53 protein-coding genes are annotated in these 52,823 nt (G+C 58.2%); 20 read left to right on the top strand and 33 right to left on the bottom strand.

Translation table 11 applies throughout. The features are described 5' to 3' along the window. Positions 1-467 (bottom strand): carbonic anhydrase (locus tag GSQ94_RS12125; RefSeq protein WP_158944141.1); only part of this gene is annotated, 467 nt, incomplete at its 3' end. Between the two features lie 57 nt (positions 468-524). Here GSQ94_RS12125 and GSQ94_RS12120 point away from each other — a divergent pair. Continuing rightward, the gene (locus GSQ94_RS12120) at positions 525-1,235 is read left to right on the top strand and encodes an HAD family hydrolase (protein ID WP_158944140.1); all 711 of its coding nucleotides are present in this window, start codon (positions 525-527) and stop codon (positions 1,233-1,235) included. A gap of 22 nt (positions 1,236-1,257) precedes the next feature. Here GSQ94_RS12120 and GSQ94_RS12115 read toward each other — a convergent pair whose 3' ends face one another. Continuing rightward, positions 1,258-2,928, bottom strand: a complete 1,671-nt coding sequence (locus GSQ94_RS12115; RefSeq protein ID WP_158944139.1) for a M20/M25/M40 family metallo-hydrolase — start codon at positions 2,926-2,928, stop codon at positions 1,258-1,260. Between the two features lie 100 nt (positions 2,929-3,028). Between GSQ94_RS12115 and GSQ94_RS12110 the strand changes: the two genes are divergently transcribed. Beyond that, entirely contained in the window at positions 3,029-4,246 is a 1,218-nt protein-coding gene (locus GSQ94_RS12110; RefSeq protein ID WP_158944138.1) for an FAD-dependent oxidoreductase, read from the top strand. Between the two features lie 3 nt (positions 4,247-4,249). Here the strand turns inward: GSQ94_RS12110 and GSQ94_RS12105 are convergent, their stop codons facing one another. Further along, positions 4,250-4,837, bottom strand: coding sequence for a histidine phosphatase family protein (locus tag GSQ94_RS12105; RefSeq protein ID WP_158944137.1), 588 nt, complete (start codon positions 4,835-4,837; stop codon positions 4,250-4,252). A gap of 167 nt (positions 4,838-5,004) precedes the next feature. Between GSQ94_RS12105 and uvrB the strand changes: the two genes are divergently transcribed. The 3 genes from uvrB to GSQ94_RS12090 all read left to right on the top strand — a co-directional run bounded on the left by uvrB (position 5,005) and on the right by GSQ94_RS12090 (position 8,991). Further along, positions 5,005-6,993 carry an excinuclease ABC subunit UvrB gene (uvrB, locus tag GSQ94_RS12100; protein ID WP_158944136.1) on the top strand — a complete coding sequence of 663 codons (1,989 nt, stop codon included), beginning with the start codon at positions 5,005-5,007 and terminating at the stop codon, positions 6,991-6,993. Between the two features lie 170 nt (positions 6,994-7,163). Next, entirely contained in the window at positions 7,164-8,078 is a 915-nt protein-coding gene (locus tag GSQ94_RS12095) for a DUF3300 domain-containing protein (RefSeq protein ID WP_158944135.1), read from the top strand. A 127-nt stretch (positions 8,079-8,205) separates the two neighbouring features. Then, entirely contained in the window at positions 8,206-8,991 is a 786-nt protein-coding gene (locus GSQ94_RS12090) for a dienelactone hydrolase family protein (RefSeq protein WP_158944134.1), read from the top strand. Positions 8,992-9,047: 56 nt separating this feature from the next. Here the strand turns inward: GSQ94_RS12090 and GSQ94_RS12085 are convergent, their stop codons facing one another. Continuing rightward, complete coding sequence (locus GSQ94_RS12085) at positions 9,048-9,698, bottom strand: hypothetical protein (RefSeq protein ID WP_158944133.1); 651 nt, start codon at positions 9,696-9,698, stop codon at positions 9,048-9,050. A 198-nt stretch (positions 9,699-9,896) separates the two neighbouring features. Here GSQ94_RS12085 and GSQ94_RS12080 point away from each other — a divergent pair, with 198 nt between their 5' ends. Continuing rightward, positions 9,897-11,858, top strand: a complete 1,962-nt coding sequence (locus GSQ94_RS12080; protein WP_158944132.1) for a winged helix-turn-helix domain-containing protein — start codon at positions 9,897-9,899, stop codon at positions 11,856-11,858. A gap of 17 nt (positions 11,859-11,875) precedes the next feature. On the opposite strand, the gene GSQ94_RS12075 is transcribed toward GSQ94_RS12080, so the two are convergent. The 14 genes from GSQ94_RS12075 to GSQ94_RS12010 form a co-directional block, all read right to left on the bottom strand. After that, positions 11,876-12,286 carry a hypothetical protein gene (locus tag GSQ94_RS12075; RefSeq protein ID WP_158944131.1) on the bottom strand — a complete coding sequence of 137 codons (411 nt, stop codon included), beginning with the start codon at positions 12,284-12,286 and terminating at the stop codon, positions 11,876-11,878. Between the two features lie 39 nt (positions 12,287-12,325). Next, positions 12,326-13,198, bottom strand: a complete 873-nt coding sequence (locus GSQ94_RS12070; protein WP_158944130.1) for a hypothetical protein — start codon at positions 13,196-13,198, stop codon at positions 12,326-12,328. A gap of 64 nt (positions 13,199-13,262) precedes the next feature. Continuing rightward, positions 13,263-15,671: a polyribonucleotide nucleotidyltransferase gene (pnp, locus tag GSQ94_RS12065; protein ID WP_158944129.1), complete on the bottom strand. Its 2,409-nt coding sequence runs from the start codon at positions 15,669-15,671 to the stop codon at positions 13,263-13,265. A 300-nt stretch (positions 15,672-15,971) separates the two neighbouring features. Then, positions 15,972-16,238, bottom strand: coding sequence for a 30S ribosomal protein S15 (rpsO, locus tag GSQ94_RS12060; RefSeq protein WP_158944128.1), 267 nt, complete (start codon positions 16,236-16,238; stop codon positions 15,972-15,974). A gap of 136 nt (positions 16,239-16,374) precedes the next feature. Further along, positions 16,375-17,076, bottom strand: coding sequence for a dienelactone hydrolase family protein (locus GSQ94_RS12055; RefSeq protein WP_254063827.1), 702 nt, complete (start codon positions 17,074-17,076; stop codon positions 16,375-16,377). Between the two features lie 381 nt (positions 17,077-17,457). Beyond that, positions 17,458-18,360 carry a flagellin gene (locus GSQ94_RS12050; protein WP_158944127.1) on the bottom strand — a complete coding sequence of 301 codons (903 nt, stop codon included), beginning with the start codon at positions 18,358-18,360 and terminating at the stop codon, positions 17,458-17,460. Between the two features lie 49 nt (positions 18,361-18,409). After that, the gene (gene flgK, locus GSQ94_RS12045) at positions 18,410-19,825 is read right to left on the bottom strand and encodes a flagellar hook-associated protein FlgK (protein ID WP_158944126.1); all 1,416 of its coding nucleotides are present in this window, start codon (positions 19,823-19,825) and stop codon (positions 18,410-18,412) included. 110 nt (positions 19,826-19,935) lie between these two features. Further along, a complete protein-coding gene (locus tag GSQ94_RS12040) occupies positions 19,936-20,253 on the bottom strand; it encodes a flagellar biosynthesis anti-sigma factor FlgM (protein WP_158944125.1) in 318 nt (105 codons plus the stop codon). 39 nt (positions 20,254-20,292) lie between these two features. Further along, positions 20,293-20,616 (bottom strand): hypothetical protein, encoded by a 324-nt coding sequence (locus GSQ94_RS12035; RefSeq protein WP_158944124.1) that lies wholly within the window; start codon positions 20,614-20,616, stop codon positions 20,293-20,295. Next, positions 20,613-21,791: a flagellar basal body P-ring protein FlgI gene (locus tag GSQ94_RS12030; RefSeq protein WP_254063826.1), complete on the bottom strand. Its 1,179-nt coding sequence runs from the start codon at positions 21,789-21,791 to the stop codon at positions 20,613-20,615. Before GSQ94_RS12030 ends, GSQ94_RS12035 begins: the two co-directional genes overlap by 4 nt. An 11-nt stretch (positions 21,792-21,802) precedes the next feature. Further along, positions 21,803-22,588 carry a flagellar basal body L-ring protein FlgH gene (locus GSQ94_RS12025; RefSeq protein WP_254063825.1) on the bottom strand — a complete coding sequence of 262 codons (786 nt, stop codon included), beginning with the start codon at positions 22,586-22,588 and terminating at the stop codon, positions 21,803-21,805. Next, complete coding sequence (locus GSQ94_RS12020) at positions 22,585-23,124, bottom strand: flagella basal body P-ring formation protein FlgA (protein WP_158944122.1); 540 nt, start codon at positions 23,122-23,124, stop codon at positions 22,585-22,587. Before GSQ94_RS12020 ends, GSQ94_RS12025 begins: the two co-directional genes overlap by 4 nt. Positions 23,125-23,130: 6 nt before the next feature. Further along, positions 23,131-23,919 carry a flagellar basal-body rod protein FlgG gene (gene flgG / locus GSQ94_RS12015; RefSeq protein ID WP_158944121.1) on the bottom strand — a complete coding sequence of 263 codons (789 nt, stop codon included), beginning with the start codon at positions 23,917-23,919 and terminating at the stop codon, positions 23,131-23,133. 44 nt (positions 23,920-23,963) lie between these two features. Beyond that, positions 23,964-24,719, bottom strand: coding sequence for a flagellar hook-basal body protein (locus GSQ94_RS12010; protein ID WP_158944120.1), 756 nt, complete (start codon positions 24,717-24,719; stop codon positions 23,964-23,966). A gap of 130 nt (positions 24,720-24,849) precedes the next feature. Here GSQ94_RS12010 and GSQ94_RS12005 point away from each other — a divergent pair, with 130 nt between their 5' ends. From GSQ94_RS12005 to GSQ94_RS11995, 3 genes are all read left to right on the top strand, one after another. After that, complete coding sequence (locus GSQ94_RS12005; RefSeq protein WP_254063824.1) at positions 24,850-25,236, top strand: PleD family two-component system response regulator; 387 nt, start codon at positions 24,850-24,852, stop codon at positions 25,234-25,236. A 160-nt stretch (positions 25,237-25,396) separates the two neighbouring features. Then, positions 25,397-25,783 carry a chemotaxis protein CheX gene (locus tag GSQ94_RS12000; RefSeq protein ID WP_158944118.1) on the top strand — a complete coding sequence of 129 codons (387 nt, stop codon included), beginning with the start codon at positions 25,397-25,399 and terminating at the stop codon, positions 25,781-25,783. Between the two features lie 121 nt (positions 25,784-25,904). Next, on the top strand, positions 25,905-26,417 hold the full coding sequence (locus GSQ94_RS11995) for a GyrI-like domain-containing protein (RefSeq protein ID WP_158944117.1): 513 nt from the start codon (positions 25,905-25,907) through the stop codon (positions 26,415-26,417). Positions 26,418-26,557: 140 nt separating this feature from the next. Here GSQ94_RS11995 and GSQ94_RS11990 read toward each other — a convergent pair whose 3' ends face one another. The 4 genes from GSQ94_RS11990 to GSQ94_RS11975 all read right to left on the bottom strand — a co-directional run bounded on the left by GSQ94_RS11990 (position 26,558) and on the right by GSQ94_RS11975 (position 30,258). Next, positions 26,558-27,517, bottom strand: a complete 960-nt coding sequence (locus GSQ94_RS11990; protein ID WP_158944116.1) for a hypothetical protein — start codon at positions 27,515-27,517, stop codon at positions 26,558-26,560. Positions 27,518-27,663: 146 nt separating this feature from the next. Next, entirely contained in the window at positions 27,664-28,584 is a 921-nt protein-coding gene (ftcD, locus tag GSQ94_RS11985) for a glutamate formimidoyltransferase (RefSeq protein WP_158944115.1), read from the bottom strand. Positions 28,585-28,683: 99 nt separating this feature from the next. After that, a complete protein-coding gene (locus GSQ94_RS11980; RefSeq protein ID WP_158944114.1) occupies positions 28,684-29,430 on the bottom strand; it encodes an acyloxyacyl hydrolase in 747 nt (248 codons plus the stop codon). Positions 29,431-29,508: 78 nt separating this feature from the next. Next, entirely contained in the window at positions 29,509-30,258 is a 750-nt protein-coding gene (locus GSQ94_RS11975; RefSeq protein WP_158944113.1) for a YebC/PmpR family DNA-binding transcriptional regulator, read from the bottom strand. A 202-nt stretch (positions 30,259-30,460) separates the two neighbouring features. Here GSQ94_RS11975 and GSQ94_RS11970 point away from each other — a divergent pair, with 202 nt between their 5' ends. Then, positions 30,461-31,456, top strand: coding sequence for a hypothetical protein (locus tag GSQ94_RS11970; RefSeq protein ID WP_158944112.1), 996 nt, complete (start codon positions 30,461-30,463; stop codon positions 31,454-31,456). Positions 31,457-31,485: 29 nt separating this feature from the next. On the opposite strand, the gene lysA is transcribed toward GSQ94_RS11970, so the two are convergent. The 4 genes from lysA to GSQ94_RS11950 form a co-directional block, all read right to left on the bottom strand. Next, positions 31,486-32,799 carry a diaminopimelate decarboxylase gene (gene lysA, locus GSQ94_RS11965; protein WP_254063823.1) on the bottom strand — a complete coding sequence of 438 codons (1,314 nt, stop codon included), beginning with the start codon at positions 32,797-32,799 and terminating at the stop codon, positions 31,486-31,488. A gap of 3 nt (positions 32,800-32,802) precedes the next feature. Beyond that, positions 32,803-33,114, bottom strand: a complete 312-nt coding sequence (locus tag GSQ94_RS11960) for a PspC domain-containing protein (protein ID WP_158944111.1) — start codon at positions 33,112-33,114, stop codon at positions 32,803-32,805. 70 nt (positions 33,115-33,184) lie between these two features. Beyond that, positions 33,185-34,198 carry an alpha/beta hydrolase gene (locus GSQ94_RS11955; RefSeq protein WP_254063822.1) on the bottom strand — a complete coding sequence of 338 codons (1,014 nt, stop codon included), beginning with the start codon at positions 34,196-34,198 and terminating at the stop codon, positions 33,185-33,187. A 164-nt stretch (positions 34,199-34,362) separates the two neighbouring features. Beyond that, complete coding sequence (locus GSQ94_RS11950; protein WP_254063821.1) at positions 34,363-35,586, bottom strand: lipopolysaccharide assembly protein LapB; 1,224 nt, start codon at positions 35,584-35,586, stop codon at positions 34,363-34,365. Between the two features lie 190 nt (positions 35,587-35,776). On the opposite strand from GSQ94_RS11950, the gene GSQ94_RS11945 reads away from it, so the two are divergent. After that, a complete protein-coding gene (locus GSQ94_RS11945; protein WP_158944109.1) occupies positions 35,777-36,217 on the top strand; it encodes a hypothetical protein in 441 nt (146 codons plus the stop codon). A gap of 53 nt (positions 36,218-36,270) precedes the next feature. Here GSQ94_RS11945 and GSQ94_RS11940 read toward each other — a convergent pair whose 3' ends face one another. The 3 genes from GSQ94_RS11940 to GSQ94_RS11930 all read right to left on the bottom strand — a co-directional run bounded on the left by GSQ94_RS11940 (position 36,271) and on the right by GSQ94_RS11930 (position 38,162). Further along, positions 36,271-36,789, bottom strand: a complete 519-nt coding sequence (locus GSQ94_RS11940; protein ID WP_158944108.1) for a hypothetical protein — start codon at positions 36,787-36,789, stop codon at positions 36,271-36,273. 37 nt (positions 36,790-36,826) lie between these two features. Beyond that, positions 36,827-37,369, bottom strand: a complete 543-nt coding sequence (locus GSQ94_RS11935; protein ID WP_158944107.1) for a DUF1569 domain-containing protein — start codon at positions 37,367-37,369, stop codon at positions 36,827-36,829. Between the two features lie 85 nt (positions 37,370-37,454). Then, positions 37,455-38,162 carry a lipopolysaccharide assembly protein LapB gene (locus GSQ94_RS11930; RefSeq protein WP_158944106.1) on the bottom strand — a complete coding sequence of 236 codons (708 nt, stop codon included), beginning with the start codon at positions 38,160-38,162 and terminating at the stop codon, positions 37,455-37,457. A 114-nt stretch (positions 38,163-38,276) separates the two neighbouring features. On the opposite strand from GSQ94_RS11930, the gene GSQ94_RS11925 reads away from it, so the two are divergent. The 5 genes from GSQ94_RS11925 (at position 38,277) to GSQ94_RS11905 (ending at position 43,057) form a co-directional block, all read left to right on the top strand. Further along, positions 38,277-38,735 carry an SET domain-containing protein gene (locus tag GSQ94_RS11925; protein WP_158944292.1) on the top strand — a complete coding sequence of 153 codons (459 nt, stop codon included), beginning with the start codon at positions 38,277-38,279 and terminating at the stop codon, positions 38,733-38,735. A gap of 191 nt (positions 38,736-38,926) precedes the next feature. Beyond that, entirely contained in the window at positions 38,927-40,969 is a 2,043-nt protein-coding gene (dnaX, locus tag GSQ94_RS11920) for a DNA polymerase III subunit gamma/tau (protein ID WP_158944291.1), read from the top strand. A gap of 39 nt (positions 40,970-41,008) precedes the next feature. Continuing rightward, the gene (locus GSQ94_RS11915) at positions 41,009-41,341 is read left to right on the top strand and encodes a YbaB/EbfC family nucleoid-associated protein (RefSeq protein WP_158944105.1); all 333 of its coding nucleotides are present in this window, start codon (positions 41,009-41,011) and stop codon (positions 41,339-41,341) included. 45 nt (positions 41,342-41,386) lie between these two features. Further along, the gene (recR, locus tag GSQ94_RS11910; RefSeq protein WP_158944290.1) at positions 41,387-41,965 is read left to right on the top strand and encodes a recombination mediator RecR; all 579 of its coding nucleotides are present in this window, start codon (positions 41,387-41,389) and stop codon (positions 41,963-41,965) included. Between the two features lie 72 nt (positions 41,966-42,037). Further along, positions 42,038-43,057 carry a metallophosphoesterase gene (locus tag GSQ94_RS11905; RefSeq protein WP_158944104.1) on the top strand — a complete coding sequence of 340 codons (1,020 nt, stop codon included), beginning with the start codon at positions 42,038-42,040 and terminating at the stop codon, positions 43,055-43,057. Here GSQ94_RS11905 and gpmI read toward each other — a convergent pair. Next, positions 43,054-44,679 (bottom strand): 2,3-bisphosphoglycerate-independent phosphoglycerate mutase, encoded by a 1,626-nt coding sequence (gene gpmI / locus GSQ94_RS11900; protein WP_158944103.1) that lies wholly within the window; start codon positions 44,677-44,679, stop codon positions 43,054-43,056. The genes GSQ94_RS11905 and gpmI overlap by 4 nt on opposite strands. Positions 44,680-44,870: 191 nt before the next feature. Here gpmI and GSQ94_RS11895 point away from each other — a divergent pair, with 191 nt between their 5' ends. Next, positions 44,871-45,689, top strand: a complete 819-nt coding sequence (locus GSQ94_RS11895) for a PP2C family protein-serine/threonine phosphatase (protein WP_158944102.1) — start codon at positions 44,871-44,873, stop codon at positions 45,687-45,689. A gap of 21 nt (positions 45,690-45,710) precedes the next feature. On the opposite strand, the gene GSQ94_RS11890 is transcribed toward GSQ94_RS11895, so the two are convergent. From GSQ94_RS11890 to eno, 3 genes are all read right to left on the bottom strand, one after another. After that, positions 45,711-46,475, bottom strand: a complete 765-nt coding sequence (locus GSQ94_RS11890) for an NAD-dependent deacylase (protein ID WP_254063820.1) — start codon at positions 46,473-46,475, stop codon at positions 45,711-45,713. Between the two features lie 27 nt (positions 46,476-46,502). Continuing rightward, a complete protein-coding gene (locus GSQ94_RS11885) occupies positions 46,503-48,026 on the bottom strand; it encodes a cellulase family glycosylhydrolase (protein WP_158944101.1) in 1,524 nt (507 codons plus the stop codon). 194 nt (positions 48,027-48,220) lie between these two features. Next, positions 48,221-49,513 (bottom strand): phosphopyruvate hydratase, encoded by a 1,293-nt coding sequence (gene eno / locus GSQ94_RS11880; RefSeq protein ID WP_158944288.1) that lies wholly within the window; start codon positions 49,511-49,513, stop codon positions 48,221-48,223. 373 nt (positions 49,514-49,886) lie between these two features. Here eno and GSQ94_RS21715 point away from each other — a divergent pair, with 373 nt between their 5' ends. From GSQ94_RS21715 to GSQ94_RS11865, 3 genes are all read left to right on the top strand, one after another. After that, on the top strand, positions 49,887-50,816 hold the full coding sequence (locus tag GSQ94_RS21715; RefSeq protein WP_158944100.1) for a hypothetical protein: 930 nt from the start codon (positions 49,887-49,889) through the stop codon (positions 50,814-50,816). Between the two features lie 160 nt (positions 50,817-50,976). Continuing rightward, positions 50,977-51,414, top strand: a complete 438-nt coding sequence (gene queF, locus GSQ94_RS11870; RefSeq protein WP_158944099.1) for a preQ(1) synthase — start codon at positions 50,977-50,979, stop codon at positions 51,412-51,414. Positions 51,415-51,621: 207 nt separating this feature from the next. After that, positions 51,622-52,823, top strand: a 1,202-nt coding sequence (locus tag GSQ94_RS11865) for an MFS transporter (protein WP_158944098.1), incomplete at its 3' end; no start/stop codon positions are given.

The raw sequence follows: 52,823 nt of genomic DNA, 5'->3' as shown, positions 1-52,823 counted from the left end.
TGTCCCGGCACCTCTTTACCCTGCACCGCCGCACTGATAGCCCCGCAGTTGGTGTGTCCCAGGATCAAAACAGCCTTCAATCCAAGCACAGCGACGCCGTACTCCAAACTCGCCATAACTTCCGGCGTCACCACATTGCCTGCCACGCGTGTGACAAAGACATGGCCGATACTCTGATCGAAGAGAATCTCCACGGGCACGCGGGAGTCCGCGCAGGACAAAACAGCAGCAAACGGCTCCTGCTTCAACACCGTCTTCTCCTGCAGAATCTTTAGATCCTCAGGAAACGAAGTGATCTTCCCCGCAATATACCGTTCGTTGCCAGCCATCAGCTCCTGCATGGCAGTCTCACCAGTCATGTGAGTCTGAGCACTTAGCAGTCCGCTATGCCCTCCAACTATGCCAGCCGCTGCGACTCCCGCAACAAACTGCCTTCGCGTCCACTCCCCAGCAAACGATCGCCCCATGACTCCTCCTCTGGTTGCCAAAAGCTTATACCAACTCCGATCGATTACCCTTAAAGAATGTCTCCCGCCCCAACTCCCTGCCTCATCGTCTTCGATCTCGACGGCACCCTTATCGATTCACGTGTCGATCTTTGCAACTCTGTCAACGCCACCCTCGAACACCTCGGCAAGCCTGCACTACCAGAAGCCGTCATCTCCGGTTACATCGGCGACGGCGCCTCCATGCTTGTCCGCCGGGCCATCGGCGACCCCGAAGGAGACTCTACCGACGAGCAATATGTAACTAAAGCGCTCACCTTCTTTCTCGACTACTATCGCATCCACAAGCTGGACTACACCTACGTCTACCCCGGCGTTCTCGAAGCGCTGGAGTCTATCCGCGCCGCGCATCCTGACATCCTCATGGCTGTCCTCACGAACAAACCCGTTCATCCCTCCAGGGATATCTGCGACCACTTCAACCTCTCGCGTTTCTTCTTTCAAAACTACGGAGGCAACAGCTTCCACGCGAAGAAACCCGACCCGCACGGCCTTAAAGCTCTTATCGACGAAGCCTCTGTCCTCATCGGCTACACCATCGCTCCAGCCGAAACCGTCATGATTGGCGACACCGACATCGATATCCTCACAGCCCGCAACTGCGGCGCGCGCAGCATCGGCTGCACCTTCGGCCTGAAACCACACTCCCTCGAAGACGCTCCGCCCGATTATCTCGCCCATGAGCCTGCCGACTGGCCTCGCATTCTGAACATCGACAACGTTCTCTAACGGGTTGCCAATAATCCAATATCTACTGCGCCGCCTCAAATCGCTTGAAAAAGCTCGTATCGAGGTAATGCTGCCTCACCGGATCATCAGCTACCGCTCGCGCGAGATCGGCAAAAAAAGCATTGAACTGAGCCGCAGCAACAAGATCTACGGGCTGTGTCAGGTCGTCGTCCGTCGAGTGATATCTCTGCGCGAGCCATCCCCTCCACGCCTTGTACTCGGGAGAACCCATCGTCCATCCGAACTTCATCGCCAGTGCCGGCACTCCCGCCTGCACAAAACTGTACTGGTCCGTCCGTATAAACGAGTTTCTATCCGGCTCCGGGTCAGGCGCAATTACGATTCCGTGCTCAGCGCCCACCTTCTTCGCATCTTCTCTTAAGGTCGACTCGTCCAGACCCTGCACATGCAACTTCTTCAGCGGAAAGATCGGCATAAACATATCCAGGTTCAGGTCCGCATCAATCGTGCCCTCCGGCACAGTCGGATTTCCCGCATAGTATCGTGATCCCAGCAGCCCTTTTTCCTCTCCCGTAAAGATCACAAACAGTATCGACCGCTTGGGCCTGGTCTTCGCCTGGCTAAACTTCTTCGCCGTCTCCAACACTGTCGCTACCCCTGAAGCGTCATCCATAGCTCCGCTATAGATCGTCTTTCCATTGATAGGCGCTCCGACACCCAAATGATCCAGATGCGCCGACACCAGCACATACTGCTTTGAAAGCGTCGGATCCGACCCCTTCAACTCACCCACAATATTCGGAGACACCACGTGCGAGATCTCTTCCACCACCTTCGCCTTGACACTCTTTTTCAGCAAAAAACGCGGCAGAGGCTTCTGAGCATCTGCCAGCGCCAGCATCTCTGCAAAGGCGTGGCCCGAACCAGCAAACAGCTTCTCCGCTTGAGCAGGGTTGAACGTTGCCGTGAACATCGCATCTTGTTCGTCCGCCAACGCCGGATGCTTCGTTGCAATTGCATCCGCGTCGGAGCTGATGGCAAGCCGCATCCCTGGCTGCGAGGCGCTGCTCGCTACACGCTGCCACCCAAAGTCCATGGACTTCGGTGTCGGAATCGAGATCGCCCCTATCGCCCCAGCGTCACGCAATGCCTTCGCAAACGGTGAGGTTCGCGCAAACGACTTCAACGCCCCCGATAGATCGGCCGGTCCGCCATTGAGGTACACCACGACCTTACCTTTCAACTCCGCTATGGGGACCTCAGTGGAGTCGAAGTCGTCATACCTCGATTCAGGCAGATGCAATCCGTAACCGATAAACACCAGCGGAGCATCTACCTCTCCTAACTGTGCCGCACGCGAGCCCAAAATCGCATCTTCGCCCAGTACCAAAGGTGTCGTGCCGCCATCCTTCACCAGGCTCATCGACGACTTCTCCGCAAGCACCCTCTGCACATCAAAATGCACCGGCTGGTAGTAACCGCCATCAACTCCAGCCGGAGCTAATCCAAATGCCTTGAACTGATCCACCACATAAGCTGCAGCTCGCAGATAGTCTTCGCTCCCCGTCATACGCCCATTCATTGAAGGATCGGCGAGCTTCTGCACATGGGCCCACCAAACCTTACCCATCGCTTCGTCACTCTGGTTTGCCGCGCCAGACTGCGCCCAGATCAACGATCCACTGATGACGCAAACCAACACCGCAGAACTGACAAGACGACAAATGCGCATCGCGTTCTCCAAAAAAGGGATGCGTCGAATCTAGCACCTTCAATCTGATTTGCGATCTAGTTTTGACGACGCACGGGTCTCTTGCTACCCTCATCCCACAATGGCTACAACGCCGAACTCGCTGGCCACCACCTGTTGCATCATCGGCGGCGGCCCCGCAGGCATCATGCTCGGCTTCCTTCTGGCTCGAGCGGGCGTCCACGTCACCGTGCTCGAAAAGCACAAAGACTTCTTCCGCGACTTCCGCGGGGACACCATCCACCCCTCCACCCTGGATTTGCTCTACGAACTTGGCCTGCTCGAAAAATTCCTCACCATCCCGCACTCCCAGGTCGCAGCACTCTCCGCCATCATCGGTGGTCAGCGCTTCCCTATAGCCGACTTCTCTCACGTCCCTACCCACTGTAAATTCATCGCGCTTATGCCGCAGTGGGACTTCTTAAACTTCCTCGCCACCGAAGCAAGTCACCTTCCTACCTTCACCCTGCGTATGGGTTGGGAAGCTACCGGCCTCATCCAGCAAAACGGCATCACCACCGGCGTTCGCGCCAACTCACCCGAAGGCCCCGTCGAAATCCCCGCCACCCTCACCGTTGGTTGCGACGGACGCCACGCCATCTCCCGCGATGCGGGCCATCTGCCCCTCAAGGACGACGGCGTCCCCATCGATGTCCTCTGGCTGAAGATCGGCCGCCAGTCCTCCGATCCCGAAAACGCCCTCGGCTACATCAACTACGGCCGCCTCATCATCCTCATCAACCGCGACGACTACTTCCAGATCGGTTACATCATCGCGAAAGGCGACTTCCCGGCTATCCAGCAGCAAGGTCTACCGGCCTTCCAACAAAGTCTAGAACGCATTGTGCCCTTCCTTGCAGGCCGAACCGCCGAGATCGACTCCTGGGACAAAGTGAAGCTTCTCACCATACAGGTCAACCGTCTCCTGCAGTGGTCTTCGCCCGGTCTGCTCTGTATAGGCGATGCGGCCCACGCCATGTCACCCGTCGGCGGCATCGGGATCAACATCGCCATTCAGGATGCCGTTGCCACCGCTAACATCCTCACGGAAGCTCTGCTTTCGAATACCCTCAGCCCGCACAATCTGGCTCAGGTGCAGCACTACCGCGAAGACGCAGTCCATAACACCCAGCGCGTGCAGGTCTTCGCTCACCGCATCCTCAACCGCGTGCTGCACAGTAACGGGCCTATTCGACCGCCTCTCTTACTACGACTCCTCACCAGCATTCCAGGCTTCCAACATCTGCCCGCTCGCTTCGTAGGAGTAGGCCTTCAACCCCAGCACATCAAGAACTTCTAGCGTCTACTCAAACCCGCGATTCCAACTGGAGATGACTCGCGTCTCCCGCTCCCAACCCATCACACTCACACTCCCCGTTCCCAGCGCCAACAAACTCCCGCCGGTAGCTGGCAACCCAATCCACCGCGCTGCAAGAATCCGCAAAATATGAGCATGCGCAAACAGCGCCACCTTACCCTTGTCCGGTGTAGCCGCGAGAGCACGAGCTATCACTCCATCTGCACGTTCTCCCACGTGCTCCGCCGTCTCTCCGTTCACAATCTCGTTCTTCCATACCGACCACCCTGGAATCTCAGCCTGAATCTCTTTAGTCGTCTTCCCCTCGTATACGCCGTAATCCCACTCCATCAGACCCTGATCCACCACAGCCTGATCGCCAAAGCCTGCAATTGCACAGGTCTCTTTAGCCCGCCTCATCGGGCTTTCAAACACCACATCGAACTTTGTTCCCTTCAAATAGTCCCGCAGCTCCTCGGCCCGTACCCTCCCGTGATCCGTCAGAGGAATATCCGTGCGACTCGTATGCGCTCCACTCAAACTCCACTCCGTCTCTCCATGCCGTACCAGCCATAGCTCCGTTCCTGCGCTCATCTCAACCTCCATTCGTGTTCAATAGATCGTTTTTCAATAAGAGCAGAGGAAAACCCACACCTGCCTGGCCGTTTCAGCTGTTTGCTCTTTTTGCCCCACTAAATTCTTCTCTTCGCTTTGCCTTCACACTTTCGCAACCAACCCTCTCCATAAACTATCCTATAAGGATGGACTTTCAGCTCTCGACCACCTACAAGCCCCAGGGCGATCAGCCCCGCGCCATCGCCGAGCTTATCTCCGGAATCAATGCCGGCGAAAAAGACCAGGTCCTCCTCGGCGTCACCGGCTCCGGCAAGACCTTCACCATGGCCAAGGTCATCGAAGAGCTACAGCGCCCAGCCCTCATCCTCGCACACAATAAGACCCTCGCCGCCCAGCTCTACCACGAGTTCAAAACCTTCTTTCCCAACAACGCCGTCGAGTACTTCGTCTCCTACTACGACTACTACCAACCCGAAGCTTACATTCCCGCCGGCGATCTCTTCATTGAAAAGGAGTCAACCATCAATGAAGAGTTGGATAAACTTCGCCTCGCCGCTACACGCAGCCTCTTCGAGCGCCGCGACGCCATCATCGTCTCCTCGGTCTCCTGCATCTACGGTCTCGGTTCGCCCGAAGCCTACTACGGCATGTTGATGCTCCTCGAAAAAGGCCAGAAAATTAAGCGCGAAGACATCACCCGCCGCCTCGTCGAAATCCTCTACGAACGCAACGACGTAGACTTCCGTCGCGGCACCTTCCGTGTCCGTGGCGACATCATCGAGGTCTACCCCACCTACGACGAGAATGCCTACCGTATAGAGCTCTTCGGCGACGAGATCGATTCACTCTCCCAGATCGATCCCCTCTTCGGCACCGTCCGGCAGAAGTACTCCCGCCTCCCTATATACCCCAAGTCCCATTATGTGGTTCAGCCCGAGCGCAAGACCACGGCTGTCAACTCCATCCTCGAAGAGATGGAGTGGTGGGAAAAAGAGCTCGAAAACCAGGGCCGCTTGGTCGAATCCCAGCGCATCCACCAGCGCACCCGCTTCGACCTCGAGATGATCAAGTCCGTAGGCTTCTGCCACGGTATCGAGAACTACTCTCGCCACTTCTCCGCGCGTCTCCCCGGCGAACCGCCGCCTACGCTCCTCGACTACTTCCCGCAAGACTATCTCCTCTTCATCGACGAGTCCCACGTCACCGTCCCCCAACTCCACGGCATGTGGCACGGCGACCGCAGCCGTAAGCAGAACCTCGTCGACTACGGCTTCCGCCTCCCCAGCGCCATGGACAACCGCCCCCTCCGCTTTGAAGAGTTCGAGTCCCGCACCGGCCAGATCATCTACGTCTCTGCCACACCCGGCGCCTACGAACTAACAAAATCCGCAGGCGTAGTCGTCGAGCAGATCATCCGCCCCACCGGCCTCATCGACCCGCAGGTCGAGATCCGCCCCATCAAAGGCCAGATCGACGACCTCCTCGCCGAGATCCGCGACCGCACCGCAAAAAACCAGCGCGTCCTCGTCACCACCCTCACCAAGCGCATGTCCGAAGACCTCGCCAGCTACTACACCGAAGTCGGCGTCCGCTGCCGCTACATGCACTCCGAGATCGAGACCCTCGAACGCATCAAGCTCCTCCGCGACCTCCGCAAAGGCGAATACGACGTCCTCATCGGCATCAACCTCCTCCGCGAAGGCCTCGATCTTCCGGAGGTCTCGTTGGTAGCAATTTTGGATGCCGACAAAGAAGGCTTCCTCCGCTCGCAAGGCTCTCTCATTCAAACCATCGGCCGTGCCGCCCGCCACGTTGAAGGCCGCGCCATTCTCTACGCCGACAAGATGACCGACTCCATGCAGCGCGCCATCAACGAAACCGACCGCCGCCGCGAAAAGCAAGTCGCCTACAACGAAGAAAACGGCATCACTCCCGCAAGCATCATCCGCCCAATAGAAATGGGCCTCGCCGGCATCCTAAAAGCCGACTACGCCGACCTCACCGACGAAGCCGAGGGTATGCCCGACTTCTCCACCCAACAGGAGCTTGACACCTACATTGGCAAACTCGAATCCGACATGCGCGAAGCCGCCAAGAAGTTCGAATTCGAAAAAGCCGCGAAGCTCCGCGACACTGTCAAAGAGCTTCGCACGAAGGAGTTTCTCTTTAGCTAAACTCCTTGATCCGGAGGGTTAGAACTTATGTCAGTGTTCTGTCTCCTGCACAACTTTTATTCTCAAGTGGCGTCCAATCCTATTGCGGGGGAACGGACCTCTATGAGAATGACAGTAATGGCAACTCCAAACTCCCCGAACAGAACTACTTCCATTCAGAGAAAGAACCCATGAAGACTAGCAATAAAATGATTTTCACCCTCGCACTCGCCAGCATCACTACGCTCTCCTTCGCGCAGGCGCCTATCGTCCATCAGCCGCCTCCGCCAGCGCCTGATCAGCAGCAAGATCAGCCGTACCAGGCACCACCTCCTCCGCCGCCTGCTGACGCACAACAGCAGCAACAGGCGCCGCCCCCTCCCGTCGCTCCGCAGCAACTCGACCAGATCGTCCAGAGAATCGCACTTTATCCGGATCCACTTCTCGCCCAGGTGCTCACAGCCTCAACCTTTCCGGAGCAGATTCCCGACGCCGCTACATGGGCGCAGCAGCACTCCGGCATGACCGGCGACGCCCTTGCCCAGGCCATCCAGGCAGACAGCCTCCCTTGGGATCCCAGCGTTCTCGCGCTTCTACCCTTTCCCTCCGTACTCGACATGATGGCTCGAGATCCGCAGTGGACAGGCGCGCTGGGCAATGCCGTTCTCGCCCAGCGGCCGGATGTCATGGACGCCGTTCAGCGCCAGCGTCACTCCGCTCATGACTACGGCTACCTCACTCCCACCGCCTACGACAACGTAGTGGACAACGGTGGATACCTCGAGATCGAGCCCGTCAATCCTGCGTACTACTATGTACCGGTCTATAACCCAGCTATAGTCTTCTATCGTCCGCGTCCAGGCTTCATCGTCACCACCGGCATCCGCTTCGGTCCCGCCATTACGATCGGCCCGGCATTCGGCGTCTACGGCTGGTACGGCGCCGGCTTCGGATGGGGAGGACACACCATCCTCATCGACCATCGTCCGTGGGGCCGTACCTACTTCAACCGCGGCGCTTATGTTCATCCTTACGCTCATCCCTATGCCCGGCCGGTAGGTCCGCGTGTCGAGGCTCACGTACACGGCGACGAGCGCAGACACTAATACCCATTACTTATCGCCGACGACACCCGGCACACTCCCAATACCGGGTGTCGTCTTTTGATCCTCAGTAAAACAACCTTCCTCTTCAACGGGTACACTCGATCTCAACTGAACCTATCGAGGCAAAATGATCATCGTCAACGACGAGTACGTCACGCTCGACACCTCCAACGGACCCATGCGCACGCACATCGTTCGCCCGGCCGCACCCGGCCGTTACCCCGGCATCGTCTTCTATTCCGAGATCTTCCAGATCACCGCGCCCATCCGCCGCACCGCTGCCATGCTCGCTGGCCACGGCTACATCGTCGCCATGCCTGAGATCTACCACGAGTTCGAACCCGCCGGCACCGTCTTCGCCTACGACCAAGTCGGCTCCGACCGCGGCAACGTTCTCAAGACCACCAAAGAACTCTCAAGTTACGACGCCGACGCCCGCGCCGCGCTCGACCATCTCAAATCCCGCCCCGACTGCACCGGCCATCTCGGAGCCATGGGCATCTGCATCGGCGGTCACCTCGCCTTTCGCGCCGCGATGAATCCAGACGTACTCGCCACCGCCTGCTTCTACGCTACCGACATCCACAAAGGTTCGCTCAGCAAGACCGGGGACGACTCGCTCGAACACGCCCGGGACATTCAGGGTGAACTCCTCATGATCTGGGGTCGTCAGGATCCGCACATCCCCCTCGAAGGCCGCATGACCGTCCTCGCCCGTCTCAACCAGCTTGAAAAGAAGTTCAGCTGGCATGAGGTCAATGGAGCTCACGCCTTCATGCGCGACGAAGGCCTGCGCTACGACCCTGAACTCGCTCACACCCTCTATGGGCTCGTCTTCAACTTCTTCCACCGCAAACTGGGCGAAGGCGACCAATCCGCGCAGGCCTCCCCGTCCACAGAAACTCGTCATTAAGTCAGGCACCGCGAGATGGCCCGGAGACACAACCTCCTCCAGGCCATCTCGGGCACTTAGTTGACGAAGCCCGGGCTATCCGGAGTCAGCCTCACTCCGGTGACCTTCCCCGTAAGCGTAATAATCGATTTGCCGGTTTGATAGAAGTTCTCCACGATAAAAGTCCCCTCGAACTTGTCCCCGCTTGGATCGAGCGTAACCTCTTCCCGGATGTTCGTAGGCCCAATAAGCGTGTTCAGTGGCTCCTTGGTCGTCGGATCCAGAATGATGTTCCCCTTCGCATCAACCGTAGGCCCGCTCCAGTTCAACGCGTAGTGATTAAGTTTGAAGGTTGCTCTCCCGGTCTGCTTCCACACGCCGAGACAGAAGTTCCCCGTCGAAGGATCCCGGCCAGAGTTCAAAATCTCGGTCCCGTCGCGATGCCAGGCGGAATACCCCTGATCCAGTACAGTGCCATCCGGTAGTCCTACCGCCTGATTGCCTACCGAAAGGACCTTTACCCGCCACAAGCCGACGATGGAAGCCCCTTCAGGGCGGCCCCAGTCCGCAGTCTGTCCGGCGCCCAAAAGGAACGCCATCGGTTTCACAATGCCCTTCGATTGAAGCCCCGGATAAGAGCCGCATCCCGCCTTGGCAACTGGCGCGAAGCTCGTTCCCAAGGCAATGACTCCAAGAGCCACGGTAAGTGCGCTGAACTTCCATTTCATGACAATTCTCCTTTGACGCCGACTCTGTCGACGGGGAGACCGTAGCACCAACCGCCAGAAAACAATCATGAGTTGCTCTGAGGACTTCCTCATTCCAGATGAGGAGACTAAAGTAGTTTGAAAGCAATGGATTGAACCACCGTAAGCAAAGGGCCCGCTTTTTCGCAGCGTCGGCTGCAAAACTAAAATCGAGGTCCTATGTTAGAGGCCAATCAGCATGAGCTTATGTCTGCAATCCGCTTTGGGGACTATGAACTCGACCCCAGACGCGGAGTGCTGTCGTACCAAGGAACCCCGCTCAAGCTGCAGCCTCAACCTTTCCGCGTTCTGGAGCTACTCGTAGCACGTGCTCCCAACATCGTCACCCGCGAGCAATTGAGCGCCTATGTCTGGGGCGACGGTGTCTACGTCGACATCGACCAGAGCCTCAACTTTTGCATTCGCCAGATCCGTTCCGCACTGAACGACACTGCTTCTAACCCCAGGTTTGTCGATACCCTGCCCAAACAAGGTTATCGTTTCATTGCTCCCATCCACCCCGAAGTCCCGGACCTGGCCCCGGCGTCTCTAAATTCCACCTCTCGTGAGCCGCAACAGTCCCCATGGAATGACGCCCCTCGTTCAACCTCCGCTGCCGCTCCTGCGGTCGAGACGCTGTCAGATAGCCATACACAACCCTTTGGTTTACATCATTCATCCAGCCTCATTTCACGCTCCCGGATCTGGCTTGTAGCCTTGATAGCCTTCGCAATCTTCGGCATCTTCGCTGCCGCACGCTATCGTCAAAATCGTTCCCTTGCTGCGATACCCAAGATCAGCTCCCTCGCCGTACTCCCGCTGGACAACCTCTCTGGCGATCCGACTCAGGACTATCTCGCCGACGGCATGACCGACGAACTCACCACCATGCTGGCGAAAAACTCCACCCTCAGAATCGTCTCCCGAACCTCCGCCATGCAATACAAGGGTGTCCGCCGCCCGGTCCGCCAAATCGCCTCAGAGCTTGGCGTGGACGGTATCCTTGAAGGATCTATTGCGCGCTTCGGCGACAAGATCCACATGACCGTTCAGTTGATCCAGGCGCCCAGCGACACCCACCTCTGGGCCGACAGCTACGATCGCGACTCAAATAACGTCGTCACCCTACCCAAAGAAGCCGCCCAGGCGATAGCAAAGCGGCTCAATAGAGTTGAGGAGCAACCAGCTCCGGCCCGATATGTAAATCCCGAAGCCCACGACGCCTATCTCCGCGGGCGTTACGACTGGTTCCAGGGCGATAACGAGCATGCGGGCAAATACTTCAGGAAGGCGACTGAGTTGCAACCCGACTACGCCCCCGGCTGGGCTGGCCTCTCCACCTACTACGGCCAAGGCGCGTTTGACGATCTCGCCCCGAGAGTCGTCCTTCCACTGCAAATGGAAGCAGCAAAGAAAGCAGTGGAACTCGATCCCTCGCTTCCCTGGGCTCACCTCTCGTTGGGGGCTTCGATGGTCTTTTCCTGGAACTGGATGCAAGCGGAACAGGAGATAGCCCGCGCGATTGAGCTTGGTCCCGACTTCGCCGAAGCCTATCACTTTCGCGCAAAGATGTGGAACGCACTCGGCCGCGGCGACGAAGCCATCGAATCGGAAAAAAAGGCGATGGAACTCGATCCATTCCAGCGGCCCTTCGCCATGGGACTGGCTCTCGTCTCCGCGCGGAAGTATGACGCCGCTATTGAAGACATCCATTCAAGACTCGAAGCTAATCCTCAAGATGTTAGCCTCCACTGGATGCTATGCGACGCCTACCGTCGCAAAGGCGATCTGAAGAACGCAGCAAGCGAGTGGGAAAAATCTGCGCTTCTGGGAGGTGATAAAAAGGAAGCCGATGAGATTCGAATCACCTACCAAAAGAGCGGCTACGCAGCTCTGCTCCTCCGACAGGTAGCCAACTTCAAGAAAAAGTCAGCAACGCAATATGTCTCGCCAATGGAGTTCGCTCTCCAATATGCGCAACTCGGCCGCCGGGAAGAAACCTTGGCATCGCTGGAGGATGCTTACCAGCAAAAAGCCGTATATCTGATCTGGGTACAAAATGACCCGGCCTACGATTTTGTCCACACCGATCCGCGCTACCAGTCCATCATCAAACGAATGGGATTACCACCAGCTTACTAGCAATGAGGAGACTCAAACTACCTCCAACTGACCGCGAGATGCCACCGCATCTTTCGATCCATGGTCTTCTCCAGCACATGCGCATACTCCAACAGCTCCGAGAGCACCTGCTCTCCCTCTGTTCCCAACTGCTGCGGATCAGCCTCCAGCGTTTGTACTAACGCCTGAACAGTCTTCAGGCCCTCAGCCGGCGAATACCACTGCGGCGGAGGCAGCCTTCGCAAAAGCTCCTGGTTTCCCGCACCCTCTTCGATCAGCAGCGACATGGAGTTCTCATCCGCGGAGAAAAACTCGATCAGTGGCCGCACCCCGAGCCGGAGTGCAAGCCGCTCTAGCGCGTCCTCATGCCGTGCCAGCGATCGCCCATTGACGAAGATATCGAATCCAGGATCCTCGCCTTCAACCACAATGTACATGGAAGCAGCCATTGACCGAAGTGTACCCTGCAAAATCTTCCCGGAAAAGTATCAACGGAGGGACAGCATCGTCTCTTCTTCATCAGCCTTGAAAAAAAGGAGCATTCCTGTACCAGCCGCCAGCAAGACTAGTCCGCTGATCGCCCTCACGCTTAGAGGAGGCCGCATCAGGGCGTAACTCTCCGCCAGCGTCAGCAATGGAATAAGCAGGTACCGTGCCGCAAAGCGTACCGGCATCATCCCGCGTAACAGCCACACCAGGAGCACAACCTCCACCGCATCCACCAGCGACGAAAGCGACAATACCGAAGCCAATCCGCTCCACCGCCAAACGAAGTCCTCCCCAATCCCACTGCAGAACAGTAGAAACAGCGCGTTGCCCCCACAAATAACTGTGATCGCCTCAGCAAGCGGCACTCCGCGGAGCAGACGATAGAGCCATACACTCGACAGACCAACGAGAACAACCGCAAGACACGCCGCCGCCTGCATGATGCGCGCTCGAAGCGAACTCGAGAACCCCAGTGGCAGCACCAAAAAGAGACCACCCAGCCCCACTAAAGCTGGAATCAGAAACCGCCGCGATCCACTCGCCTCATCCCCGGCAGCGACAGCCATCACCACTACTATAGGAACCATGGCATAGAGAGCAGATCGGCTGATCTCCGGCACTCCAACCCGCGCCCACTCCCCAATCATCATCGGAACGCCAAAGAACCCCACACCGGCGCACGCCAACCTCAACCCTGCCCCACGAGAACGAATCCGCCCCTTGGTCACCAATAGCGCGACCAGCCCGATCAGTCCATAAAGAATCCCTTGCCTCTCCAGTAGAGGCAGGCCCTCCACAACTGGAACAACCCACGAAGTCGCAGACAGAAAACAAACCGCCGCAAATCCAACCCACTCCGCGCGTCTCACCATCTCGTTCACCCCAGAGACAGAAAGACCGCGCAGTTTGCGCGGTCTCTCTACCCTTCATGAAACGTTACCGATTGCCGCCGCTGCCCGAAGGAGCACCGGAACCCGAACCAGGACGACGCCCGCTACGGCGACGACGACCGCCGCCCGGACGCCTCTGGCCTGCAGGTCCATTCGCACCAGGAGCTCCGCCAGCCGGCACAGGTACCGCACCGTCAGCGCGATTGAAGTTTGGCTCATCCGACTCGTCACCATCCTCATCGAAATCTTCGTCATCATCGTCGCCAACAACAGTCTGCTCACCACTTGGCTGCTGTGCATGCACATCAGCGGCGGCCGGCGCCCCATCGGTGCCGATCTGACCCGGCTCAGGCAGACCCAGCTTGGCGCGCTGCTCACGAAGTACAGCCTTGCGCGAGAGCTTGATGCGATTCCCTTCAATGGCAAGAACCTTCACAAGAATCTGATCGCCCTCGCGAAGTTCATCTTTCACCTCCTTCACGCGATGCTCTGCGATCTCGGAGACGTGCAGAAGACCATCGGTTCCAGGGAAGATCTCCACAAATGCACCGAACTCTGCGAGCCGAACTACCTTACCCAGATAGGTCTTTCCAATCTCGGGCACAGCAGTAAGGTCGCTGATCATCTGGATCGCACGAGCCAGACCATCAGCATCGCTCGAAGCAACATTGACGCGGCCGGTATCGTCCACATCGATCTTCACTCCAGTCGCATCGATAATGCCGCGAATCACCTTGCCTCCCGGTCCGATCAGATCGCGGATCTTGTCCGTAGGAATCTGAATGGTGTGAATGCGGGGCGCAAACTGCGACTTCTCTTCCTTCGCTCCAGAGATCACCGCATCCATGGTATCCAGCAGGAAGAGCCGGCCATGACGGGCCTGCTCCAACGCCTCCCGCATAATCTGCGGCGTGATTCCCATAATCTTGATGTCCATCTGCAGAGCAGTGATGCCCTTGCGCGTACCGGCGACTTTGAAGTCCATATCGCCATAGTGATCTTCCGCGCCTGCAATGTCGGTCAGGATCGCGTAGTTATCGCCTTCCTTGACCAGGCCCATAGCAACGCCTGCAACAGATCCCTTGATTGCAATTCCAGCATGCATCAAAGCAAGTGATGCACCGCACACCGTAGCCATCGACGATGAGCCATTCGACTCAAGAATGTCGGAGACCACCCGCAGGGTGTAAGGAGACTCATCCTCAGCCGGTAACACAGCCTCGATCGCCCGGTAGGCAAGCGCGCCATGACCGATCTCTCGACGGCCGACGCCAGTCATGCGGCCAACTTCGCCAACCGAAAACGGAGGGAAGTTGTAGTGCAGCATGAAGCGACGCTTCTGCTCACCCTCATAGCTCTCGAGCCTCTGGGCATCGTCGGTAGTTCCCAACGTCGCACTTACCAGCGCCTGCGTTTCGCCACGCGTAAACAGGGCCGAACCGTGAACACGCGGAAGCACCCCAACCTCAATGCTCAGGTCGCGAATCTTATCGAACGCACGATGATCCGGACGAGTCCGATCGTTCAAAACCTGATCGCGGAAGATCTTCTCGCGCAGAAGCTCGTAGTACTTGCTCAGCTTCTTCGCGGCCGCCGCATCGCCCTCTGGCAGATCCTTCTTCAACTCATCCTTGACGGACTTGACCAGCGCGTAGCTCTCGAACTTCGGATGCTTCTGCGTGTCGAGCGCGTCCTTCAACTGAGCACCAATCTTGGCGGACAGTCCATTCAGATACTCGTGGTCGATCTCTACCGGGCTGACAGTCCGCTTGGTCTTACCCGCACGAGCAACCAGGTCTTCAATCGCCGCGCAGATCTTTTTGATCTGCTCATGAGCAAACTCGATCGCATCCACCACACGATTCTCGGCAACTTCCTTTGCACCGGACTCGATCATCACAATGCCGTCCTTCGTGCCGACGACCATAATGTTCAACTTGCTCTGCGCGCGCTCGGCGTAGGTCGGATTCACCACAAACTGGTCATCGATCAATCCGATACGCACTGCACCAACTGGTCCGTGAAAAGGAATATCGCTCAACGCCAACGCGCAGCTCGCGCCGTTGATGCCAAGTACGTCGGGATCGTTCTCCTTGTCAGCGGAGTACACAAACGCGACCACCTGGGTCTCATTACGAAACGCCTCAGGGAACAGAGGACGAATCGGACGATCGATCTGGCGGCTCGTCAAGATCTCCTTCTCGCTCGGACGTCCCTCACGCTTGATGAACCCGCCAGGGATGCGGCCACCCGCATAGGTGAACTCGCGATATTCGACAGTAAGAGGGAAAAAGTCGATGCCCTCTTTCGGGTCGGGGGAGGCAGTTGCCGTGGCCAGAACTACGTTGTCGCCGCTCGAGGTAAGTGCCGCACCCGGGGCTTGCTTCGCCATGCGCCCGGTCTCGAATTTAATCTGCTTGCCGCCGGCAAGCTCAACTGTCACATCTTGTTTCATGTTGCCTCTCTTCTCTCGTCTTCTGTCAATTAAGCTTGAATCGCGACATCCGTTAGCCGGGCGCGAAAAAGCGCAGCTATACGCTGACGGCTACTGTGCCGCCAGCGAGCTGCACTGGAGTATGTCGTTTAGGGGCCAACGTTCGCCTGAGATAAAAACTATGGAGACAACGCCTCGGTCTCCCATCGTCAGCAACCCCAGCGACAAGGTCTAGCTTGACCTTGAACGAAGTTAGCAGCCGACTGAGAACAGGCCGTGTATGCTCCCATAGTTTGAACGGTCTCTCCGGGGATCGTGCGGTTACTTGCGGATTCCGAGTTTGCCGATGACCTCGCGATAACGGTCCGCGTCACACTTCTTCAGATAATCAAGCAAGCGGCGACGCTTGCTCACAAGCATCAAAAGCCCGCGGCGCGAGCCGTGATCCTTCTTGTGTGCCTTGAAGTGTTCCGTCAACTCGCCAATACGCTCGCTCAAAATCGCGATCTGAACCTCTGGACTCCCGGTATCTGAGTCGTGCGTGCGGAACTTCTCAATAATGTCTGTCTTTTTAGCGGATGCCAACACAGCTGTTTCTACTCCTGATCTTCTAGTTCACTCTTAGTGTCTGCATAAGGATAGCACCGCTGGCGAAACCGGGCAATCGAGTGCCGCCAGCAGTGATAGCAATCTGCGCATATTTTGGGCTGCGCGCATGGCCCTTTTAAGCGATATGCGCCTTCAGAAACTTCAGCGAACGCTCCCGCGCCAGCTTTGCCGAGGCCTCGTGGTAGCTGTTCGGGTCGACATCCCGGTTAAAGGCATGTCCTGCACCGTCATAGACGAAGATCTCTACCTCCGGATGAGCCGAACGAACCGCCTCAATCTGGTCCTGTCCAATGTGGCTGTCCTCCGCCCCAAAGTGCAGCATCACAGGGCAGCTTGGCTCCTCTTTCGCCACCGATCCGATGCCGCCCGCGTAATACCCAACGCAGCACGCGGGCTGCATCTTGTAGTTCTCGCCCCGCGTCGCCACCAGCCAGCTAGTCAAACCGCCATAACAGTAGCCGATTACACCGATTCCCTTACCCGACGCCTTCGCCCACCCATACGCCGCAACCACGTCCATAAGCGTCGTCTCAGGCTTCAACAAACCGTAAAAATAATAAGCTCGCTTCATATCGTCAGGCTGATAAGTAAGCTGGACGCCGGGCTCGAACCGGTCAAAGATTGCCGGCGCAATCACCAGAAATCCATCTTTGGCATATCCATCCGCCACACTGCGGATGTGGGCATTGATGCCGAATATCTCCTGCACCAGGATCAGTGCTCCAATTGCCTCACCCGCGGGCCGGGCAACATACGCGCTCAGCTCATGACCATCTTCTGCCTTCAACTTAATCCACTCGCTCATGAGTTCAATCATAACGAACGCCTCCCCTTAATTCGAGCGCGTTAGTTGTCAAATAAAAGTAAAGCTGTTCGATTGGAAAGAAAGACAAAACTCTAAGATGCGAATCAGAAGCGTTTTTATTTATCGTCGGAACCGGCATAGCTTTTTATCTCTCTCGTCCATCGAAGAAATCGGAAAAACTGTCTCTTGTCCCTCCAAAACAGGTTCCAGAAATCACGCGCTCGCACCGTCTCAGCGCGTTGTCCCGAATAGGTCTCGAGCCTCCATCGCAGATAAGGGCTTCGCCAGGGCCTCAACCGATTTCCACGCGTCGCATTCCAAAGAAACCTGATCTCTTCGCCCAAAGAACTCCTCGCCCCCTTAAGTATAGGCACTTAGGCCTTGAAGGTCTCTCTATCTCATCAGTTGAAAGAGATCCTCTTGGCTGCCAAGACTGCTTATGACACTGAGCAGTGCCTGATGTTGCGTCTCGTCAGACGACAGCTGCGTCGCCACCTCCTCGGGATTCGCCGAGACTAAGCTGCCCTGTGCTACCACCAGCTGGGTCTCCGTGGTTTGTGCAAAGGTGCTGGCAGAGTTGAGTCGGCTCAAAGAGCTATCGAGAACACTGCGCTGATCCGACAACTGCCCCAGAGCAGTGTTCAGTGCGGCCGTGTCAGTAGTAATACTTGCCGTCGGCCCGCCGCTCGAAATATCTGCAATCAGTTGACTCAATGCGCCAATCACCCCGGAGCTTCCGGAGCCGAAGACGGAGGAGCCAGGTAGATTGAGTTGCAGCTTCTGGCCGCCCGGCGCCTCCACGAACTGCACATTCGTATCGCCTGCGTAGGTCGCAGTTGCAGGCGTCGTCGAGGTATCAAGCGTGAATGGCTGAACCGATCCCTGGCTTCCGCTAAAAAGAAACTGCCCCTGATAACTGGTGTTCGCCAGCGAGATCACTTGGCTCAAGATCCCGCTGAGAGACTGGGCAACACTCGCATTATCTGTCGCATTCTCGGTTCCATTGCTCCCCTCCACAGCCAGCGACAGCGCTTGCGTCACCTGGGTCACCACATCGCCCAACGTCGAGTCGGTGACCTGTAGTCTCGAGGCATCGCTCGAAGCTGATTGAACGAAGGTATCGGTTTGATCGATTTGGCCGGCCAGCAAAGTACTCTGCGCAACGGCAACAGGATTGTCTTGAAGTAGCTGAATACTCAACCCGCTCGATAGCTCCGACGTCAAGTTATCCAGCGCTGCACTGGACTGGTTGAGTGCCCCGCTCAGATTACTAAGGTAGTTTGGATCAACTCGCAAGATGTGCTCCTGATTCGGAAGTAAGTATGTCGAAGAGAGCTGTGAAGTCTTAGCTCACGGAGGTCTCCACTCCAAGGTTGATTGCACTCGCAAACAGCGTATTCACGATAGAGAACACCTGGGACGCCGCTTGATACGAGCGTTGATACTGCGTCAGGTTCGAAGCCTCTTCATCGGAAGAGACGCTCGAGAGCGCATCGCGCTGCGTCGTAAGCTGCGTAAGTGCAGTCTGCTGGTTTGTAGAATCCGTGGTCGCTGCAGAAGCATCGCTGCCCACCTGCCCCAGAAAAGACGCAAGAAAACCCACAGCAGTCTGACCTGCAACCACATCCTGCGTGGAAAGATTCGCGAGAGCGGTGGCATTATCATTACCCGACGAGCCCTCGCCAGAAGTAGCAGCGGCTACCGCGCCTGGAGAGGTTGCGGAGACCGCGATTGATGCAGCAGCGCCGGTAGCACTCGTTGGAAGGCTGAAGATTGCCGCACCCGGATTCCCACTGCTGTCTACGCCCAATTCATTCTGCGCATTCAATGCACTCCCAAGAGAAAACGCCAGGTTGTCCAGCGCAGTCGAATAGCTTGGCAAGTATTGATCTCTTGCCTGTAGCGCTCCGCCCAGATCTCCCCCGGTAAGATTCGCAGTCACATCCTGTGGAGGATCCCCTGCCAACACATCTGTGTTTCCACCTACCTGGGTTGTGCTCACCTTGAAGGATTGATCGCCACTGACTAGAACCGCGCCGCTACTGGTCGTCAACGAAATACCATTCTGCGACGTCGAAATCTGATCCAAGCCAACCAGTTGCGACAGTTGATCGATGTCTTCCTGACGCTGATCTTCGAGCGTACCCGCATCGCCATTCGGACTGGCGCTGGCGATCTTTGCGTTGAGTGCGGCTATCGAAGAGGTAAGCGAGTTCACCTGGGTGACGTCGCCGCTGACCTGTTGATTGAGGCTGGAGGATATCTGCGAAAGTTGACTCGACGCACTGTTGAACGCGCCAGCCAGCGCACTTGCTGTCGTCAGTACGTTCTGCCGTGTCGAGGTATCCGAAGGATTAGACTCCAGGGCCGAGAGGGAGCTGAAGAAGCTATTGATCGCCGTACCAAGTTGCGATGAAGTTACCGCAGACGAACCCGTCGCATCGGTCCCAAGAGAAAAGATACTCTCCACCTGCTGCAGGGCAGATTGCAGTGCAGAACTCTGCGCCGTACTCTGGGTCTGTTGCTGCACGCGCTGCTCAAGCACCCGGTCCCGCAGCGAAGAGACGGTGGCCGTGACGCCGGAGCTCTGGACCCCTCCTCCGCTGATGGTGACCGAATCGCCCGACTCGAAGCTGGTGACCTCGCGGGTATAGCCTGGGGTAGACTGGTTCGCAACGTTATTGGCGGTCGCGTTCAAGGCCGCTTGATCTGCCAGCAGCGCCTCGCTTGCAATATTCAATAGTGAAGTGAGTGTGCCCATCGGTCTCTCGTATCTCTCTCGTATCTCTCTCGTTCAGGTAGAAGAAGTAAAGACAGACTCAAGTCAAGGCAACGCTGACAGGTCAGCCACCTTCGAATCCATCGCTATCGTCACTTCAGTAAAGTTTCAAAAATCCTGTCCGCTACGTCAGAAGACGACACGGAATAACTTCCTGCGGCAATCGCCTCTTGCAGAGACGAAACCTTCGCGGTTCGCGTATCTGAAGTCTCCAAAGACTGAAAGACAAACCCTCCAGCCGAACTCAAAGCTGTCTCGTCAGAGTGCCCTACCGCTGTGCTGCTGCCGTTATCTTTGTCGTCTTTGTTAGCCACAGCCCCGGATATGTTCGCCGGTACAACCGCATGCGTCTCAGATAAAGCGATCCCGTTTGCTGTCTCTTGACCGCCGATTCCACTTGCATAGCTCATGGGAGCCTCCGTCTACTTGACTCTATCGGCGCCCACTCCTCAAACTTTAGTACCCGACTCCTTTTTGAGTGAGTGTTGTTGATGCTCCTGCGTCACCTGTTCGACGACCCTTCGAGCGATCCCAAAGCCGCCTCCCTTCGAGATGGCCTTTGCAATAGCCTCAGTCCCGAAGCTGCTCATGGTGTCCGAACCCGAGTCGCCGCTATCTTCCTCGCCCCAGCTGCTATGCCCCTGTTGCATCGGCTTGAGCAGCTCCTGCAACATCGTCGCTTCAAATTGCTGGGCTGCATCGACCAGCTTCGCCTGCTTCTGAGCCTGAGCCGCGGTAGGCGGTGATACTGTAATCTCCGGATCAATCGTCATAGAACCTCTATCTCCGCTTCGAGCGCCCCCGCAGACTTCATCGCCTGCAAGATCGAGATGACATCCCGTGCCGAGGCCCCGATCGTCTGCAGGCTTCGCACCAGATCATCCACCGTGGCTCCCTGCTTCAGCTCAATCCGGTTCACCGGTTTGTCTTGAGCCTCGACCCTCGTCTGCTGCACAACCTGGGTACTCCCGCCGGAGGAAAATGCACCCGGCTGCGACACCTGGAACTCGCTCACCACGTTCACCGCCAGCCCGCCATGCAGAATCGAAACCGGCTGCAGAACCACGGTGCCTCCAATAACAACGGTTCCCGTGCGTTCATTCACCACCACCTTCGCTCGAGGAAACACAGGCACCTCGATCGACTCCACCTCCGCCAGCAGCGCCGGAATCTCCTCGCCCGCCGCGACCTCGAGGTCCACGCTTCGACTGTCCAGAACATGGGCAGCAGGCCGCCCTAACGAACGATTAATCGCAGAAGCCATCGCCTCCGCGCTCCTGAAATCAGCGTCGTTCAGCAGCAGCGAGAACTGCCTCCTTCCCCCCAGATCCAGCGGAATCCCACGCTCGACCATAGCCCCAAAGGGAACCCTGGCAGTATTCGGATGGTTGTATTGCTTCACATTCCCGTTCACGTTGATCGAATAGCCGCCAACCACCAGCGGCCCTTGGGCCTGCGCGTAGATCTTGCCGTCCGATCCATAGAGTGGAGTCATCAACAGCAGGCCCCCTTCGAGGCTTCTCGCATCGCCCGCGGAGGAGACCGTAATATCCAGCTTCGTGCCGGGACGAGAGAAGGGTGGCAGCGTCGCCGAAACAAAGACTGCAGCCAGATTCTGTACCCGAATTGCCGACGCCGGCACGCTCACCCCCATGCGAAGCAGCGTCGAGGCCAGCGTCTGCGCCGGAAAGGTCGTCTGCTGACTATCTCCTGTCCCCTGCAGGCCAACGACGATGCCGTATCCCACCAACTGATTGTCGCGAATCCCTTCGATGGAGGCGATATCTTTGATCCTCGCCTCCCTTGCAGGCGCGGTTGTACCCGGCTCGGACGAGAGCGCACACGCTAACGGCGCGGAAGAAAGAAGAGACAGACACACCAGGCAGATCGAAAGTTCTATCTGTACTCCCCTGCGTTCTAGTCCTGCCGGATTGCGAGCAACACTCATAAAGCTCCTCATTAGAAGATCAGCACCTTTTGTAGAATCCGAACCAGCGCGTTCTGACGGTGGGTATAGTCGTTGATAATTCCCTTCCCGCGCACCTCAAGCTCTAGGCTGGAGATGGCGGTAGATAGAACCTGGTTCTGCTGTGAGATGTCTTCCGGCCGAACCAGCCCGCGCAGCATAATCGTCTGCGTCTGCTGGCTGAACTCAACCTGTCGCGCCGCCTCGATCACCAGCATCCCATTCGGCAAAACTTCAATCACCTGCCCGCCAAACGTAGTGCTAAGGCTTGAATTAGTCGCACTTGTACCCTGCGCATTCAAACCTGACGAAGACGTTTGGTTGATCAGATTCTGCAAGGCATTCCCCGCATGTAAAGTCCCAATAAGACCGGAGATCGCGGAGCTGGCGTTCGAGGCTCGAGAGTTCTTCACCGTGCCGTCGGTCGAAGCCGCAAGGCTCTCGGAGACCACCACCGAGATCAGATCATGCGGTCGCATGGCTCTGACATCCGTACTGATACGAGTAAGTCTTCCGCTATCGGTCCAGATAGAACCAGGCGCAGGCTGCACATTCGAGTTCTCCGCGCGCACCCTCTCCAGGTAGGACGACAACGACACGGCCGCAACATTTGGCTTCGGCTCCATCATTTTTTTGATGGCTGCGGTCTGGGCATGCAACGAGGGAATCGCGACGATCAACAGGAGCCATTCAGCACTTCTCGGCGCGAAGCGGCGTTGCCTCTGCCCCGATGCCGACTGCAATCCAGAAGCAGAAGCTATCGGTACAAATTTCTTCATGGTCTTATCTCCACGTCTGATGGCCCTCGAACGATGCCCGAGAGTTCTCCCATAGCGCCTTGGTCGTCTCTCTCCGTGCGCAACAGTCGAACTCTTACCAAGCTGCCCAGGCCGCCATTCTGCTCCGACACTCCGGCAACTTCGATCCGCAAACGACTCTCCTGCCTCCAGAGCCGAACGACATCGCCTGCCCGCACCAAAACATTTACAGCACTACTTCTCGCGCTCTTCTGCTCCTCTAGCCGCTCCGTGAGCTTTACCTCCCCTTGGGGAACAGCGATCGCAGGCCACCCCGGATGATCACAGGCCACAATCATCGCCCACGACCTTCCCAGCACCAGGTCCGTCTGAACTCTAGCCACGCGATAGCCACCGTCTTCTGGGATCGAGGACCCGCTCGAAGTCTTGGTACCCGCCGCGACCGCCTCCAAGGGAGTCTTATAGCACCCCGCAAAGGCTGTATGCGCAAGGCCCACTCCGTTCAGCACGACGAAAACGGAAGCGATCGTCTTTAGCTTCGAAAAAATAGTGGACATAGCGTCCTATCTCACCAGGCCATTGATCTGCGAGTACATGTCGTCAGCGACGTGGATCACCTTGGAGTTACTCTCATACGCACGCTGGGCCAGAATCATCTGCACAAACTCGGCGACCACATCGACGTTCGAATTCTCCAGATAGCCCTGCTGCAGTGTTCCCATTCCGCTGGTGCCGCCTGGACTATCCGTGATCGGATTGCCTGATGCCGCCGTCTGCTGTAACAAGTTACTTCCAATCGAGTTCAGTCCCCCCGGATTCGGGAAGGTTGCCAGCTGGATCGTCCCTAGCTGCGCTGCGTTGGTCTGCCCGGGAAGCGTCGCCGTCACCACCCCGTACTGAGAGATCGTCACCGGACCAGCATTCGAAGGAATCGTGATCGCAGGCAGAACAGTGTCTCCTTCCGTGGTCACGATGGTGCCCTGACTGTTCAAATGAAAGTTGCCCGCCCGCGTATAGGCAATCGTCCCATCGGGCAGCGACACCTGAAAAAAGCCCGAGCCCTGAATCTCAAGGTCATAGGTATTGCCTGTGTTGTTCGGATCGCCCTGGGTCATAATCACCTCGCTCGAAGCCGTCTTGGTGCCAAGGCCAACTTGCAGCCCTGCCGACAACGTCTGTTGCGTCTCGGCAGATCCAGGTGTGACCAGGTTCTGATAGATCATGTCTTCAAACTGCACCTGACGCTGCCGAAAGCCAGCCGTCCCCGAGTTCGCCAGGTTATTTGCGATCGTATCCAGATTTGTCTGCTGGGCACTCATCCCACTTGCCGCCGTATATAAAGCACGAATCATCTCAAACTCCTTTTTGTAAAGCTCCAGAAACTTTCGGGATCTCTTCAGACTCGAGGAAGATCCTCTGATGCGGTCTTATCGAAGTCGTTATTGAAAACACTCAAAGCCTTCTGCATCATCTCTGCCTGTCGTTGCACCAGCACCAGCTGCATCGTGCCGTGAACCGCATCTTCATTGGCACCTTCCACAGAGCCCTGTTCGACCGAGGCAGTAGCCGCGACCGGCTTGGCTCCATTTGCAGAAAAACGGTTCGACCCCTCTGCGGTAAGAGCTGACTTATCCGCAAAGTCGAATGCGCCTACTTTCCCGACGATTACGCTGCCATCCGCCGTAGAGACGGAGATGCTGCCATCGGAGGAAACGTAGACGTTCCCGGTAGGGATGGTAATAGGCTTCAGGTTGGCATCGAGCACAGGCTCCGCCTCGCTGGTCTGAAGTATGCCTTTGGCGGAGCGGGAGAACGCGCCGTCTCTGGTATACCGGACGCCGTTGGCCGTTTGGATGGCGAAGAATCCCTGTCCCTCCAGGGCAAGATCAAGCGGATTGCCCGTTGCCTTCAACTCGCCCTGTTCAAGATCCAGTCTGTCCCCGCCCAGAACTCCGAAGCCATTAACCGACTGACCGACCTGGGACGCAGTCTCAGGATCCTGATCGATGCCGCCGGCGAGCACTCCTCTGAAGTACTCACGCTGGGCGCGAAAACCGGAGGTTCCTGCATTGGCCAGATTATTGGCCGCTGTATCGAGTGCCTGCGTCCTCGCCAGGAGTCCTGTATATGCTGCATAGAGTCCACTGTCCATGCCACGGACTTATGCACTTCGGTGGCCGAAGCCGGAGGAAGGATGGTTAGAAAGCGCTAAGGGAACCGCGATTCAAGATTGCTCTGGCTTCGCCGATACAACAATCAGGCCAGAGTGGTTTGGAGGATCGGTGCGAGCTTTAATTATTGACGATTCGGCAGTGATGAGAAAAGTGATCGAGCGGGCATTGCGTCAGGCAGGCCTCGAACTCAGCGAGGTCTTGCAGGCTTCAAACGGCGAGGAGGCCTTACAGACCCTTCGCGAAAATCAGGGCTCAGGCGCTCTCTCCCTGATCCTGAGCGACATCAACATGCCGGTGATGGATGGACTCCAGTTTCTTGAGGCGAGAAAGCAAGAAAACCTCGCGCAGGGAGTTCCTGTCGTCATGATTACGACCGAAGGCAATGAGACCTTTGTGTTGCGAGCCATCGCCGCAGGCGCGCAAGGCTATATCTGCAAGCCATTCACGGCCGAGCAGGTCAAGGCGCGCGTGCTCCCGCTCCTGCGCGCAGCCTAGATGATTCTCCTTTACCTAAGTACGCGACAGAGCGTCGCCGCTTTACAGTGCTCAAAATTAAGCAACATAAATCAGGACTAGGAAGAGGACAACTGTGGTGAATCAGCACGATGAGGCAGTGACTCGGCTTGACTCGGCCGTTGCAGAGGTCTTTGAAACGATGCTAGAGAGAAGCTGCGACCCGCTGGAGGGTGAGGTCGACACAATCGAAGGCCGAATCGTGGCGCGTATTCAATTTACCGGTGCCGTCGCTGGAGAGTGCCTCTTATACGCCAGTCAGGCAACTGCGTCCGTCACCGCCGAAGCCCTGCTCGGAACGCCGTCCGAACCGCACGACCCAATGGTCGACGACGCCATCGGAGAGCTCTGCAATATGATCGCCGGCGGCTGGAAGAGCAAGCTCGCCGCGCCGGACTCCGACTGCTCCATCTCGACTCCTGCAGTCACCCGCGATGGGCTCGACGGATATCAGGCAAAGTTCATCACCAAGTTCAGCCGCAACTACTCGTTCCAGGGAAATGTGTTCGGCGTGGTCCTCGCATTCTAGCTACCTTGGCGAGGATCCCGTCTTCTCTTGGCGATGTTGACTTTCTATGGAATCCACCATCACGTCAAGTTACTCTGTACTCAGCCCAATCCTTATTCACACCTTTCAAGGAGAGTTGCTTATGACAGAGAACTCGCTGCAAAGCGATAACCCAAGTCCTTCGCAGTTGGAGCTCCCGCGATTTGTAGACGGAACGTCCATGCTGCTCGCAGGCCTGCGCGACCACTACACAAGAGCAACCATGCAGGAGATCCCGAAGCTGTGGCAACGTTTTGTGCCCTATCTCGACAAGCTTCCGGAAAAGATCAGCAGCGTAACCTACGGCATCTGCTTCCCTCTGCCAGAGGGATTCGACTATCTCTCAGCAGTCGAGGTAAACAGCGCCTCCCAACTCCCGAAGGAGTTCAGCGTGGTCGCCATGCCGGTGGAGAGATACGCGGTCTTCACCCATCGAGGCCACGTCTCGAAGCTGAATGAAACGTGCCGCGCCATCGAGCAAGAGTGGTTACCCAAGTCGGGATTCTCGTTCGCACTCGGGGCTCCGGGCGCGCCCGGCTTCTTCGAGCGCTACGGCGAAAACTTCGACCCAAAGATTGGCGCTGGCGATATCGAAGTCTGGGTGCCCATCCGATAATGCCGGGTAACACAACCTCTAAAAAACGAGGAGAAACATCGTAAATCGCCCGCTCATTGATCTATAGAACAAGAAAAGAAACAAGAAAGCCCGGCCCCCTTACTACGGAGACCGGGCTTCCTATCGAGAATCGCAATTGCTTACTTGACCACTGACTGGAACAGCGGCGAAGTCAACAGGCTGGCAAACTGGCTGTCCGAAGAAGAGTAGGAAACCGTCAACGTCCCGGCGTTCGAGTCGATGGTGGTCTGATCGAGTGCGGACTTCTCCATCGGAGAGCCCGAGTTCTTGCGCAGAAGCGACACACCCTTCATCAAGGTCGCTGCAGTAGCAGCGGTCAACGTATCCGACATCACCACACCCATGTCGAACTTAACGCCGTTTTGGAAGTCCATCGTGTAGCGGCTGCTCTTCATGCGATTCTTCACGGTGTCATAGTCAGTAAGCTGCGCCGCATCGCCGAGCACACCCTTCATCATGGTCTGCGTCCCCTTGGCATCAAGCAGACTCCACACTGCTTTGGTGTCGACAACTCCCATCTCGTTGACCATGTCGCTGTTGGCAAGGAAGTCAGGTGTCATACCGTCGCGGGCGTCCATCGCCTCCTTCACGGCATCCTTGTCACCAAAGACCATCGTGGTCTGGTTCAGAAAGACCACACTCATCCCATTCGCGCCCATCGGGTACACGCTGTTATTGCGGATCATGGTGGGCTTGACCTTATTCTTGGCAAAGTTGGCCATCACCTCACGGGTGTGGAACTGCCCCTGAGCGATGCCGACGATGCGAGTCCCATCACCCTTCTGATCGCGGAAGGCAGCAAAGGCGAGAACATCGGCATCCTGATCGACCTTGAGGCCAGAGCTCTTCAATGCCGTCTCGAGCCGCTTGAGTTCAGGCGGAAGGACCCGGTCCTTGAGATCCATAGCTGCAGGAGAGTTCTGCATGGCGCGGTAGTCGACCACGATGAGCTGCTGAATCTCCTTCGGCAGGGCAGACTTCGCGTCGCTGGAGAGCTGCGCAGCGGAGGCGAAGGTGGGGGCCATCATCGTAGCCATGACGACTGTTGCGGTGAAGAGATTTCGTTTGATTATGTTCATAAATCCTTTTGCTCCTTGAGCTACTAGCAGTGTAGCTGCAATACCACCATTGTTCCGTGAATACGCGCTAGTTGCAAGACTGGATGGGTCAGGTTTCTGTTAGCAACCTTGCCACTTTCGTGTTAGGGCCATGCGATTTGGAGCCTCTAGTGCTCAGGCCATGCGATCGGCGAGTGAAGCCTGCGTTCAAGCACCTTGCCGTTCGGGTCGAATCCTGTTATTTGACGTACCCAATCGGAATCCGGCTCATAGGCAGCTTCTGGAATCAGGCCGATAAGCTCAGCATCTTCAATTAAAACGCCATGACGCTGCGCAAGGTGTTGGACTGTGGCATGGACGTGGCGCATCGGCGTGATTCGAAAGTCGGTAACGTTCATGCTCACCTGCGCGCGCCCATTGGCAAGCACGCCAATAGCCTTGACTCCATGGAGCCCCCCGTTCGCAGCCCTGATATCACGGGCGATAGCACGGGCAGCGGCAATATCCGGCTGCTGTAGGTGAATGTTGTAAGCAATAAGGAAGCTGCGCGCCCCTACTGCGCTCGCTCCCGCCGTCTCATGAAGCTCCGGCCCGCCGATGTCAGGGCGGCGTGTAGCATCACGCAACGCAGCATCGCGAAGCCCTTCGAACTGCCCGCGCCGGACATCCTCAAGCAGAACGCGATCGGGACGAGCCGCGGCAGCGCCGTAGAAGTAGACCGGCACACCGTAGCGGCGCCAGATCAAAAGACCTGCCTGCCGGGCAAGCACGGCGCAATCCGCTAGCGACGCTCCGCTCACCGGGATAAAAGGAATCACGTCGGCAGCCCCGATACGCGGGTGAACGCCATTCTGCGCCGTAAGGTCAATGAGCTCGGCAGCCTTCCCAGCCGCGCACACAGCGGCCTCCACAATGCCTTCGGGAGAACCGGCGAGCGTCACCACCGATCGGTTGTGCGCCGTATCGAGAGACCAGTCAAGCAGCCGCACGCCCTCCACCTGCGTGGCGGCGACGATCTGCTCGACCTTGGCTGCGTCCGTCCCCTCAGAGAAGTTGGGAACGCACTCGATAATGGCATGTGAATTCATAAGGTGTAAGAGACAGGCTCAGCTAAGGCAAGTACGCGAAGAAAACATATTGGCGGAATAAAGCGGTCTCAGTCGAATCGCTACCTTCTGAACGTCGCTTTACTTCCACCAGCTATAACCGAGGGTGAACTGAACGCTCGCGTTGACGCCGGGATTACGGTCGCCAAGCGACGCGCTTGAGATATGAACACCGTTCGCGCTGAAGTCGATCGAGCGGCGCGGATGAATAAAGTAGTGCAGCCCCACCCCGCCCTGCGGCGTAAAGTTCCATACGCTGGCATCAGCAAATCTTCCATCATTCTGCGAGTTGTAGGGCGGTCCGCCGAACGCCGGGTACTTATGGTTCGTCCACAGAAGACCACCAGCAGCCTGGCCCCAGAAGGAAAACTTCTTTGTGCCCACGACATTCCAGCGAAGAATAATCGGCGTCACCGACGCGCCAGTATAGGTGCCCCCAACCGTATACAGCGGAGTGCAGACCTCGGGGGTGCCAGGCGCATTGGTGCAAAAGGGTCGCTGGAACTTCGGCGTGTACGACTGCCAGAAGGGGAAGGCTTCGACGGCGTATTCAAAGTTGCCGCGAAGCGGCCCGTGGCCGAGGATGGGCGTAAGAACCTTGCCGGCATGAACCCCGGCCATGATGAACTTGAAGTCGTTCCGGTTCTCGGTCAGACCGAAGCCGCCCTGTACGAGGGCACCGAACTCAAACGGCTGATGACCGCTCGGGTCGCGAAACGGCGTCGCATCGTTGCTGACAGTGGCTTGGCCAAACAAGACCTGGGTAAAGACGAACAGAAGTGCGAGAGCCCAGAGGGTGGTCGCGCCGAGGCGTACAAGTTGCTTCATCACTATGGTCTCCCGTAGACAGAGCAGAAGAAGGCCGCCGGAAAACGGCGGCCGTTAGGGCTTAGCTACCGTTTGGAATCAATGGCCTGCATTGGCCATGGCGGCTTCGTCGAAGTCGAAGTTGGAGTAGACATTTTGTGTATCGTCCAGATCTTCGATCGTCTCGAGGAGGCGAATCATAGCATTGGCCTGTGTGCCTTCAAGTTTCGTGTAGGTTGAGGCAATCTTGGTGATCTCCGCATGCTCTGGAGCAATCTTTGCCGCCTTCAGAGCCTCCGTCACGGCCTCGAAGTCCTTAGGATCAGTGAGAACCTCCCAGTTCTCACCCTCGTCGGAGAGATCCTCCGCACCCGCATCGAGCACGATCTCGGTCAGCTTATCTTCGCCGGCCGCCGATTTGGGAACGGTAATGACGCCCTTCTTGGTGAACATCCAGGAGACTGAATTCGATTCACCCAGGTTCCCGCCGTTCTTCGAGAAGGCATGACGAATCTCACTGACAGCACGGTTCTTGTTATCGGTCAGAACGTCGACGATAAGAGCCACTCCGCCCGGGCCATAGCCCTCGTACGTGATCTCTTCGTAGCTCACGCCTTCGAGCTCCCCGGTTCCGCGTTGAATCGCGCGCTTGATGTTATCCGCCGGCATATTCTCCGCCTTGGCCGCGGCAATCGCGCCACGCAGGCGGGGGTTGCCATCCGGATCGCCGCCCCCGGTCTTGGCCGCGATAGTAATTTCCTTGATCAGCCGGGTGAAGATCTTGCCGCGTTTGGCGTCTGTGGCGCCTTTTTTATGCTTAATTGTCGCCCATTTTGAGTGGCCGGACATGGACTACCTCGTGTTGATTTTGCGTGTGCCCGCAACGTGTACTTCCCATACGTTGCAAGGCCCCGCGACCTTGCGATTTTAGCATGTTGAAGCCTGTCAACGCCGCCGGCCACACCTCAGCAAGAACCGCGTAACTCTTTCTGCACAAAACGAGTCTCACCATCAGGGCAGCCGATGAACAGGTACTCGGCTTGAGGTTGGAATGAAATGTTTGTGGGGACGAACCACCTTATTGATCTGCGCGAGCCTGACGCTCCTCCGGCCCTCACCAACCGCAACCGCTCAAGACCAGATCTCTCACCACGGCTGGCGGGGAGAGCGAATCGTCGCAACGCAGAGCTTCTCCGAGGGCGGCGCCACCATCCAGGTGGACTTCGCCGCTGGTGATCTGGACCTCTCTCAGGCTGACCTGATCGCGTGGATCCACGCATCGGCCCACTCGGTCGCCACCTTCTACGGCAGGTTCCCCGTCTCGCGAGCGCGCGTGGTAATCGATCCCGTCCCGGGCGACTCCGACTCCATCCATGGAACCACCTGGGGTGGTGTCGGCGGATTTCCCGCAGTAACCAGAATTCGGCTCGGCCAGCACGTAACCAAAGACGCCCTCAAGGACGACTGGGTCATGACCCACGAGTTTGTGCACTCTGCTCTGCCCGATCTTCCAGACGATCAGCACTGGATGGAAGAAGGGCTCGCAACCTACGTCGAACCTATCGCACGCGCGGCGACAGGCCGCCTGACCGAATCCAGGGTCTGGGCCGAGTTTCTGCACGAGATGCACAACGGAGAACCGGAGCACGGCGATCGCGGCTTGAACGAAACCCAGACCTGGGGCCGCACCTACTGGGGTGGCGCAATGTTCTGCCTGATGGCAGACGTCTCGATCCGCCGCCAGACCAACGATCGCAAAGGACTCCAGGATGCTCTACGTGCAGTAGTAGAAAGCGGCGGTGGTATCGACAAAGACTGGCCCCTCTCCCGCGTCCTTCAGATCGGAGACCGCGCCACAGGCACGACCGTCCTCACCGAGATGTACGCGAAGTGGAGCGAGAAGCCAGTCCCGGTAGACCTGCCGGCCCTCTTCAAAGAGTTAGGGGTAGCCGCTGCCCCTAACAACGGAGTAACCCTCGATCCGAAGGCCCCCCTTGCCGCAATTCGAGACTCGATCGCTCCATCGAGAGCACTCGCCGTCAACTAACAAACACAACGCCCCGTCGTCCTGAAACTCTAAAGGACCTCGGGGCCAAGCAGATCGCGCATCGTCTCCCGTCGACGAATCAGCCGAACCTCATCTCCATCAACAAGCACCTCAGCCGGGCGAGTCCGCGAGTTGTAGTTGGACGACTGAGACATCCCATACGCCCCCGCATCCAGCAGAACCACCAGGTCGCCCGGCTTCACCGAGGCAAGCACGCGATCCCGCGCAAAGAAGTCCCCCGACTCACACACGGGACCAACCACGTCAGCAGTGAGCGTCGCCTTCCCCGACGCCTGCTTCACCGGAATAATCTCGTGGTGCGCGTGATACAGCGCAGGCCGGATAAGGTCATTCATCCCCGCATCGGTAATGACAAAGGTCTTGGTGTCATTCTTCTTCACGTAGAGAACGCGCGTAAGCAAAGCACCAGCCTGCGCAACGATGAAACGCCCAGGCTCCAGCAGAAGATGCGCCGTCTCGCTGCCAAGCCCCTTCGTAAGCGCAGCAGCATACTTCACCACCTGCTTCGCCGGATCGAATGCCGTCGCGCCATAGTCAATGCCAAGGCCCCCGCCGGCGTCGATGTAGCGAATATCATGCCCGTCTCTCCGCAACTCCGCGATCAAGCTGGTCACGCGGGCAACGGCAGCAGCGAACGGCTCAACCTTCCTTATCTGCGAGCCAATGTGAACCGACACCCCTGCCGCATCAAGCCACTTCAACTTACTGGCCTTCCGGTAGATCGAACGCGCCGCTTTAATGTCGATCCCAAACTTGTGCTCGCTCAGACCGGTAGAGATATACGGATGAGTCTCGGCGAATACGTCCGGGTTCACCCGAAGCGCAAACCGCGCAACCTTGCCAAGGCTCTCGGCACGCTCTGCAAGCAGGTGAAGCTCCGCCTCCGACTCAACATTGAACAGCAGAATCCCCGCAGTCAGCGCTGCATCGATCTCCCACACCTGCTTCCCCACACCCGAGAAAACCACCCGGCCAAGAGCAAGCTTATACGCCCTCCGAACCCGCTCCAGTTCGCCACCGGAGACGATATCGAAGCCTGCCCCCTGCTTCGCCAGCAGACGAAGAATAGCCAACGAGGAGTTCGCCTTCACCGCGTAGCAGAGAGTGTGTGGCCGGTTTGCAAAGGCCTCTTCGAAGAGCTGCAGCCGGTGTGAGATCTGCTCAGCTGAGTAGACGTAAAGCGGGGTGCCGTACTCCGTGGCAAGCGTATCCAGATCCACACCGTCGCAGTGCAGCAAGCGGTCGCGGTAGACGAATGGTCGTGGACTAGCCTGCAACGCAGTTCGGGGCGCGACGATCTTATTTATCAAAACTTTGGCCAAAATTTAGGTGCTCTTCGCAGTAAGAGCGTACGGTGCCTCGGGAATGATCACCCACGCCGCAATGTAGGCAATCGCACCCACACCGGTCAGGACGATCATCAGGGCTGTCAGTACGCGAACCAGGCTCAGGTCCCATCCATAGTGAAGTGCAAACCCGGCGCAGACTCCGGCGATCATGCGGTCGTGCCGTGGACGGGTCAACTGCGTCGTGGACGGGTAGTAACCCACAGGAGGTGCAGCCGGCGCGGGGGCGCCACAAGCGGTACAGAAACGGGAGGAGGAATCGACTTTATTGCCACACTGTGTGCAGAACATGACTATCTCCGAGAGCTTCTATTTTGCCATATGCCCTCAGGATTGAATACGCAAACGACAGCTTGGCGGTTCACTTTGCCCCAGCCGCCTTCCCTCCAAGCTCCTGGCTAAAGAACTCCGCCATCATGCCATACGCCTCCTTCGACTCCGGAAGACTGACATCGTTCCAGAAAGCATGAGGCAGGCCGTCGAAGACCACCAGGCGGGCATCCACCCCATGCCGCAGAAACGCCCTATGCAGAATGGTCGTATCGCTCAGCAGCATGTCCCGTTCGCTGGTGATAAACAACGTAGGCGGCATGCCGCGAAGGTCCGCATACATCGGCGAGAGCACCGGATCCTTCGCATCGGTCGAACCGAGGTAGCTCGTGTCGTGCGACTTGCCATCGGGCAGTGGCAGAGACCCGGTCAATCCGCGTAGAGAAAAGATTGCCCGCGAATCCCCCTCCTGGCTGAAGTCGCCCAGCCCCGAAAATATCCCTAGAGCACCGGGCAGCGGCACCCCCAGCTGCCGTAGCCGAACCGCCACCTCCGCCGTAAGAATAGCGCCCGCCGAGGTTCCATATAGACCGATATGCGACGGCTTGTAACTCTTAAGAAGCTCCCGGTACACGGCAATCGTGTCGTCCACCGCAGCCGGAAAAGGATGCTCGGGCGCAAGCCGGTACAGCACCGACACGACTCGAGTGCGAGTCAAGTTGGCAATCGGAATCGACTCCGTGAACGAGCCCGAATCCGAGTTGAAGCCTCCGCCATGCACGTTGATCAGAACCCAGTCAGGGTGAGCAGGAGTCGCATCGAGGGGGAGAATCGGCAGCACGTTCCGCACAGGAACGCCCGCAATCGTCATCGAGTCGATCGTCACCGGGTAAACTGCGCGCGAGGCCTCCCCGGCCCGAGTCTGCCACGCATCCGTCGAGGAGCGCCGCTCGGCCAGCGTCTGGTTCTCAGCCCCCGCACCACGGCGAAGTGTAGCTTGCGCCTCCGGGCTGAGTGTGCTCGGAACCGGAACCACCCGCGTCACATGAGCCGTGCCGTTCGCGTCCACAACACTCGAGTTCGCTTCAGGAACCTGTTGAGCCAAAATCTGTTGATGAGTGGAGATACTGGCAAGCCCGAGAACAAGAAGAGGGAGAGTTTGGAAGCCTCGCATAAGTGCGATAAGCCTAGCAGGATCTTCGAGCTAACGGAATCGCCACGGAGGAAAACAGCCGCTCTCCCTCCAACCGACTCGGTCAGCGCTTCAAATTATTTGCCAGCGTAAGGCGTCCTGAGGTAGCGTCGCGCAGCGTCCGTCTGCGACTGGTCGCCCCCTCCCGCCGAAGCCAGTCGATACTGCTTCATCGCCTCGTCCCGGTTATGCAACAGGTCGAACATCTCCCCTGCGTTCAGCTGCGCGCGCCGGCGGATCCAGTCGCTGCAAGTCGGCTGGGCCGCGGCCTGCAGATAGTTCTGCGCCGCCTCCGCAATCTGGTTCTGTCCGCGCTCCGTATCCGCAAGGCCGAAGTAGGTCATATGCAGCCGGGGCTCGGCGAAGTACCCCGGCTTCTTCGCATCGGCCAGGATCGAGCGGTACTCCGCAATCGCTCCAGGTCCGTCGCCCGAGTCCTTGACTAGGTTCGCAACCTCCAGGCGAAACAGGTAGTCGCGAGGATACTCATTCGCCAACCCCTTCTGCACCACGATTGCCTCCGGATAACGGGCATCATGGCGCAGAAACAGTGAGAGCGCTGTACGCGATTCCACCGGGGTCACGATGCCATGCGCAGCCGATTCGCGCAGCAGATCGAGACCCTTCTCCTTGCTGCCGCTCACCCCCGCTATCCCCACCATCATGCGAATCAGGCGCGGCAGACTAGCCACCGCAAACTGCTGAATCCCCATCGCCATCTTGGCATCCGCATACTGCGGATCGATCTTCAACGTCTGCTCGCTGTCGCTCCGCGAGGCCAGCCCCTGGCGAGCTGCTGCGACGTAGCTATGGTCCACCAGCGTGATAAAGGCAGCGTGCATCCCACGCGCATACCCGCGCGCAAAGTAAGCATTGGCATCGTTCGGGTTCGCCTTGATCTGCTGATCGGCCAGAGCAACCGCAGAGTTCGTCAAAGATTCGATACGCTCGCGAATAGGTTGTGGAACCGGCACATTTCGCTTCGAAGTCAGGAACGAGTCATGCGCATAATACGTCGTATCCAGCAGGTCCTGCCGGTACAGCTCACGGAACACCAGGGTAAGAAGCACGTTACCTATAGCGATCGCGCTCTGCGGGTGCTCACGTTGCACTGCTTCAAAGCGCGGCAACGCGCCATCGTAATCCAGGATATAAAAATGCTCGAAGGCCTCCCGAACCTCTGGTGTCAGGTTGACCGCATCGGTATGCGCAGCAGGGTTATACGACTGCGAATACGCCGTGCCCCCCTCCGGTAGGACAGGCACGAGTAACAGGAAAAAAGACAAGCTGAGAATGGTCACGCTGCGTTTTATGATTCTTCTCCGGCCTGGGCTGCGAAGTTCATCCAACTGCCACCGTCCTTGCAGACTCTGATGCAGATTACGTCTCTGGTAGCGTACACGGATTGGACGCAAGCCACTGCAGACTGTACCCTGTGGGCATCGGAACTAGCCGGGAGGACGCTTCTCCTCTCAAAGCGAAACGGACTTTATGACACGGGTTGAGTTGCTTCAGTTGCTGGTCGGGCAGGCGCGTACCAACGGCTTCGAGTTTCGCAAATGGTATGTAGGAAAGCTCGGACTACCGTGGCAGAACGCTCATCACGCCGTAGAGATGCTCGCAACAGAGCGCCGATACTACGCACTCCTCTTCTCGCATGACTTTGCATCGACCTTCTGGAAGCCTGGAGAGCTGATGACCTTTCAGGTGCCCATGCAGTCCTTTACCCGCCGAATGAAAGACGGATCCATCGGCACCGTCCAGCGCAAAAGCTACACTCGCCGCAGCGCACGCGAGGACGCCTGGCTCTATCACCTCAAGGAGATGGCCGCCTCCGAAGAGCCACTTCGTTATATGCGGCGCTTCCTCCGAGTTCAGGAGGAGTTGGACGAAGACCCCTCCGAGGCAGACATCATCGAGCCAACAAAGTAAGTCGGCCGCTACTTGCTGCGATAGGCCTCAACCACCATAAACTCGCTCCAGCTCTACCCATCCTCAGACTTCTCGCCACGCCACGTAAAGTGGCTCATCGAGTGGTTCGTGTAAGTAGCGCGCGTATAGGCGTGCTCAGCCACTGGCTCCTTGAAAGCGTAGCTGACAGACTCCCCATCGAACCTCACACCACCCAGCTCCTCCGAGACAGGATCCGAGACAAGATTCGTCCAGCCTCCGTCCAGTGCGTTCAGCCACCGTATGTTCCAGCTCTGTTTGGCCGCGTCATATGTGCGCAGGTTCATCCCAAGCACGATCAACTCTCCGTCTGATCCTGTCATCCTGTACTCGTCCTCAATGGCATAACCATCGAGCACAAAGCGTCCCAGCCACGCAGCCTCATACCTCTGCCAATCGCCATGGTCCGACTTTATCTTCGCCTCGCACCGCCATCGGCCAATCAGAAAAGCAAAGCGGGACAGCGCCGCAGGCGCATGCGGGTTGAGCTCTCCGAACTCCTGACCGCTCTGATCTATACAGCCGTTCTCTTCCTTATTTTTTGTGGAACTCATGCGCCCAACGGGACACCTTACTTCCAGTCCTGTCGATTCAATTCGCCGGCGACAAATTGTGCCCTTTACGAATAGCCAGAATCTGCCTCAGATGATGCTCCCCATGAACCAGCTGAAACTTACGCCACTGCGCCACGCTAAGTGGCCCAAGCACCATATGGCTCGCAAATCTGGTAGTCGGCCCAAACAGCTCCTCAGCCTCCGCGCACAGCATATCGAGTTGAGCCAGATGGTCCGCCGCCGCGTCGGTCAGCTCCTCCCCGCACAGGCGATGAGCTGTTTCCGCAGGCGTCACCAGCGGTGGCGCCTTACGTCCGCGTGGAAAATAGCCCAGACGAATCACCGTGTACTGGCCCACGCGCTGCGGCAGATTGGGCTTCGCTCGGGTCGCCGTTCCTTTGGTCAGCCGTGCGCTCAAAGCCATCTCTGTGCCCGAGTAACTCAGCAGCAGGTGCTCCATAATCCGCTGAATGCTCCACTTCTGCGGACGCGAAGGCGGCTGAAGCTGCGTCTGGGCCGCGTCGAGTCCCTGCAGGGAGTAAGCAATCTCGCGCTGAAGACGATAGAGGGTCGAATCCATAAGGCAGGATCACGTTACACCGCTTCCCTTGCCAGCGGCTAGCCTTTTGTAGCCATGCTGCCTCCAGTATTGACCCGCAAAAGGTCTACTGCAGCTGATCCAGGGCCCTGCGAGCATCTTTAGCTCTCTCCCCCTCAGGGTCAAGCTTCAGATAAGTCTGATACTCCGCAACCGCCTCATCTTTCTTCTTCATCTTCTGCGCAATCTCCCCCAGCGCATAGTGTGCGGCGGAGTACTCAGGCTGCGTCTTCACCGCATCTTGCGCACGAAGATACGCGCCCTGCAGATTATCGTCACGCATATAGAACTTCGCGACCTTCAGATCCTCATCGACCCGTTCATCATCCGTCTGCACCCGCTTCACCTTCGGAAGCTTTCGATGGACCGAGCTTCCCTCCGTACCCGGCTTCGGCATATCCGTATCTGGCACATCAGGATCAACCCCGCCCGAACTGGAGCTGCTGCTACTGGAGTCGTCGCCGGGAAGCTTCGGCGCTGTTCCGGTTGGAAACGGATGCTCCGTCGCTGCCGATGACGGCGTCGTCGCAGAAGGACTGGGAGAGTCCGGCGCTGGTGCCGCAGGCTTCGCAGCAGCCCCCGGAAATGGAAACTGCTCGGCAACCGAAGGCTTCTTCGTCTGCGCAGGCGGAGCGCATGGCGTCGCTGGCTGCGAACCAGACTGACCCGAAGCGGGGCATGGCGGCGGCCCTTGTGCCGGCGCCGTCTGCGCATGGCAGGCAGCCGAGAACACTACCCCAGCCAGCAAAACACGAAATGTAAGACCGATCTTCATGGAAGTTTAGAACTCTCGTCCGATTCTTTGACGCTGCCACAACCCGGTTTGTTATAGTCAGCAGACCCGGGCTCTTTCCCTGCCTCTATTTTATTGGATGGAACTTCTTTGACTATGGTTGATGGGCTGATTATTCGTTCCTCCTCGATTCATGCCGCTGGCTGCTACACCACGCGGGCGATAAAAAAAGGCAAGCGGGTCTGCGAGTACGACGGCCCGCGCTTCACCAAGGACGAGGCCGACGAGCGCTACCAGGACCGCGATATCACCTATCTCTTCAGCTGTGGAGAAAACGGCCTCGTCATCGACGGCTTCGGCACAGCCATGTTTATCAACCACTCCTGCGACCCCAACTGCGAGTCGGAAAACATCGACGGCCGCGTCTTCGTCGTCGCCATTCGCAACATCACCCCCGGCGAGGAGCTGACCTACGAGTACAACCTCTACGACAGCGACGACGCCGAGCAGAACTGCTACTGCGGCGCAACCAAGTGTCGTGGAACCATGTTCAGCGAAGCTGAAGTAAAACGGCGTGCAAGAAAAGCCCGCGCGCTCACCCGCTCAAAACAATAACCCTCCCGCTGCAACCTGGCCTGTGAAAAACCAGGCTTGGCTGCCCCATGCCGCACAAAAACCGTGATCTGGCCTGCACTCCAGGCCACCTCTGCACCGGCAACGAGCCGCCGCCGATGGGCGATACAATAGAGCTGGCGGCACGAACTGGCGGCAAGATCGCTGCGTTCGCAACCTCCCTATCTTCCTCTATGGCATATCAGGTTCTCGCAAGGAAATACCGGCCACAGCGTTTCGCGGATGTTGCGGGACAGGACCACGTGACCGTCACGCTCATGAACGCCCTCACCCAGGGTCGTATCGCGCACGGCTACATCTTCAGCGGACATCGCGGCATCGGCAAAACCACCATCGCCCGCATCCTCGCCATGGCGCTCAACTGCCGCAACACCATCGGCTCTGCCGTCCGGCCCACCCCTGAGCCCTGCGAGGTCTGCGAGAGCTGCACCGAGATCAAGGCCGGCAACGCCGTCGACGTAATCGAGATCGACGCCGCCACCAACCGCGGAATCGATGAGATCCGCGAGCTGCGCGACGCAGCCCGCTACCGTCCTGCGCGCGACAAGTACAAGATCTACATCCTCGACGAAGCACACCAGATCACCGATGCCGCCTTCAACGCCCTGCTGAAGACCCTTGAGGAGCCGCCCGACCACATCGTCTTCATGATGGCGACCACCCAGCCCGAGGACATTCCTCAGACCGTCCGCTCGCGCTGTCAGCACTTCAGCTTTCATGCAGTCAAACTTGTCGACATCCTCAGTGAACTGCGCGGAATCGCACAACGCGAAGGCGTCGACGCCGATGAGTCAGCCCTCAGCCTCCTCGCTGAAGCAGGCGACGGCTCCATGCGCGACGCGCTCTCCATTATGGATCAGGCCATCGCCAGCGCCCCGGTCGAAGATGGACGCCCCCGCCTCGATGCCGGACAGATCCGTGAGCTGATGGGCACCGTCCCCAATGCCGTGTTCGAGCGCATCCTCGAAGCCGTGGACGGAAACCGCAGCGCAGAGGTCATCACCGTCGCCAACCAGCTCCTCGACGCGGGAAACTCCCCGGCCCAACTCGCGCGTCAGCTTGTGCGCTATCTCCGCAACACCGTCATCGCAAAGATCGCCGGCATCGGCATCGACGGCGCGGCAGCCGACGGTGTAGCAGGCGAGCTGCTCCAGATCTCCGCAGACGAGCAGCGGCGCGCAGGCCGCTCCGCTGCCCTCTTCAGCGAAGAGGAGCTCACCCGTTTTCTCCAGGTAATGCTCCGCACGTTTGACGAGCTGGGTTACCGTCAGGAGCAGCGCTTCCACTTCGAGCTGGGCCTGCTCAAGCTCGTGCATCTACGCAGGCTTCTCCCCATCGAAGCCGTACTCAGCCAGTTCCCGGTCACCGGCGGCGCGAGGCCAGGCCCGGGCGTAGCAACCGCCAAAACCATGGGCGCAGCAACTCCCCCATCACCTCGGCCTCCGGTCAGCGGCTCCGCAACCGCCAGGGTGCTTGAGACCAACGCGAAACCCGCCTTCTCCCCCTTCGAAAAAGATCAAAGCAGAAGCCGCTTCGACGAAAAAGCCATAGGCGTTGCTCCAGCCCCAGTCGCCGTGATGCCCGCTGCAGCTCCAGTCGTACCGATGGCAGCGCCCGTATCCCTCCCGACGCCGATCCCCACGCCGATATCAGTAGCAACTCCCGCAGAGATGATTCTCACCGAAGCCGACGCAGAAGGAGCCGCACTCCTCGAAATAGGCGACCAGGCAGAGGCAGCAACAGGCATTGCGTTGATAGCAGAAGCCGAAACTCCAGAAGCTCCTGAACCGGCAAGCATAAATAACCTGCAACCGTCACCGTTACACTCTGCCGAAGACCTCCAGCGAGCAGCCGTAGACGCGCTCTCTGCCGCGAAGAATCAGGCAACACCCGCCGACGCCCTCGCCGATGCTGAGTGGACCATCACCGACACCGAGATTCGCGTCCAGACCGAGCTCTCGAAGACGATGCTCTCGATGGTCATCAACCCGGAGGCAGAAAAAATAGCCAAAGCCGCCCTGCGCGATGCCGGAGCCGGATCGCTCAAGCTCATACTTCTCCCCGGCGCGAAAAATACCGCAACCGCGAAAAAACCCCGCCCCGCAAAAAATGGGAGCGTCCAGGCGAAGGCTATGGAGCATCCAATCGTGCAGAGAGCGCAGACGCTCTTCAATGCCGAGATCAGAAACGTAATCGATCTCAGCGACAACGACTGAGCACTCGCAATCCAGTCATAGCCACACGATGGAGGAACGATGGACTTTTCCGATCTGGGGAAGATGAAAGAGATGATGGGTCAGGCCAAGCTGATGCAGGAGCAGATGGACAAGAAGCTCACTGCAACCGTAGTCGAGGCCTCCAGCGGCGGTGGTGTGGTAACCGTCCGGATGAATGGCAAAAAAGAAGTCCTGCGGGTAAAGATCGAGCCGACCGCGATGGGAAGCTCAACAAGCGACCTCGAGCTTCTCGAAGACCTCATCGCCGCGGCTGTAAACGAAGCTGGCCGTCGTGCCGATGACGCCATGAAGTCCAGCCTCTCGGGGATGATGGGTGGCATGGGACTGCCGGATCTGCCGGGGTTGGGCTAAGTGGCAGGTTCTTTCCACGCCACCCCAAGCCGCTTTGCCGAACCGATGTCGCGTCTCATCGAAGAGTTCAGGAAGCTCCCGGGAATCGGCACCAAGAGCGCACAGCGCCTCGCATTCCATGTCCTCCGCTCCTCGGCGCAGGACGCTGAAGCTCTCTCGCTCGCCATACGAGAGCTTAAGCTGCACCTTCGCCTCTGTTCCGTCTGCAACAACATCACCGACGTCGATCCCTGCGGCTACTGCACAAGCCCGGTCCGGAACCAGCGGCTCGTCTGCGTCGTCGAAGAGCCCACCAACATCGCGACCATTGAAAAGACACGCAGCTACAACGGCGTCTATCACGTCCTGCACGGCACGCTATCTCCCATCGGCGGCGTAGGGCCCGAGCAGCTTCGCATCGCCAATCTCCTCACCCGCCTCGCCGAAGTGGACGAGATCATTCTCGCAACCTCTCCAACCACCGAAGGCGAAGCCACAGCTGGTTTTCTGGCGATAGAGCTACGAAGAACACGACCAGAGGTAAAGGTCACAAGAATCGCAACAGGCGTACCCGCCGGCAGCGATATAGAGTACGCCGATGAGGTCACCATGACACGTGCGATGGAAGGCCGGCGGGAGTTTTAGCTTTCGCCGCTGCGGCTTTCACGAAAATTATTCGTCTAACGATCGAAGAAAGATTACAGCCAAGGGTGGTTCATGATTCAAAACGAAGTACTCTCTCGTCGGCGTTTCCTGCGTCAGAGTTTTGCATTCAGCGCATTGGCAGGGCTGGGTTCCCTGACTTCGTTTGCAGCCTCGAAGCACTCCGGTTCGCCCGCCGGCAGTTCGCGCCTGTTGATGCTTGGGGACTGGGGCTATGAGAACTTCGAAGCGCAAAGCCGCGTAGCCAGCGCGATGCAAGCTTATGTGCGGCAGCAGAACTTCGCCACCCAGGCGCTGCTAATGTTAGGCGACAACTGGTATGGGCCGCTCCCAGGCGGCGTAAAAGACGTGCGCTGGCAAAGTCAGTTCGAACAGATGTATCCGAAGACTGTCTTCGACTGCCCCGCCTACGCCATCCCCGGCAACCATGACTATCAGCGCATGCCGCAGAGTAAGGTCGCCGCAGAGCTCGAGTACGCCAAGGCCGGAGGAACCCGCTGGACCATGCCATCCCTCTGGTACAGCTTTCAGTTCCCTCTCAAAAATCCGCAGGTCACCATCATCGCGCTCGACAGCAACATGCCTAACCCAGACGGGAAACAAGCTGCAGGCGTAAACTTCACCCTCACTCCGGCGCAGCAGGCCGAGCAACTAACATGGTTGGAAGCCGAGCTGAATAAGCCGCGAACGACTCCGTTCCTGGTCGTCATGGGACATCACCCCATCTTCTCGAACGGCCCTCACGGAGACAACAAAATCCTTGTCCGCGACTGGGAGCCGCTCCTCAGAAAACACAACGTCCATCTCTATCTCGCCGGCCACGACCACGACATGCAGCACCTCGAGTTCGAAGGCCATCCCACCTCCTTCGTCCTCTCGGGCGGCGGCGGAGCAGACCTCTACCCCCTCCTCATCGACGAAGCGCAGCGTGGCCCCTACGCGCAGCGAGTCTACGGCTTCAGTGATCTCGAAGTAACACCGGAACTGCTAACGCTGCGACATCTCGACGAAAAGGGTCAGCTCTTACACGCCTTCACGAAGCAGCCCGACGGAACAGTTCACTTCATCTCCTAAGTCGCAACCGTGTCCAGCGAAGCCAGGTTGCCGCCAGTCATCTGGTTCGGCTGGTCAAGCTTAAGCAATGACAGAATCGTAGGCGAGATATCCCGCAAGCTCCCGCCTTCACGCAGCGAGCGCTTTTTGCCATCTTCGGTGACATAAAGAAACGGCACCGGATTCGTTGTATGCGCCGTATGCGGACCACCGCTGACCGGATCGATCAGCATCTCCGCGTTGCCATGGTCCGCCGTAACCAGCAAACTCCCGCCGCGCTGCCTGATCGCCTGGTAAATCCGCCCCAGCTGAGTATCCACCGTCTCTACCGCGCGTATGGTCGGCTCCATCATGCCGGAGTGCCCCACCATATCCGCATTAGCAAAGTTCACAATGATCACATCGAACGCCGTATCGTTCACCGCTTTAATTACCGCATCCGCAATTCCGGCCGCCGACATCTCAGGCGCCAGGTCATACGTCGCCACCTTCTGCGAAGCAACTAGTGCACGATCCTCTCCGGGAAAAGGCTTCTCAATTCCACCGTTGAAAAAGTAAGTAACATGCGCGTACTTCTCCGTCTCCGCCACCCGCAGGTTGCGTAGGTTCGCCTGCGACATCAGGTTCGCCAGCAGGTTATCCATCGACTCGGCCGGAATCACAATAGGCAACTTGAAGTTCTTGTCATACTGCGTCATGCACACATAGTGAAGATCAGCCGGAACCAGGTTCAGCGGAATCTCCACATCCAGCTCCGCAGCATTTGGAAGCTGATGACCCTGGCTCCCCACCGGATCGGCAGTCAGTCCGGAGCGGCGAGTCAACACCCGGGTAATCTGTCGCACGCGGTCCGCGCGATAGTCGAAGTTGATCACCACGTCTTCATCGCGAATCAGCCTCACGGCATCTCCCGCCTGGTTGATGCACGTGAAAGGCGGAATGAACTCATCGGTCGTGCCGTTGTTGTACAGCTCCTTGATTCGCGCTACAGGATCGGCATACCTCCCGCCTTCGGGTTGCCCCGTCACCATCGCATCGAAGGCCTGCCTCTCCTTCTCCCAGCGTAGATCGCGGTCCATCGCATAGTAGCGTCCGCTCACCGACGCAATCGTCCCGACCCCGGCCTCGCGTAGAGTATGCTGCAACTGCTCAAGGTAACCAACACCGCTCGTAGGCATCGTGTCGCGGCCATCCATAAACGCATGAACGAAGACTCGCGAAAGCTTGTGTTGCGCGGCCATGCGAATCAGCGCATCGAGATGCCGCTGATGAGAGTGAACGCCGCCGTCCGACAGCAGCCCAATCAGATGAAGCGCCCTTCCCTTCTGACCCGCGAGTTCGAACGCCCTGGTCAAAGTCGGGTCGCTGTACAACGAGCCATCCACAATCGCCGTATCGATGCGCGTCATATCCATCCGCACAATCCGTCCCGCGCCAAGGTTCAGATGGCCCACCTCGCTGTTGCCCATCTGTCCATCCGGAAGGCCCACAAAGTGCTCACTCGCACGCAGTAGCGTATTCGGGTAGTCGCGAAGTAAACCGTCGTAGGTAGGTTTGCGGGCCTGGGCGATAGCATTGCCATGAGTCTCGGCGCGGTAGCCCCATCCGTCGAGAATGGTAAGAACAACTGGTGCTTTAGCCATAGGGTCTGTTTCTCTCGCTGTCTTGTTCCGATGCTCAGAATATCAACATTGCAGCTCCTTCGTTGTATCTGGCAACAAAAGGAAAGCAGAAAGAATCTTCCACTTTACTGTGCAGCAGAAAAGCGCCAGAGCTTGATGCGTATCGAACACGGTACAATCCCGGAAACTCTCACGATGGCTGGAGGAGATTCATGATTCCGACACAGAGCGACCCGGCTCTGGCAGGCCGAAAACCCCAACCTGCCAGGTTCACTCCGCTTCCGGGCCTCGATCTCCACGCCGAATATCACTCCGTCCGCACCGGCGGCGACTTCTTCGACGCCATCCACCTCGGCTCCCACGTCATCTTCCTGCTCACAGACATCGCCGGCACCAGGGAGTCAACCCAGCCCATCGCCGCAGACGTCCAGGCCACCTTTCGCAGACACGGCGCAGAGCTCTTTCGCGCGCCCAACGCCAACGTCATGGACATAACCGCTCAACTCGCGCAGGAGATCAACCACGAGTTCATCCGTGCCTCGCGAGGGGTACGCTTCGCCCCTACCTTCCTCGGCAGCTTCGATCTTGTATTGGGCATCCTCGCCTACGTCAACGCGGGCGCACTCACTGCCGTATTTCACGACTCCAGCAGCACGCACCTTCTCACCAGCCCCGCCGTCCCCATGGGACTCTTCACCCACCTGACCTACGAACCCTCCGTGCAGGCCTTCGAGCGTGGCGCCAAACTCTTGATCGTGACCAAAGGCGTCATGGAGACGCAACACGGACGCGCCCACTTCGGAGTCGATCGCTTGATCCCTCTTCTGCAGGACTCAGACCCCGCGACCACCAACTCTGCAACCGAAATCTGCCACGCCGCTCTCAAAGCTGCCGAAGAGTTCAAGCAGGTCCCCTGGTACAGCCTTCACAATCTTCCCTTCGGCCACAAAAACGAAGACGAAGACCTCACCGCAATGGCTCTGGTTCGCCCGCTAAAAGAGGCAAGCGTCGAGAAAGAGGACAGCATCTAGCTCCTTCTAAGAAGGCAAGCGCTACCGAAAAAGTGAGGGCAGCACCTCGGTTGCCGTACCCAGAAGAATCTCGTGGAACGCTTCATGATTAAGCGGCTCCTCCGGCCCGACATAAACCGTGCGCGTGCGCTGTTGATTGGCGATATGCACCAGCCCCGCCGCAGGATAAACAGAGCCCGACGTACCCACGACCAGCAGAACCGTAGCACGGTTCAGCGTGCGATAGATCGTCTCCATCTCCAGCGGAGTCTCGCCAAACCACACGATGTGCGGCCGCACAGCAGCCCTGCACGCCTCACAAACAGGCAGGCTCATCGCCGTCTCATACAACGCCTTATCCGCGAACGGCTCGTCGCACCGAACACACCGAGACTCATACAAGCTTCCATGCATGTGATGAACCCGCTGCGACCCGGCGCGCTCATGCAAGTCATCCACATTCTGCGTGCACAGATAAAATCGGTCGCCAAGCTCTAGTTCAATCTTCGCCAGCGCATAGTGAGCCGCGTTTGGCTCTGCCTCCGAAGCATCCCGTCGCCTCTGCGAATAGAAGCGCCACACCAACTCACGGTCAGCCTGCCACGCCTCAGGAGTCGCGACTTGCTCCACTCGGTGCCCATTCCAAAGACCACCCGAGCCGCGAAACGTCGCAAGCCCGCTCTCAGCGGAGATCCCCGCTCCCGTCAACACAAACAGATGATCCTGTGGCGTAAGGTGCATGCATTGTTCGATGCCGTCTTCGCTGCTTGTGTCACTCAGACCAGCTCGCACCGGGCCGTCACTCATGACGTGGAACCTCACCTGCCAGAAAGCTTACCTGGGGTCAGAGGGCTCACTCGCCACGCCATCTGCATTCCACGCAATCACGCGATAGTGAACCCCGCCAAGCGTGCCATGTGGGTCCGCCCACGGATCGTCAGCGTCCGTGGCGCAGCGGTCGCAGATCGGCTTCCACTCCTTCGACCCCGCGTCATTACGCTCAACCGAGTACCGGACTGCGCCCGCAGAGCCGCGCCATGCGATAAGGCCGACAATCACCGTAGAAGTAATAACCGGCCTCGGCGGAATCCGATGCTTCGGCAACTCGGTACCGGACATAGCGTACGCATGAGTGCGAAGTTGCTGCGCACGCACAGCCATGTCTTCAGCACTGTTGACCAGCGTCTTGACGCCGGGATAATAGAGCGCCCACCACTCGCCGCACTCCCCATGCTCGGCAAAAATAGGGTTGGTAGCGTCAGCCGGAATAGGTTGGAACCCGAAGTTGTCCAGGTGCGCCTGTAGCGCCCAGTAGCCGTCACCGGAGACGTTAGGATCGTGTGCAAGCGTGGTCAAAACCTGCTCAAAATCCTGTTGAGTCTTCCAGTCCGTGCGATCCCAGCCAAACTCATTCACGATGAAAACCTTCCCGTGGCTCGTGACGGCAGCCGCATCATGACTGAAGGTCGCCGCCGTGGTGGGCGGCTGGTTCGGGCCAAGCAGTATGTCCCAGTGCGGATAAAACTCGAACGTAGCAAGGTCCGTCGATTTGTTGTCTAGCACAGCCGGATAGACGCGATAGATCCCAGAGGTGTCGAGATACAAATGGTGCGAATCCTGCTGCTTAATGTGAGCCCCGATGGTCTCCCCCCATGCGGAGACCTGTCCCAAAGCCGATGCGCCCCCGCCCGAAAGCATCGTGAGGATGCCGCACATGTTGCAGTTCTCCCACGCCATAATCGTGGGGTCATCTTTGTAGCGAAGACCGGTCATGGGATTCAAGTGATTCAGAACCGCGTCGATGTGACGCTCATACGCCGCGATAACGCCCGCATCCGTAAAGAAGTCCTGCGGGTTCTGCCTCTTCTCCCAGGCCAGATACTGGCCGATCCCACCGCCGGCGCAAGTGGCGCAGTCGCCGACCAGCGGAATTATCAGCTTCATGCCGTGGTTACGCGCCACGGCCAGAGCGTAGTCGGTGGATTGAAAAGCTGCATCGTTGAACTTGCCCTCCGTGGGCTCGATACACAATCCGCAACCGACGGTGTCGCCCATAGTCTGTGCGCGCACCACCTTGGCGCCCATCTCCGCAGCCGTGTCAAAAGCATCGTCGATCTCGAAGTGGCTGGGCAGCCTCGGACCCATCGGATCGTGTGGACCGTATCCCTCCAGCCCAAGCCACTCGATGTTCGGGCCGCTATAGCGAAAGGGCGCGCCCGACAGCGTAAGCTTCGTTCCAGCGCGTTGCACAAAATCATTCGGCTGCGAAGATTGCGCGACGGCAGGCGAGACGATGACTACAAGCACCGCTGCCGTAAGCGTAATGATCGATCCAGCTACCCAGTTTGACTTCGCCATGCGTCTCTCGCTCCACAACTCCAGACATTTGGACCGCGACACATTATGAATGGCCATTCAACGCTTTGCAACCGCCTGCCGAATCACAGCGTCGTGCGAAAGAGAAGATTCCGTTCCGTATAAAGAAGCGAAACAAACAAATGCCCACGAGGATCAACTCGTGGGCACTCGTGTAAATCAAAATCCGTCTGCGCTTACTCGCCGAAGTTAACCGACTCAATCCCCAGAAACTCCGCCGACTGCCCCAGCTCTTCCTCAATCCGCAGCAGTTGGTTGTACTTCGCAATGCGATCCGTACGGCTCGCGCTACCGGTCTTGATCTGTCCCGCGCCAGTACCCACCGCCAGGTCAGCGATAAACGTATCTTCCGTCTCGCCGCTGCGGTGGCTGATGATCGACGTATAGCCAAAGCGTCGCGCCAGCTCGATCGCCTCCAGCGTCTCCGAAACCGTACCGATCTGGTTTACCTTGATCAAAATCGAGTTCGCAACCTTCTGCTCGATTCCCTGCCGCAGCCGCTGCGTGTTCGTCACAAACAGATCATCGCCCACCAGCTGCACCTTGTCGCCGAGAATCTCGGTGAGATGACGCCAGCCATCCCAGTCATCCTCCGCCAATCCATCCTCGATACTCACAATCGGATACTGCCGAACCCAGCTCTCCCAGTAAGCCGCCATCTCAGTCGAGCTCAGCTCGCGCTTATCCGACTTCTTGAAGACGTACTTGCCCTTCTCCTTATCGTAAAACTCGCTCGACGCAGGATCCAGCGCGATAGAGATATCTTCGCCCGGCGTATATCCGGCAAGCTGAATCGCCTCCAGGATCAGGTCAAGCGCCTCATCATTAGACTTCAGCGAAGGAGCAAATCCACCCTCATCGCCAACCGCCGTGTTATAACCCTTCTTCTTCAGCACGCCCTTCAGCGTATGGAAGACCTCGGTCCCCCAGCGCAGCGCATCCGAAAACGTCTCCGCGCCCACCGGCATCACCATAAACTCCTGAAAGTCCACGTTCGAATCCGCATGCGACCCGCCGTTCAAAATATTCATCATCGGCGTAGGCAGCAAACAGGCATTCACTCCGCCAAGATAGCGATACAGCGGCAGCTTCAACGCCTCGGCAGACGCACGCGCCACCGCCATCGACACCGCAAGAATCGCATTCGCACCCAACTTCGATTTATTCTCCGTCCCATCGATCGAGATCATCGTCGCGTCAATCAGCCTCTGATTGCTCGCATCCATCCCCACCAACTCCGGCCCCAGGATCGTCTCCACATTCTCCACCGCCTGCAGCACGCCTTTGCCCAGGTAGTGGTCTTTATCCCCGTCGCGCAGCTCAACCGCCTCATGCTCGCCGGTGGAAGCCCCACTCGGTACTGCGGCGCGGCCCTTCGCTCCGCTGTCGAGCACAACATCAGCCTCAACAGTAGGATTACCGCGGGAGTCCAGAATTTCGCGTGCGTGGATAGAGACGATCTCGGTCATGTTGCTCCTATTTTCTTGTAGCGCAGAATGTTGGGGAACGACGCGGTGGTTCAACCGTTCGTTTAACTTCGGACGACGGTCCACCGCAACGGTGCGGCCACCCAGAAGAGTGATGGACTGCACCAGCTTTGCGTCAGAGGGACTCACCTGTCGGATTTTAGCAAAGGAAACCTGTCTCACGCCTCAACGTCTAATGAATCGAGCACCGCAACCCAGGCGTTGAAGCTCTTATTAGCAGCCTCGGTTCCCTGCCAGCGAATTTGTTCCATCAGGCCCTCGCTGGTTCTACTCTTTGGAGTGATACGAGTCCGGTAAACTCAGGTGCTCGAATCCAGCTCTACGCAGTTATGAAACTCGCTTCGAGGATACCGCTATGAAGATGCATCTCACCACCGCCGCTCTCGTTCTCGCTGCTGCCCCCGCGTTCTCACAAGCTCCCGCACAAGATCCGATGATGGGCGTCTCCCATCCTGACTCCGCGGTCATCTCCAGCACAGACGACGCAGCTCCGCAGACTTCTCCGGCAAAACCCAGTGCCGCTCTCCCGGCCACTGCGCCCACAGCTCCGGCGCAGGAGTACGGACCATACGTCCCCTACCAGGGCGCATCCGCCACAGGTTCCAGCTTTACCAGCCACGCAGACCCGGCAGACGATATCGACGCGATGATCGTAACCAGCGTCCCCGAGCGCGAAGGCGAGCTCCGTGAAGGCACCCTCTTGAAGACCCAGATCCAGGAGACCCTGGCCACCGACAAGACCTACGCAGGAACAAGATTCACCGCCCAGGTCACCGAAGCCGTCGAGCGCAACGGCCGCGTCATCATTCCCGTCGGCTCAATCCTCGAAGGCCAGGTCACCGAAGTCCACGGCGGCCGCAGAATCTCAGGTGCCGCAGCCATGCACCTCGAAACTCGCGACGTCACCCTGCCCGACGGCACCCACTACATCGTTCACGCCCAGCTCATCGACACCGGCAAAAGCGAGTTCCGCGTCGACAACGAGGGAACCCTCAAGCGAAAGGATCACGCCAAGGAGACTCTCGCAATCGTCGGCGGCGTTACCGGCGCAGGAGCAGCCACAGGAGCGCTCATCGGTGGCGGCGTCGGAGCCATCGTTGGCGCAGGAATCGGTGCGGGCGTCAGCACCGTCATCTGGCTCAAGCAGGACCGTCAGGCCACCCTCCCCAAGGACGAGGCGCTGACCTTCAGTCTCACCACCCCGATGATCCTCACGCCGCTAAGCGCCTCACCCCTCAGCAGCATGAACACAAACAACGTCGGCCCGGTAGGAGCATCGCAGTAAAGCAATCAACTCACTCGATTCAGAGACCCGGGGCAGCCGCCTCGGGTTTTCTTTTGCAATGAAGGAAGTGCAGGAAAACGCGAGCCAACCCCGCCCCCTACAAGTCAATCCTCGTCCCAAAACCACAGCAAAACCCGCGCCAACAGGCTAAAATAGAGTCATGAGCACCGCAACCCTCCCGACCGCCCCCACCCACACCACCGGCTACACCGACGACCACGCCAAGTCTGGCCTCGACACCACCTTTCCCGCCATCGAAACCTGGCAGAACCAGTTCAAGGCCTACGAGATCCTCGTCGACGACCCAGAGTTCACCAGTGTCTGCCCCAAGACCGGCCTCCCCGACTTCGGTCGTCTCACCATCCGTTACATGCCCCGCGAGAGCTGCCTCGAGCTCAAGTCCCTCAAGGAATACCTCTTCACCTATCGCAACCTCGGCATCTTCCAGGAAAACATCGTCAACCAGGTCCTCGACGACGTCGTCAAAGCCTGCAACCCCGTCTGGGCCGTTATCGTAGGTGACTTCCGCCCCCGCGGCGGTATCTCCACCGTCGTCACCGCCACCTACCCTCGCACCGAAACACCCCCGCAAAAATAAACCTGAAAACTCTGGCGTATTTTTAGCTCTTCAAAAGCAGCAGACAAAGCACCACGTCTGCTGCATCTCCCACCACGCTCACACCATCCATTCACCACCACCAAAACACCAGAAATCTACTATCCCCCAATAAAACCGTCCCTTCACCACCCCAGAAAAATCTCCCCAGAACCCAACTGCTATCCTCCCTCAGAGGAGAAACCCGAGATGGCTTCCGCAACAAAGCCCACCCGCACCGCCTCCGTAGCCGGAGCCACCACCGCCCTCGTCCTCCTCACCGCACTCAACTTCGTCAACTACATCGACCGCTACATCCTCCCTGGCGTCCAGGAGCAGGTAAAAACCGAGTTCCATCTCTCCGACGAACACATCGGCACCCTCACCTTCTGGTTCATGATCGCCTACATGTGCACCTCGCCCATCACCGGATGGCTGGGCGACCGCTTCCCCCGCAAGCCCATGATCGTCACAGCCGCCCTCTTCTGGGCCGCCATCAACTTCCTCACCGCGACCGTCCACTCCTATGACTCGCTCAACCTCCGCCACGCGGCGCTCGGCGTAGGCGAGGCCAGCTTCGGCATCTTCGCCCCCGCGCTCCTCGCCGACTTCTACCCCGAAGACCAGCGCAACCGCGTCCTCACCATCTTCAACGTAGCCATACCCGTAGGCGCGGCCCTCGGCTACCTCGTCGGAGGCACCGTAGGCGAACACTACGGCTGGCGCATGTCCTTCATCGTCTCCGCCGTCCCCGCGGCAATCATCGCCATCCTCATCGCCATCTTCATGAAGGAGCCCGCACGCGGCGCAAGTCAGGGTGAAAAAGCCAAACTCGAAAAAGGAACCATCCTCTCTCTCATCAAAAACCCCGCCTACCTCTCCTCCATCCTCGGCTACGCCGCCGTCACCTTCTCCCTCGGTGGCATCTCCTGGTGGATGCCCTCCTTCCTCCAGCGCATCGACGGCCGCAGCCAATCCTCCGCCGCCTACATCATGGGAGCCATCACCGTAGTAGCCGGTTTAGGAGGTACCATCACCGGCGGCACCATCGCGCAAAAATGGTCCCACACCAACCCCAAAGCCCTCTACCTCGTCCCCGCCATCAGCGCCGCCATCGCCGTCCCACCCGCGCTCCTCTGCTTCTTCGGCCCACACTCCCTCACCCTCTACGGCCTAGGCGCAGCCATCTTCCTCATCTTCCTCGGCACTGGTCCCGTCAACGCCGCCACCCTCAACGCCGTCCGCCCCGAGATCCGCGCCACCGCCATGGCCGGCCAGCTCTTCATCATCCACGCCCTGGGCGACGCCATCTCCCCCCGTATCATCGGCGCCGTCAGCGACCACTCCAACCTCAACATCGGCCTCGGCTCCACCCTCATCACCATGCTCCTCGCCTCCGTCATCTTCTTCAT

It is taken from the genome of Granulicella sp. S190, assembly GCF_009766095.1.
Classification (GTDB): domain Bacteria; phylum Acidobacteriota; class Terriglobia; order Terriglobales; family Acidobacteriaceae; genus Edaphobacter.
This window is presented reverse-complemented; position numbering and strand designations above follow the sequence as displayed.

Excerpts from the sequence above, each read along its gene's own strand:
- GSQ94_RS12120 (WP_158944140.1), top strand. The coding sequence starts at position 525 with ATGTCTCCCGCCCCAACTCCCTGCCTCATCGTCTTCGATCTCGACGGC.
- GSQ94_RS12115 (WP_158944139.1), bottom strand. The coding sequence starts at position 2,928 with ATGCGCATTTGTCGTCTTGTCAGTTCTGCGGTGTTGGTTTGCGTCATC.
- GSQ94_RS12110 (WP_158944138.1), top strand. The coding sequence starts at position 3,029 with ATGGCTACAACGCCGAACTCGCTGGCCACCACCTGTTGCATCATCGGC.
- GSQ94_RS12105 (WP_158944137.1), bottom strand. The coding sequence starts at position 4,837 with ATGAGCGCAGGAACGGAGCTATGGCTGGTACGGCATGGAGAGACGGAG.
- uvrB (WP_158944136.1), top strand. The coding sequence starts at position 5,005 with ATGGACTTTCAGCTCTCGACCACCTACAAGCCCCAGGGCGATCAGCCC.
- GSQ94_RS12095 (WP_158944135.1), top strand. The coding sequence starts at position 7,164 with ATGAAGACTAGCAATAAAATGATTTTCACCCTCGCACTCGCCAGCATC.
- GSQ94_RS12090 (WP_158944134.1), top strand. The coding sequence starts at position 8,206 with ATGATCATCGTCAACGACGAGTACGTCACGCTCGACACCTCCAACGGA.
- GSQ94_RS12085 (WP_158944133.1), bottom strand. The coding sequence starts at position 9,698 with ATGAAATGGAAGTTCAGCGCACTTACCGTGGCTCTTGGAGTCATTGCC.
- GSQ94_RS12080 (WP_158944132.1), top strand. The coding sequence starts at position 9,897 with ATGTTAGAGGCCAATCAGCATGAGCTTATGTCTGCAATCCGCTTTGGG.
- GSQ94_RS12075 (WP_158944131.1), bottom strand. The coding sequence starts at position 12,286 with ATGGCTGCTTCCATGTACATTGTGGTTGAAGGCGAGGATCCTGGATTC.
- GSQ94_RS12070 (WP_158944130.1), bottom strand. The coding sequence starts at position 13,198 with ATGGTGAGACGCGCGGAGTGGGTTGGATTTGCGGCGGTTTGTTTTCTG.
- pnp (WP_158944129.1), bottom strand. The coding sequence starts at position 15,671 with ATGAAACAAGATGTGACAGTTGAGCTTGCCGGCGGCAAGCAGATTAAA.
- GSQ94_RS12055 (WP_254063827.1), bottom strand. The coding sequence starts at position 17,076 with ATGATTGAACTCATGAGCGAGTGGATTAAGTTGAAGGCAGAAGATGGT.
- flgK (WP_158944126.1), bottom strand. The coding sequence starts at position 19,825 with ATGGGCACACTCACTTCACTATTGAATATTGCAAGCGAGGCGCTGCTG.
- GSQ94_RS12040 (WP_158944125.1), bottom strand. The coding sequence starts at position 20,253 with ATGAGCTATGCAAGTGGAATCGGCGGTCAAGAGACAGCAAACGGGATC.
- GSQ94_RS12035 (WP_158944124.1), bottom strand. The coding sequence starts at position 20,616 with ATGACGATTGATCCGGAGATTACAGTATCACCGCCTACCGCGGCTCAG.
- GSQ94_RS12030 (WP_254063826.1), bottom strand. The coding sequence starts at position 21,791 with ATGAGTGTTGCTCGCAATCCGGCAGGACTAGAACGCAGGGGAGTACAG.
- GSQ94_RS12025 (WP_254063825.1), bottom strand. The coding sequence starts at position 22,588 with ATGAAGAAATTTGTACCGATAGCTTCTGCTTCTGGATTGCAGTCGGCA.
- GSQ94_RS12020 (WP_158944122.1), bottom strand. The coding sequence starts at position 23,124 with ATGTCCACTATTTTTTCGAAGCTAAAGACGATCGCTTCCGTTTTCGTC.
- flgG (WP_158944121.1), bottom strand. The coding sequence starts at position 23,919 with ATGATTCGTGCTTTATATACGGCGGCAAGTGGGATGAGTGCCCAGCAG.
- GSQ94_RS12010 (WP_158944120.1), bottom strand. The coding sequence starts at position 24,719 with ATGGACAGTGGACTCTATGCAGCATATACAGGACTCCTGGCGAGGACG.
- GSQ94_RS12000 (WP_158944118.1), top strand. The coding sequence starts at position 25,397 with ATGCTAGAGAGAAGCTGCGACCCGCTGGAGGGTGAGGTCGACACAATC.
- GSQ94_RS11995 (WP_158944117.1), top strand. The coding sequence starts at position 25,905 with ATGACAGAGAACTCGCTGCAAAGCGATAACCCAAGTCCTTCGCAGTTG.
- GSQ94_RS11990 (WP_158944116.1), bottom strand. The coding sequence starts at position 27,517 with ATGAACATAATCAAACGAAATCTCTTCACCGCAACAGTCGTCATGGCT.
- ftcD (WP_158944115.1), bottom strand. The coding sequence starts at position 28,584 with ATGAATTCACATGCCATTATCGAGTGCGTTCCCAACTTCTCTGAGGGG.
- GSQ94_RS11980 (WP_158944114.1), bottom strand. The coding sequence starts at position 29,430 with ATGAAGCAACTTGTACGCCTCGGCGCGACCACCCTCTGGGCTCTCGCA.
- GSQ94_RS11975 (WP_158944113.1), bottom strand. The coding sequence starts at position 30,258 with ATGTCCGGCCACTCAAAATGGGCGACAATTAAGCATAAAAAAGGCGCC.
- GSQ94_RS11970 (WP_158944112.1), top strand. The coding sequence starts at position 30,461 with ATGAAATGTTTGTGGGGACGAACCACCTTATTGATCTGCGCGAGCCTG.
- GSQ94_RS11960 (WP_158944111.1), bottom strand. The coding sequence starts at position 33,114 with ATGTTCTGCACACAGTGTGGCAATAAAGTCGATTCCTCCTCCCGTTTC.
- GSQ94_RS11945 (WP_158944109.1), top strand. The coding sequence starts at position 35,777 with ATGACACGGGTTGAGTTGCTTCAGTTGCTGGTCGGGCAGGCGCGTACC.
- GSQ94_RS11940 (WP_158944108.1), bottom strand. The coding sequence starts at position 36,789 with ATGAGTTCCACAAAAAATAAGGAAGAGAACGGCTGTATAGATCAGAGC.
- GSQ94_RS11935 (WP_158944107.1), bottom strand. The coding sequence starts at position 37,369 with ATGGATTCGACCCTCTATCGTCTTCAGCGCGAGATTGCTTACTCCCTG.
- GSQ94_RS11930 (WP_158944106.1), bottom strand. The coding sequence starts at position 38,162 with ATGAAGATCGGTCTTACATTTCGTGTTTTGCTGGCTGGGGTAGTGTTC.
- GSQ94_RS11925 (WP_158944292.1), top strand. The coding sequence starts at position 38,277 with ATGGTTGATGGGCTGATTATTCGTTCCTCCTCGATTCATGCCGCTGGC.
- dnaX (WP_158944291.1), top strand. The coding sequence starts at position 38,927 with ATGGCATATCAGGTTCTCGCAAGGAAATACCGGCCACAGCGTTTCGCG.
- GSQ94_RS11915 (WP_158944105.1), top strand. The coding sequence starts at position 41,009 with ATGGACTTTTCCGATCTGGGGAAGATGAAAGAGATGATGGGTCAGGCC.
- recR (WP_158944290.1), top strand. The coding sequence starts at position 41,387 with ATGTCGCGTCTCATCGAAGAGTTCAGGAAGCTCCCGGGAATCGGCACC.
- GSQ94_RS11905 (WP_158944104.1), top strand. The coding sequence starts at position 42,038 with ATGATTCAAAACGAAGTACTCTCTCGTCGGCGTTTCCTGCGTCAGAGT.
- gpmI (WP_158944103.1), bottom strand. The coding sequence starts at position 44,679 with ATGGCTAAAGCACCAGTTGTTCTTACCATTCTCGACGGATGGGGCTAC.
- GSQ94_RS11895 (WP_158944102.1), top strand. The coding sequence starts at position 44,871 with ATGATTCCGACACAGAGCGACCCGGCTCTGGCAGGCCGAAAACCCCAA.
- GSQ94_RS11890 (WP_254063820.1), bottom strand. The coding sequence starts at position 46,475 with ATGAGTGACGGCCCGGTGCGAGCTGGTCTGAGTGACACAAGCAGCGAA.
- GSQ94_RS11885 (WP_158944101.1), bottom strand. The coding sequence starts at position 48,026 with ATGGCGAAGTCAAACTGGGTAGCTGGATCGATCATTACGCTTACGGCA.
- eno (WP_158944288.1), bottom strand. The coding sequence starts at position 49,513 with ATGACCGAGATCGTCTCTATCCACGCACGCGAAATTCTGGACTCCCGC.
- GSQ94_RS21715 (WP_158944100.1), top strand. The coding sequence starts at position 49,887 with ATGAAGATGCATCTCACCACCGCCGCTCTCGTTCTCGCTGCTGCCCCC.
- queF (WP_158944099.1), top strand. The coding sequence starts at position 50,977 with ATGAGCACCGCAACCCTCCCGACCGCCCCCACCCACACCACCGGCTAC.